The sequence below is a fragment of the Streptomyces sp. IMTB 2501 genome (genome assembly GCF_001953885.1).
GTDB lineage: Bacteria > Actinomycetota > Actinomycetes > Streptomycetales > Streptomycetaceae > Streptomyces.
On the sequence record NZ_MQUS01000041.1, the window covers coordinates 1 to 57,671 of the forward strand.

General features: G+C 71.4%; 47 protein-coding genes (1 of these 47 running past the window's edge). 28 read left to right on the forward strand and 19 right to left on the reverse strand.

Annotation, left to right across the window (positions count from 1 at the left end):
• Positions 1-212 precede the first annotated feature (212 nt).
• The 3 genes from AV521_RS41090 (at position 213) to AV521_RS41100 (ending at position 2,125) form a co-directional block, all read left to right on the forward strand.
• Positions 213-1,178, forward strand: coding sequence for a zinc-binding dehydrogenase (locus tag AV521_RS41090; RefSeq protein WP_076096463.1), 966 nt, complete (start codon positions 213-215; stop codon positions 1,176-1,178).
• A 165-nt stretch (positions 1,179-1,343) separates the two neighbouring features.
• Positions 1,344-1,553 carry a helix-turn-helix domain-containing protein gene (locus tag AV521_RS41095; protein ID WP_023546835.1) on the forward strand — a complete coding sequence of 70 codons (210 nt, stop codon included), beginning with the start codon at positions 1,344-1,346 and terminating at the stop codon, positions 1,551-1,553.
• Positions 1,553-2,125 (forward strand): Clp protease N-terminal domain-containing protein, encoded by a 573-nt coding sequence (locus AV521_RS41100; protein WP_076096547.1) that lies wholly within the window; start codon positions 1,553-1,555, stop codon positions 2,123-2,125. The genes AV521_RS41095 and AV521_RS41100 overlap by 1 nt, the downstream gene beginning before the upstream one ends.
• 815 nt (positions 2,126-2,940) lie before the next feature.
• On the opposite strand, the gene AV521_RS41105 is transcribed toward AV521_RS41100, so the two are convergent.
• A complete protein-coding gene (locus tag AV521_RS41105) occupies positions 2,941-3,984 on the reverse strand; it encodes a PadR family transcriptional regulator (protein WP_076096465.1) in 1,044 nt (347 codons plus the stop codon).
• Between the two features lies 1 nt (position 3,985).
• Positions 3,986-4,927: a DUF4097 family beta strand repeat-containing protein gene (locus AV521_RS41110; protein WP_076096467.1), complete on the reverse strand. Its 942-nt coding sequence runs from the start codon at positions 4,925-4,927 to the stop codon at positions 3,986-3,988.
• Between the two features lie 188 nt (positions 4,928-5,115).
• Between AV521_RS41110 and AV521_RS41115 the strand changes: the two genes are divergently transcribed.
• From AV521_RS41115 to fxsT, 8 genes are all read left to right on the forward strand, one after another.
• Complete coding sequence (locus AV521_RS41115; protein ID WP_003992906.1) at positions 5,116-5,295, forward strand: DUF6104 family protein; 180 nt, start codon at positions 5,116-5,118, stop codon at positions 5,293-5,295.
• Between the two features lie 134 nt (positions 5,296-5,429).
• Positions 5,430-5,786 (forward strand): CU044_2847 family protein, encoded by a 357-nt coding sequence (locus AV521_RS41120; protein ID WP_076096469.1) that lies wholly within the window; start codon positions 5,430-5,432, stop codon positions 5,784-5,786.
• Complete coding sequence (locus tag AV521_RS41125; protein ID WP_076096471.1) at positions 5,783-7,747, forward strand: trypsin-like peptidase domain-containing protein; 1,965 nt, start codon at positions 5,783-5,785, stop codon at positions 7,745-7,747. The genes AV521_RS41120 and AV521_RS41125 overlap by 4 nt, the downstream gene beginning before the upstream one ends.
• Before the next feature lie 136 nt (positions 7,748-7,883).
• Positions 7,884-8,882 carry a MoxR family ATPase gene (locus AV521_RS41130; protein ID WP_076096473.1) on the forward strand — a complete coding sequence of 333 codons (999 nt, stop codon included), beginning with the start codon at positions 7,884-7,886 and terminating at the stop codon, positions 8,880-8,882.
• 3 nt (positions 8,883-8,885) lie between these two features.
• Entirely contained in the window at positions 8,886-12,164 is a 3,279-nt protein-coding gene (locus AV521_RS41135) for an SAV_2336 N-terminal domain-related protein (RefSeq protein WP_076096475.1), read from the forward strand.
• Entirely contained in the window at positions 12,161-12,313 is a 153-nt protein-coding gene (locus AV521_RS49825) for a hypothetical protein (RefSeq protein ID WP_179023786.1), read from the forward strand. Before AV521_RS41135 ends, AV521_RS49825 begins: the two co-directional genes overlap by 4 nt.
• The gene (locus AV521_RS41140; protein WP_079249665.1) at positions 12,310-13,521 is read left to right on the forward strand and encodes an FxsB family cyclophane-forming radical SAM/SPASM peptide maturase; all 1,212 of its coding nucleotides are present in this window, start codon (positions 12,310-12,312) and stop codon (positions 13,519-13,521) included. Before AV521_RS49825 ends, AV521_RS41140 begins: the two co-directional genes overlap by 4 nt.
• A 49-nt stretch (positions 13,522-13,570) precedes the next feature.
• Positions 13,571-16,531 carry an FxSxx-COOH system tetratricopeptide repeat protein gene (fxsT, locus tag AV521_RS41145; protein WP_076096477.1) on the forward strand — a complete coding sequence of 987 codons (2,961 nt, stop codon included), beginning with the start codon at positions 13,571-13,573 and terminating at the stop codon, positions 16,529-16,531.
• A gap of 159 nt (positions 16,532-16,690) precedes the next feature.
• On the opposite strand, the gene AV521_RS41150 is transcribed toward fxsT, so the two are convergent.
• The 4 genes from AV521_RS41150 to AV521_RS41165 form a co-directional block, all read right to left on the reverse strand.
• A complete protein-coding gene (locus tag AV521_RS41150; RefSeq protein ID WP_076096479.1) occupies positions 16,691-20,500 on the reverse strand; it encodes a multifunctional oxoglutarate decarboxylase/oxoglutarate dehydrogenase thiamine pyrophosphate-binding subunit/dihydrolipoyllysine-residue succinyltransferase subunit in 3,810 nt (1,269 codons plus the stop codon).
• 303 nt (positions 20,501-20,803) lie between these two features.
• The gene (locus AV521_RS41155; protein ID WP_076096481.1) at positions 20,804-21,919 is read right to left on the reverse strand and encodes a HAMP domain-containing sensor histidine kinase; all 1,116 of its coding nucleotides are present in this window, start codon (positions 21,917-21,919) and stop codon (positions 20,804-20,806) included.
• Positions 21,916-22,656: a response regulator transcription factor gene (locus AV521_RS41160; protein WP_076096483.1), complete on the reverse strand. Its 741-nt coding sequence runs from the start codon at positions 22,654-22,656 to the stop codon at positions 21,916-21,918. The genes AV521_RS41155 and AV521_RS41160 overlap by 4 nt, the downstream gene beginning before the upstream one ends.
• A 113-nt stretch (positions 22,657-22,769) precedes the next feature.
• Positions 22,770-23,447: a spermidine synthase gene (locus tag AV521_RS41165; RefSeq protein WP_076096485.1), complete on the reverse strand. Its 678-nt coding sequence runs from the start codon at positions 23,445-23,447 to the stop codon at positions 22,770-22,772.
• Positions 23,448-23,675: 228 nt separating this feature from the next.
• On the opposite strand from AV521_RS41165, the gene AV521_RS41170 reads away from it, so the two are divergent.
• From AV521_RS41170 to AV521_RS41190, 5 genes are all read left to right on the forward strand, one after another.
• The gene (locus tag AV521_RS41170; RefSeq protein ID WP_076096487.1) at positions 23,676-24,503 is read left to right on the forward strand and encodes a rhomboid-like protein; all 828 of its coding nucleotides are present in this window, start codon (positions 23,676-23,678) and stop codon (positions 24,501-24,503) included.
• A 159-nt stretch (positions 24,504-24,662) separates the two neighbouring features.
• Complete coding sequence (lon, locus tag AV521_RS41175; RefSeq protein WP_076096489.1) at positions 24,663-27,083, forward strand: endopeptidase La; 2,421 nt, start codon at positions 24,663-24,665, stop codon at positions 27,081-27,083.
• Positions 27,084-27,177: 94 nt separating this feature from the next.
• Complete coding sequence (locus tag AV521_RS41180; protein WP_076096491.1) at positions 27,178-28,221, forward strand: serine/threonine-protein kinase; 1,044 nt, start codon at positions 27,178-27,180, stop codon at positions 28,219-28,221.
• A gap of 152 nt (positions 28,222-28,373) precedes the next feature.
• On the forward strand, positions 28,374-29,060 hold the full coding sequence (locus tag AV521_RS49830) for a hypothetical protein (protein WP_179023788.1): 687 nt from the start codon (positions 28,374-28,376) through the stop codon (positions 29,058-29,060).
• 133 nt (positions 29,061-29,193) lie between these two features.
• Positions 29,194-29,856: a hypothetical protein gene (locus tag AV521_RS41190; RefSeq protein ID WP_076096495.1), complete on the forward strand. Its 663-nt coding sequence runs from the start codon at positions 29,194-29,196 to the stop codon at positions 29,854-29,856.
• A 49-nt stretch (positions 29,857-29,905) separates the two neighbouring features.
• Here the strand turns inward: AV521_RS41190 and AV521_RS41195 are convergent, their stop codons facing one another.
• The gene (locus tag AV521_RS41195) at positions 29,906-32,266 is read right to left on the reverse strand and encodes a SpoIIE family protein phosphatase (RefSeq protein ID WP_076096497.1); all 2,361 of its coding nucleotides are present in this window, start codon (positions 32,264-32,266) and stop codon (positions 29,906-29,908) included.
• A gap of 205 nt (positions 32,267-32,471) precedes the next feature.
• A complete protein-coding gene (locus AV521_RS41200; RefSeq protein WP_076096499.1) occupies positions 32,472-33,305 on the reverse strand; it encodes a lysozyme in 834 nt (277 codons plus the stop codon).
• A 249-nt stretch (positions 33,306-33,554) separates the two neighbouring features.
• Between AV521_RS41200 and AV521_RS41205 the strand changes: the two genes are divergently transcribed.
• Positions 33,555-34,046 carry a MarR family winged helix-turn-helix transcriptional regulator gene (locus AV521_RS41205; RefSeq protein ID WP_076096501.1) on the forward strand — a complete coding sequence of 164 codons (492 nt, stop codon included), beginning with the start codon at positions 33,555-33,557 and terminating at the stop codon, positions 34,044-34,046.
• A 19-nt stretch (positions 34,047-34,065) separates the two neighbouring features.
• Here AV521_RS41205 and AV521_RS41210 read toward each other — a convergent pair whose 3' ends face one another.
• Positions 34,066-34,854: a protein phosphatase 2C domain-containing protein gene (locus AV521_RS41210; protein ID WP_076096503.1), complete on the reverse strand. Its 789-nt coding sequence runs from the start codon at positions 34,852-34,854 to the stop codon at positions 34,066-34,068.
• A 372-nt stretch (positions 34,855-35,226) separates the two neighbouring features.
• On the opposite strand from AV521_RS41210, the gene AV521_RS41215 reads away from it, so the two are divergent.
• Genes AV521_RS41215 through AV521_RS41235 form a run of 5 tightly spaced genes read left to right on the forward strand, consistent with a single transcriptional unit; the run spans position 35,227 to position 40,958 of the window.
• Positions 35,227-38,139 (forward strand): nitrate- and nitrite sensing domain-containing protein, encoded by a 2,913-nt coding sequence (locus AV521_RS41215; protein WP_079249666.1) that lies wholly within the window; start codon positions 35,227-35,229, stop codon positions 38,137-38,139.
• The gene (locus AV521_RS41220; RefSeq protein ID WP_076096505.1) at positions 38,136-38,633 is read left to right on the forward strand and encodes a roadblock/LC7 domain-containing protein; all 498 of its coding nucleotides are present in this window, start codon (positions 38,136-38,138) and stop codon (positions 38,631-38,633) included. Before AV521_RS41215 ends, AV521_RS41220 begins: the two co-directional genes overlap by 4 nt.
• A complete protein-coding gene (locus tag AV521_RS41225; RefSeq protein WP_076096507.1) occupies positions 38,630-39,040 on the forward strand; it encodes a DUF742 domain-containing protein in 411 nt (136 codons plus the stop codon). The genes AV521_RS41220 and AV521_RS41225 overlap by 4 nt, the downstream gene beginning before the upstream one ends.
• The gene (locus AV521_RS41230) at positions 39,021-39,680 is read left to right on the forward strand and encodes an ATP/GTP-binding protein (RefSeq protein WP_076096510.1); all 660 of its coding nucleotides are present in this window, start codon (positions 39,021-39,023) and stop codon (positions 39,678-39,680) included. Before AV521_RS41225 ends, AV521_RS41230 begins: the two co-directional genes overlap by 20 nt.
• A 24-nt stretch (positions 39,681-39,704) precedes the next feature.
• The gene (locus AV521_RS41235) at positions 39,705-40,958 is read left to right on the forward strand and encodes a styrene monooxygenase/indole monooxygenase family protein (RefSeq protein ID WP_076096512.1); all 1,254 of its coding nucleotides are present in this window, start codon (positions 39,705-39,707) and stop codon (positions 40,956-40,958) included.
• Here AV521_RS41235 and AV521_RS41240 read toward each other — a convergent pair.
• From AV521_RS41240 to AV521_RS41255, 4 genes are all read right to left on the reverse strand, one after another.
• Positions 40,931-41,986: a C40 family peptidase gene (locus AV521_RS41240; RefSeq protein WP_076096514.1), complete on the reverse strand. Its 1,056-nt coding sequence runs from the start codon at positions 41,984-41,986 to the stop codon at positions 40,931-40,933. The two genes, AV521_RS41235 and AV521_RS41240, sit on opposite strands and share 28 nt — an antisense overlap.
• Positions 41,987-42,086: 100 nt before the next feature.
• Positions 42,087-42,419: a hypothetical protein gene (locus AV521_RS41245; protein WP_371917108.1), complete on the reverse strand. Its 333-nt coding sequence runs from the start codon at positions 42,417-42,419 to the stop codon at positions 42,087-42,089.
• Positions 42,406-43,062: a TetR/AcrR family transcriptional regulator gene (locus AV521_RS41250; RefSeq protein ID WP_076096518.1), complete on the reverse strand. Its 657-nt coding sequence runs from the start codon at positions 43,060-43,062 to the stop codon at positions 42,406-42,408. The genes AV521_RS41245 and AV521_RS41250 overlap by 14 nt, the downstream gene beginning before the upstream one ends.
• Positions 43,063-43,447: 385 nt before the next feature.
• Positions 43,448-44,386: a diiron oxygenase gene (locus AV521_RS41255; RefSeq protein ID WP_076096519.1), complete on the reverse strand. Its 939-nt coding sequence runs from the start codon at positions 44,384-44,386 to the stop codon at positions 43,448-43,450.
• A 123-nt stretch (positions 44,387-44,509) separates the two neighbouring features.
• On the opposite strand from AV521_RS41255, the gene AV521_RS41260 reads away from it, so the two are divergent.
• Positions 44,510-45,619, forward strand: coding sequence for a ferritin-like domain-containing protein (locus AV521_RS41260; RefSeq protein ID WP_076096521.1), 1,110 nt, complete (start codon positions 44,510-44,512; stop codon positions 45,617-45,619).
• A gap of 105 nt (positions 45,620-45,724) precedes the next feature.
• Positions 45,725-46,540, forward strand: coding sequence for a hypothetical protein (locus AV521_RS41265; RefSeq protein WP_305965220.1), 816 nt, complete (start codon positions 45,725-45,727; stop codon positions 46,538-46,540).
• Here the strand turns inward: AV521_RS41265 and AV521_RS41270 are convergent.
• The 5 genes from AV521_RS41270 to AV521_RS41290 form a co-directional block, all read right to left on the reverse strand.
• Entirely contained in the window at positions 46,524-47,021 is a 498-nt protein-coding gene (locus tag AV521_RS41270) for a DUF3291 domain-containing protein (protein ID WP_076096553.1), read from the reverse strand. The genes AV521_RS41265 and AV521_RS41270 overlap by 17 nt on opposite strands.
• A gap of 44 nt (positions 47,022-47,065) precedes the next feature.
• A complete protein-coding gene (locus tag AV521_RS41275) occupies positions 47,066-48,523 on the reverse strand; it encodes a penicillin-binding transpeptidase domain-containing protein (protein ID WP_179023792.1) in 1,458 nt (485 codons plus the stop codon).
• 23 nt (positions 48,524-48,546) lie between these two features.
• Positions 48,547-49,908: an FtsW/RodA/SpoVE family cell cycle protein gene (locus AV521_RS41280; RefSeq protein ID WP_076096527.1), complete on the reverse strand. Its 1,362-nt coding sequence runs from the start codon at positions 49,906-49,908 to the stop codon at positions 48,547-48,549.
• 76 nt (positions 49,909-49,984) lie between these two features.
• Positions 49,985-51,235, reverse strand: a complete 1,251-nt coding sequence (locus AV521_RS41285) for a HAMP domain-containing sensor histidine kinase (RefSeq protein WP_076096529.1) — start codon at positions 51,233-51,235, stop codon at positions 49,985-49,987.
• Positions 51,232-52,008: a hypothetical protein gene (locus AV521_RS41290; RefSeq protein ID WP_076096531.1), complete on the reverse strand. Its 777-nt coding sequence runs from the start codon at positions 52,006-52,008 to the stop codon at positions 51,232-51,234. Before AV521_RS41290 ends, AV521_RS41285 begins: the two co-directional genes overlap by 4 nt.
• 331 nt (positions 52,009-52,339) lie before the next feature.
• On the opposite strand from AV521_RS41290, the gene AV521_RS41295 reads away from it, so the two are divergent.
• A complete protein-coding gene (locus AV521_RS41295) occupies positions 52,340-53,143 on the forward strand; it encodes an NERD domain-containing protein (RefSeq protein WP_076096535.1) in 804 nt (267 codons plus the stop codon).
• Positions 53,144-53,206: 63 nt separating this feature from the next.
• On the opposite strand, the gene ligD is transcribed toward AV521_RS41295, so the two are convergent.
• Positions 53,207-54,094, reverse strand: coding sequence for a non-homologous end-joining DNA ligase (ligD, locus tag AV521_RS41300; RefSeq protein ID WP_076096536.1), 888 nt, complete (start codon positions 54,092-54,094; stop codon positions 53,207-53,209).
• A gap of 98 nt (positions 54,095-54,192) precedes the next feature.
• Here ligD and AV521_RS41305 point away from each other — a divergent pair, with 98 nt between their 5' ends.
• From AV521_RS41305 to AV521_RS41315, 3 genes are all read left to right on the forward strand, one after another.
• Positions 54,193-55,146, forward strand: a complete 954-nt coding sequence (locus AV521_RS41305; RefSeq protein ID WP_076096537.1) for a Ku protein — start codon at positions 54,193-54,195, stop codon at positions 55,144-55,146.
• Positions 55,147-55,534: 388 nt separating this feature from the next.
• Entirely contained in the window at positions 55,535-56,365 is an 831-nt protein-coding gene (locus AV521_RS41310; protein WP_218639410.1) for an FkbM family methyltransferase, read from the forward strand.
• A 518-nt stretch (positions 56,366-56,883) separates the two neighbouring features.
• Positions 56,884-57,671 carry the 5' portion of a glycosyltransferase 87 family protein gene (locus tag AV521_RS41315; protein WP_076096541.1) on the forward strand. 634 nt of this gene lie beyond the right edge of the window, so 788 of the gene's 1,422 nt are visible here — the first part of the coding sequence; its start codon is at positions 56,884-56,886; its stop codon lies off the right edge, out of view.

The window sequence follows — 57,671 nt, forward strand, 5'->3', positions numbered from 1 at the left end:
GCATCCCCTGAGCTGGGGTGTTGCGACGATCACTAGAACTCAAGGGCAGAGCGGGGCCATTTCTCTCCCACCCGCCCGCAACCGGTGTCGCAAGACGATCCCTTGAGGGCGTTGGCGCCGGACTGCGCCGAGCGGGTGCTGGTGCGCAAGAGGGCATGTGTCACAGGGGTGCGTGGTTCCGTCGGCTCACCCGCGCACCTATCGTCGGGCCCATGTTCGCCGTCTACGCCGCCCGAATCGACCGCGACCAGCCGCTCAACGGCCTTGAGTTGGGGGAGCGACCGGCTCCCGAGGCCCGTCCCGGCTGGAGCACCATCACCGTACGGGCCGCTTCCCTCAACCATCACGACCTCTGGTCCCTGCGCGGCGTCGGCCTCCCGGAGGACCGGCTGCCGATGATCCTCGGCTGCGACGCCGCCGGGGTCGACGCGGACGGCAACGAGGTCGTCCTGCACTCCGTCATCGGCCAGACCGGCCACGGTGTCGGCCCGAACGAGCCGCGCTCCATCCTCACCGAGCGCTATCAGGGCACCTTCGCCGAGCAGGTCGCCGTGCCGACCTGGAACGTGCTGCCCAAACCCAAGGAGCTGTCCTTCGCCGAGGCCGCCTGTCTGCCGACGGCGTGGCTGACGGCGTACCGGATGCTGTTCACCAACGCCGGGGTACGGCCCGGGGACTCGGTCCTCGTGCAGGGCGCGGGCGGCGGGGTTGCCACGGCCGCGATCGTGCTCGGCAAGGCGGCGGGGCTCCGTGTCTTCGCCACCAGCCGGGACGAGGCGAAGCGGAAGCGGGCCGTGGAGCTCGGGGCCGTGGAGGCGGTGGAGTCCGGAGCGCGGCTGCCGCAGCGGGTGGACGCGGTCATCGAGACCGTGGGTGCGGCCACCTGGTCCCACTCGGTGAAGTCGCTGCGGCCGGGCGGCACGATCGTGATCTCCGGGGCGACGAGCGGGGACCGGCCCTCGCACGCCGAGCTGACCCGGATCTTCTTCCTGGAGCTGAAGGTAGTCGGCTCCACCATGGGCACCAAGGAGGAGCTGGAGGACCTGCTCTCCTTCTGCGCCGCGACCGGGGTACGGCCCGTCATCGACGAGGAGCTGCCGCTGGACCGGGCCCGTGAGGGCTTCGAACGGCTCGCGTCCGGGGAGCAGTTCGGGAAGATCGTGCTCACCAACAGCTGAGGATGCTCACCAACTCCTGAACTCCTGAGGATCCTGAATTCCTGAGGTTCCCGCAGAAGCTGGAAGGGTGGCAAAGGGCGGGTCCGGAGGTCCGGGCCCGCCTTTTGTGCACCAGGCGCGTCAACCGTGGTTGACATGAGCGGGGTGTCAACGTAGGTTGACATCATGAGTGAGGCAACCGATCTGGCGCAGCGTGCCGGGGATCGTGATCCGAGGGTCGGACTGCGGGCCGTGGCCGCGCTGCGCAGGCTGCTGGAGCAGCTGGAGGCGGTGCAGGTGCGCAGTGCGCGCAATCAGGGCTGGTCGTGGCAGGAGATCGCCGCGGAGCTGGGTGTCAGCAGGCAGGCCGTGCACAAGAAATATGGGAGGCAATGATGTTCGAACGCTTCACCAAGGACGCGCGCGAGGTCGTGCGGGGCGCGGTCGTGGACTGCCGGCGCACCGGGGTTCAGACCGTCGACGCCGAGCATCTGCTGCTCGCCCTCCTGGAGCGCGAGGGCAGCCGCGCCTCCTTCGCCCTGGCCGCTCTCGGGCTCGCGGGGCGCCGGGAGTCGGTGCGGGGGGCCTTGTCCCAGGCGCGGCGGCGCGCCGGGCTGACCCGGGCCGATGCGGACGCGCTGGCGGGGCTGGGGATCGACGTGTCGGAGATCGTGGCGCGGGTGGAGGAGGTGCACGGCGTCGGAGCGATGTCCGGCGACCGGAAGGACGGAAGCTGGTGGTCGGGGCGCCGGCCGAGCTTCAGCCGGGGCGCGAAGGACGTGCTGGAGAGGTCTCTGCGGGTCGCCCTCGCCCACCGCGACCGACACATCGGGGACGAGCACCTGCTGCTGGCGCTCACCGTCCTGCCGGGTGTGCCGGCCGAGGTGCTGGCCGACCACGGGGTGACATACGAGTCGGTGACGCGGGTGCTGTACGGAGACGGGCAGGAAGAGGCGAAGGCCGGCTGACCGGCCGGCGCGGCGCCGAGGGCGCATGCCCGCGCCGATTCCGGTCGGCCGCCCGCAGCCGCAGCCGAGCCACTCACCCCGGTCGGCGAGCTCGCCGAACAACTGCCTTCGGCAGCCGACGGCGCCGAGCCGGCCGTGCCGTCCCGGCCGTGCCTTGTCCGGCCCTGCGCACCGTCTTCAGGGGGAACCTTCCGGTGTGGGTCCCGGCCGTGCCGTCCCGGCAGGTCTCGTCGGGCCCTGCGCACCGTCTTCAGGGGGAACCTTCCGGTCCGGGGCCCGGCCGTCCGTCCCGGCCGGGCCTTGTCCGGCCCCGCGCACCGTCTTCAGGAGGAACCTCCCGGTCCCGGTCCCGGCCGTCTCGGTCAGGCCCCCGGTCAGACCGGACTGCCTCCGATCGGACCTGGGGCGGACCTCCGTCGGACCACGATCAGGCCACGGTCAGGCTTCCGATCGGCCCTCGGTCAGACTTCGGTCAGGCTCCCGGTCGGACCGGACTGCCTCCGATCGGACCTGGGGCGGACCTCCGTCGGACCACGATCAGGCCACGGTCAGGCTTCCGATCGGCCCTCGGTCAGACTTCGGTCAGGCTCCCGGTCGGACCGGACAGCCCTCGATCGGACCTGGGGCGGACCTCCGTCGGACCACGATCAGACCTCGGTCAGGCTTCCGAACGGCCCTCGGCCAGACCACGATCAGGCCTCGGCCAGGCTTCCGAACGGCCCTCCGCAGTCCACGATCAGACCTCGGCCAGTCCACGATCAGACCTCGGCCAGACCGAGGTCGGACCTCGGTCAGGCCTTGGGGCAGCCCCAGGTTCAGACCTTCGGTGCCCCAAGGATCACGCCGATGTGGGCCGCTGCCGTCGACAGGTGGCGGCGGGCGTCGCGGAGTTGGTCCTGGGTCACTCCGTGGTCGCGGGCCGCGTCGCGGATGTCGTCGCGGAAGCGGTCCAGGAGACGGTCCAGGTCGCGGGTCGGGTCGCCGCTGGACTCCTCGTGCGCCCAGGAGGGTTCGTACTCGGCGGGGAAGTCCTCCTTGGGGGAGACGTAGTGCGGGGCCGGGGGTGTGGCCGTGGGCTTGGAGGCCGGCTCCTCGGAGGTGCGGGGGGAGGTGTTCCAGCTCTTGCCGAAGTCGCCCAGCTCCCTGGCCAGTTCGGACAGGCCCTCGCGCACGCCCGTCGGCCAGTCGCCGTGGGCGAAGTGGTCCTGGACGCGGTCCTGGACCTGGCGGGCGATGCGCTGCATCTCCTCCTGCGCCTGGGCCCGTGCCCGTGTCTGCGCCTCCTGGGCCTGGCGGCGGGCCCGCTGGGCCTCCTCACGGGCCCGGCGGCTCTCGTCCTTGGCGCGGCGGGCCTGTTCCTTCCACTCCTGCTTGGCTCGGCGCATCTCCTCCTTCGCGGCCCGCCAGGACTCCTTGTCGGTGAGGTCGCCGTACTCCACGGAAGGGCCGGCCGTGCCCGTCCTGGTGCCCCGGCGGGCCTCGGACGCGGCGGCGCGCATCTCACGCCGCAGATCGCCGGCCGCGCCGCGCACATCGGCCTTTATCTCGGCGGCCAGTTCCGCGACCGACTCGCGGATCTCCAGCTCCAGGTCGGCCAACTCACCGCTGCGATCGGCCAGTTCGGCCCGGCCGGCGTCCGTGATGGCGTACACCTTGCGGCCGCCCTCCGTGGTGTGCCGGACCAGGCCCTCCGCCTCCAGTTTGGCCAGCCGGGGGTAGACCGTGCCCGCCGAGGGGGCGTACAGCCCCTGGAAGCGCTCCTCCAGGAGCCTGATCACCTCGTAGCCGTGGCGCGGGGCCTCGTCGAGCAGCTTGAGCAGATACAGGCGCAGGCGCCCGTGGGCGAAGACGGGGGGCATGTCAGAGCACCTTCTTGTCGGTCGTGCCAGCGGTTTCGTTGGACTGGCCAGCGGCCGGGGTGTCGTTGGCGGGGGTGGCGCCAGGGGTCTGCGCGGAGTCGGTGGGCCCGGTCTGCCACGGGGTGTCCGGCTCGTCCTCGGGCTGCGGGCGGCGCAGCAGGGCGATCGAGCCGGAAACCGTGGTGGCGCGGAGCCGGCCCGTGCCCGCGCCGAGACGGCCGGTGATCTTGTGCGCGCCCCACTGGCCGTGCACCCGCAGTCCGTCGAAGGCGTTGGAGATCGTGCCGCTCGCGGTGTTCGCCTCCACCTCGGCGTCTCCCGGATGGGGCAGGCGGATGGCGATCTCGCCGGAGACGCTGGTGAGGCCGACCTCCGTGGGGCCGTCCGGGTCCAGGTCGACGATCATGGAGCCGCTGACGGAGTCGGCCCGGACGGAGCGGCCGGAGCCGTCGACCACCGTCAGGTCGCCCGAGACCGACTTGAACCGCAGGTCGCCGGTGACGGCCTGGGCCTCCAGGTTCCCGGACACGGTGTCCGCGTGGACCGGGCCCGAGACGCCGACCAGGGTCGTGTCGCCGGTGACTCCCTTGACCACCGCGGGGCCGCGGATGCCGGAGACGACCGCGCCGGCGCCGACCACGCCGACCTCCACGCGGGTGTCGGCGGGGACGGCCAGGGAGACCACGGCGCTGCGCCGCCAGCCCTTGCGGTCGAGCCACTTCAGGAAGCCCTTCCAGGGCAGGTCCTCATAGGCCACGGTCAGGGTGTCGCCCTGCTGGGTGACCACCAGGGGCGGGCCCTCGATCTCCGAGATTTCCAGGCGGGCGGAACCTTCGTCCGTGCCCACCACGTTCACCGTTCCGTTGACGATGCGGACCTGGAGGTCGCTCACGCGGGTGTCAAAGGTCAGCTTCTGGGGCTCGGTGACGGACCACTCGGGCATGGGGACCTCCTCGGCAGGCACGGCCGCGACACGCCATATCGCGTCCTCTTGGAAACACGATATATCGTGGATTCCGGAAGTCAAGACACCCCTTCGTGTGAGAAGGCCGGCGTTCGATCCCGCACCCTCCCGCGTCCGGGAGACGGCCTACCCTGGGGGAGTAGGCCCGTCCCCATCAGGAGTGAGAGTTGTACTTCACCGACCGTGGCATCGAGGAACTGGAGAAGCGGCGCGGCGAGGAGGAGGTCACCTTCGAGTGGCTCGCCGAGCAGCTGCGGACGTTCGTCGATCTCAACCCGGACTTCGAGGTGCCGGTGGAGCGGCTGGCGACCTGGCTGGCGCGGCTGGACGACGAGGACGACGAGTAGGCCGGGGGCGGAGTGACGAGTAAGCCGGGCGCATAGTCCTGCAACCATCCTGGGTATTAGCCTCGTCACTGTCCAAGTGGGAGCCGTCCGGGGCCGGTTGACCTGGCGGCTCGGGCTCTGCGGGGGGGAGCGGAATGAGTCACATCCAGGACATCGAGCTGCCGGACGGCACGGTGGTCACCGCCCGGATCGGCGCGGGGGAGGCCTACGGCGACCAGGAGGACGTCGGCTTCACCGAGGCCGCCGTCGCCAAGGTCGAACAGCTCCAGGAACTGATCAGCGCAGTCGGCGGCACCGTGCTCGACGCCGCCCGCGCGGCCAAGCCGCACGAGGCCTCCATCAGCTTCGGCGTGGAACTGACCGCCAAGGAGGGCCTGGCCGTCGCCGTGCTCGCGCGCGGGGAGGCCAAGGCGTCCCTGGAGGTGACCCTCACCTGGCAGTTCGACCGGGGAACCGCGGGGGAGGGCGAGGGCGGAGCGGTGGGCGCATGAGCGAGCGCGACGACCGTCTCTTCGACCTCGTCCGGGCCGCCACCGTCCACCTGCTCCCCGCCGACGGGAAAGACGGCCCCTTATGGGGCAGCGGTTTCTTCGTCGCGCCCGGCTGGGTGCTCACCGCCGCCCATGTGCTGCGCCCGTACCTGGCGGCGGACCGCACGACCGCCTTCCGGGTGCGCGGCGAGGGCGTCGACGTCGAGGCCCGGCTCGCCGAGTGGCTGCTGAGCGACCCGCGCAACCCCAAGGTGCCGCTGGCCGAGGACCTGGCCCTGGTCCGGCTGACCGACGCGTACCCGCACGAGTGCGTGTGGCTCACCGACCGGGCCGCCCGCCACTCCGGCGCCCTGAAGGCCTGCGGCTACTTCCCGGTGCCGCCCGAGGCCCACTTCCGCATCGTGGACGCCGAGATCAACGGGCACGAGGACACGTACGGGCTGATCATCAAGCCCGACGTCGACTTCCCGAGCGGTATGTCGGGCGGTCCGCTGCTCGACCCCGGGACGGGTGCGGTCGTAGGACTCATCAAGTCGCGGCGCACGACGAGGGACGGCACCCCGACGGAGGGCGGCAAGGCCGTGGCGATCGCCGCGCTGCGCAGGTTCGGGGAGACGTACCGCGAGGTCATGACCGCCCACGACCGCTGGCACGGCGAGGAGCCGGTCTCGGAGACCGGGGACAACTGGATCGACCTCCAGTGCGGCCCGGCGGCCGATCCGGGCGCGGCCTGGACGCCCCGCGACCGCCGCAAGGCGCTCGCCCTGCTCGCCGCCCTGCCGCAGCCGCCCGACGAGCCCACCGTCAAGCTCATCGCCAAGGAGGCCCGCAGCGGCAACCAGTGGCCCGGCGGCACCCCCGAACTGCGCACCTGGCGTGACGGTCACGGCCTGCTGTACGAGGGCACCACCCCGCTCGACCCGCTCGTCTTCCTGCGCTTCCTCAGGCTCGTGGAGGCCCACGCCGGCGCGCGTGACGCAGGCAGCCCCCTCCTGGCCGGCTGGATCACCAAGCGGCTGCGCCACGACACCCGCCGGCACTTCCACGCCATGGTCCGTGACGTCGCCCTCCCTGACGAGCTGAAGCCGCCGCCCGAGGACCACGGCCCCGAGCGTGTCGTGATCTCCTACCCCGGCCCCGGCGAGGGCCCCGTCGTGGCCCTGCTGCTCGACCCGGTGATCGGCGCGCAGCCCGTCCGGTTCTTCTGGCAGATCTGGTACGACGACGGCGACGGCCTGCCCGAGGTGCACGAGACGGACTCCTCGGTGCACGGATACCGGCCCGACGAACTCGTCCAGGCACTCCGAGTCCCCCTCGGCGGGCTGCTGGAGTCCAAGGACCGGGAGGGCCACCCCGTACCGCTCGAAGTCGCGCTGCCCGCCGAGCACCTGGACACCGCCGTGCACCGGTGGCGGTTCGCGGACATCGCCGCGCTGTACGACCCCGGGCATCTGGGCGCGCGCCGCCGCCTGGTGCTGCGCGCCCTTGAGCGCCGGGGAGATCCGGACAATCTCTGGTTCGACCGCTGGCAGGGCATGGCGGCCGGGCACCGCTTCCAGGGCTGGCGCATGCCGCCGCCGGGCGCCGCGGACCCCTCCGGCTATCGCGGCACCGGGCGCGACCGCATCCCCGTGATGTGCCGGCCGGCCGGACAGGGGCCCGGGCGGGTCGCCATGAGGCACGCGCTGAACAGCGGCCACGCCGTCGCGCTGTGGCACATCGGCCCGCACCCGGAGCGCGGCGCCTGTCTGCCGGACTGCGACACGCTCCACGCGCGCGTGGAGAAGTTCCTTGAAACGCTCGGCTCGCTGGCCGAACTCCCCGACCGGCTGAGGCTCGTCCGGCAGGACATCAGCGAGCAGCGCACCGACAGCGCCTGGGCCGAACCGCTCGCCCTGCTCTACGACGACCCGCGCCGGCCCCTGCCGGGTGAGGAGACCGAACCGGTGGACGCGCCGTGAACACCGGCGAAGGCTGGCCGAAATCAACTGCGTATCCCGGCCGCCGCGGGTATGTTCCCAGGGGCCCGTTGCGGGCGCACGACGCCCCCGTCGGCCAGGACGTGGACCACCACCGATCGTCGGCGAGGAGCGCAGCATGAGCGAGTGGTTCGTCTACCAGGGCATCGGGCAGCCGGATCCGGCCAGGATCGACGCGCTGCCGGAACCGCCGCCCTGGCGGAGGTTCGACGCCCCGGCCGTCGACTACGACGTCCCGGACCTCGACTCGGCCACCCGTCGCAGGCTCGGCGAGCGCACCGTCCCGCTGCCCGTGCAGGACCCCGACGCCCTCGAACTCGTCAACGCGGCCCTGTACTTGAGGCGCCCCCTGCTCGTCACCGGGGAGCCCGGCGTCGGCAAGTCCACGCTGGCCCACTCCGTCGCCTACGAACTCGCCCTCGGCCGCGTCCTGGAGTGGCCGATCGTCAGCCGCAGCGAACTGCGTGACGGCCTCTACACCTACGACGCCATCGGCCGCCTCCAAGATGCCCAGCTCCCCGGCGAGGCCGCCGCCCAGGACATCGGCCGGTACATCAAGCTGGGCCCGCTCGGCACCGCCCTGCTCGCCGCCGACAAGCCCCGGGTGCTGCTCATCGACGAGCTCGACAAGAGCGACATCGACCTGCCGAACGACCTGCTGAACGCCCTGGAGGAGGGCCGCTTCGCCATCCCCGAGCTGCAGCGCATCGCCGACCGCACCCCCGAGGTGCGGGTCCTCACCGACGACGGCCGACGCGTCACGGTGACGGACGGTCAGGTCCACTGCCGCTCCTTCCCGTTCGTCGTCATGACCAGCAACCGCGAGCGCGAGTTCCCCGCCGCCCTGCTGCGCCGCTGCATCCCGCTCGACCTGAAGGCCCCGCGCGACGAGCGGCTCGCCGCCCTCGTCCAGGCCCATTTCGGCCAGGGCGCCTACGACACCAACCGCGATCTCGTCGACCGGTTCACCCAGGCCGAGGCGGACGGCGCGCTGCGCCCCACCGACCAGCTCCTCAACGCCATCTTCCTCTCCCAGCACGCCGCCCGCGAGGCCGGTCAGCGGCGCGAGGAGATCTCGGAGCTGCTCATGCAGCCCCTGGACCGAGGACCGCGCTAGCCCATGACCTCCCCCGCTCCCGACAGCGCGACGAGCGGCGTGAGCCCGGTGCTCACGGCGCTGGTCGCGCGTATGCGGGACGCGGGGATCGCGCCCGGGGTCGAGGAGCTGGCGGATGCGCTGTGGCTGGCGCACTGGCTTCCGGCGCCCGCGGGACAACCCGACCGGCCCGACCTCGATCCGCGCTCCGGCCCGGAACCGCCCGGGGCCCACGGCACGCCGCTCCCGCGCCCACCGCGGCCCCTTCCCCTGCCCGCCGAGGGCGACGAGCCCCGGCAGCCCGACAACGCCCGCCTGTTCGTCCCGGGCCCGGGCGGCGACGACGGCACCGACACCCGGATGACCCCGGTCCGCGTCCCCGCCGCACCCGCCCTGCCCGAACCCCTCGCCCTGCAGCGAGGGTTACGGCCCCTGCAGCGTTACCGCGCGCCCGTACGACCGGTTCCGCGCACCCTCGACGAGCAGGCCACGGCCGAACGCGCCGCCGAGTCCGGGCTCGTCCTGCCCGTCCTGCGCACCGACCGGCGCCGGGAGGCCCGTCTGCTGCTCCTGATGGACGTCTCCACCTCGACGGCCGTCTGGCAGCAGGCCCTGGACGAACTGCGCCAGGTCTGCGCCCGCGCCGGCGCCTTCCGCGAGGTGCAGGTGCGCTATCTGCACGAGGCGCCCGGCGGGCTCCCCGGCTGCGCGGCCACCCCGGAGCCGGGGGCCGTGCTCTACGCACCGGAGCAGCTCAGCGATCCGACGGGGCGACGGGTCACGCTGGTCCTCAGCGACTGCGCCGGGCCCATGTGGCGCAGCGGCCGCGTGCAGCGGCTGCTGCACCGCTGGGCGGCCACGGCACCCGTGGCCGTCGTACAGCCGCTGCCGCAGCGGATGTGGCTGCGGACGCATCTGCCCGCGCGGCGCGGGTTGTTGCAGCGGCGTGAGGGGCCGGCGGGATCGTTGCGGTTCCTGCCCGAACGGGGGACGGCCGAGGCCGGGGCGCTGCCGGTGCCGGTGCTGGCGCTGCGCCGTGAGTCGGTGGAGGGCTGGGCGCGGCTGGTGTCCGGTGCCACGGGGCAGTCGCTGGCCGCCGCGGCAGGGTGGGTGCGGGCCGATCATCCGGCGTCCGGGGCGCCCCTGCGGGCGGCGGAGGAGCGCAGCGGCGAGGAGCGGATACGCGCGTTCTGGCGTCAGGCGTCCTCGGAGGCGCGGCGGCTGGCGGTGTATCTGTCGGCGGTACCGCTGTATCTGCCGGTGATGCAGCTCGTGCAGCACGCGATGCTGGCCGGGAGCGGCCCGGACGTCCTCTCCGAGGTGCTGTTGAGCGGGCTGCTCGGGCGGCGGGAGGACGCGGACGACCTGCGGGCCGTGCGCTACGACTTCCTGCCGGGGGTCGCTTCCGGGCTGCGGTCGCGGCTGTCCGTCGAGGAGGCGGAGCTGCTCTTCAAGCACTGCTCCGAGTACGTGGAACGGAAGTTCGGGCGAAGCGCGCGGAACTTCCCCGCGCTGGCCGGGGCGTTTCTGCGGGGAGCGGTGCCGCCGGACGGGGAGTTGCCGGCGGGCCCGGGGGAGCCGGAACCGGCAGGGCTACGGGCGTTCGCCGAGGTCTCGGCGGCGGTGCTGCGGGACCTGGGCGCGCGGTTGCCGCCGGTGCCGGTGGCCGCGGCGGCCGGGCAGCTGCCCGCGGAGCTGCTGGAGCTGGGGCGGCGGGCACTGGACCGGTTCTACGAGGAGGGCCTCACCCGGGAACTCGACACGGCGGTGGGGTACTTCGGGGTCGCGGCGACCGATGCCCGCTCGGACACGGAGCGGGTCTCCGCACACGAGGACCTGGCCGACGCGCTGCTCACCCGGTGGCGGGTGCGGCGCGTGGGGGACGACCTCAGGGAGGCCTGGGAGGCGGTCGAGCACACTTCGTCCGTCTCCGGGCGACTCGTCCGGGGACTGGTGTGCTGGGCGCAGGCGCAGGAAGTGCGGTACGAGGGGGTCGACTTCGACGGTATTCCGGAGAGCCTGCGGGAGTGGGCTCGGCAGGAGCCTCGGCGAGCCGGGGAGCGGGCTCTGCGCGTGTTGCTGTACGTGGCCGAAGCCAGTCTCGTGGCCGTCCTGGACGCGGGGGACGCGCCTGCGGAGCGACGCAAGGTCGCTGCCGAGGTGCTGACGGATGTGCGGCGCGACATGGCGGAGCTGGGACCGGACGAAGGGATCGACGCCGAGTTCTGGTACGTCCGTCACCTGGAGCGGGCCGGCGACGCGGTGGAGGTATGGCTGGGGGGCCTGGACGGGCTTGTCGTACGGGGGCGGCTGTGGCTGGACCTGGCCCGGCAGTATGCGGGGCAGGGGCCGGTCGCCAGGCCGGCACCCGACCGGTGGCGTGCCGAGTACTGTGCCGCGCGTGCCGGTGACGACCTCGTCGCGGCGGCCGGCGACGAGAGCCTCCTGCCGGACGCGGTGCGCTGCCGGGTCTGGCTGGACGCGGCGGCCGCCATCGAGATCGAGCAGCCCCCACGCGAGGACGGCCGGGAACGGCGGACGCTGCTGTACGCGGTTGAGGAGGCCCTGCGGGCCGCGGGCGACGACGAGGAGCTCAGGTTCGAGTGCCATGTGTGGGCCGCGAGGATCTACGGCGACCGCTACGCCCACTCCGCGGACCGGACCCAGCTGGACCGCGCCATCGACGCGTGGTCGGAGGCCGGGTCGCTGCTCGGCCTGGACGACCCGCGGCGGCCGGAGACGGCAGCCGACCTCGGTCGTGCCCTGCTCGAACGGTTCGTACAGGCGGGGTCGCCGGACGATCTCGCCCGGGCCGTCCATGTGCTGCGCCGCGCGGTCGAGCAGTCCCTGCCCGACGATCCCCAGCTGCCCCTGCGGCGCCGGAATCTGGCGGACGCGTACATCATGCGCTACCGGAGGACCGACGTACTGACCGAGCTGTACGAGGCCGACTGGCTGCTCGGCGAGGCTGTCCGCGGTGCCGACGACCCGGTGCACCTCGCCCAGTGCTGGAACAGCCGCGCGTACTTGGCCCTGGAGCTGTACGGGCGCACCGAGGCGGTCACGCACCTGCACACGGCGATCGACTGCTTCGGCAAGGCTGTCGCGTACGCCGAGGAGGCGGGCGACGACGCACTGGCGGCCGAGGCCCTCAGGGGGCGTGCCCGGGCACGGGAGCGGCAGGGCAGACCCGTCACGGCCCGGAGCGACTACGAACGTGCCCGACGTCTGACCGACCCCGCGAGTCCCGGCGACCTCGACCAGCGCCCCTCCCGCCTGTCCCCCGAAACGGCCTACGAGTGACCCTTCCCACCGACGACACCCACATACCGCTCCCGGAGATCGCCCCGCCCGACCGCACCGACCACCCGGTGCTGGCCGCGATCCTCGCCGAACTCCGGGCACGGGAGGGGGAGGCCGTCGTCGTCGCCCACTACGAGGACGCGCCATGAGGGCCCACCCGACATGGCCGTACGACACCCTGGACACCCGTGCCCACGAGGCCGTGCCGTTCCGGCAGTTCGTGCTGAAGGTGCACGGCCGCTGCAACCTCGACTGCACCTACTGTTACCTCTACCAGGGCCCCGACCACGGCTGGCGCGACCGCCCGCGGAGCACCGGCGCCCGCACCATGCACCGCACCGCACAGCGCATCGCGGAGCATGTCCGCACCCACCGCCTCGACGCCATCCGCATCGAACTCCACGGCGGCGAACCCCTCCTCACCGGCCCCGGCCCGGTCCTCGCCTACGCCGACGCCGTACGCGCGGCTGTCGACTGCCAGGTCACCGCCACGGTCCAGACGAACGGCACACGGCTGACGCGCAGGACCCTCGACCGCCTCGCCGACGCCGGGATCCGTGTCGGCCTCAGCCTCGACGGCGGCCGCCCCGCGCACAACGCCCGCCGCGTCGACCACGCCGGCCGGCCCGCCTGGCCCGCCGCCCGCGCGGCAGCGCTACGGCTCGCCGGGCGACCGGAGTCGTACGCCGGAATCCTCTGCACGATCGACCTGGCCGCCGATCCGCTCGACATCTACCGCTCCCTGCTCCCACTGCGTCCGCCTGGCGTCGACTTCCTCCTGCCGCACGCCAACTGGGGGACATATGGCCGGCCCCCGGGCAGGTACCGCCCCGCCCCCACCCCTTACGGCGACTGGCTCACCGCCGTGTTCGACGCCTGGTGGGACATGAAGCGGCCCGAAGCCCCCGTCCGCATCCGCCTGTTCCAGGAGATCGCCGCCCTCCTCCTCGGCGCTCCCAGCCGTGCCGAGGCCGTGGGGCTGTCGCCCGTGGCGGCCGTCGTCGTGGAGACGGACGGTGCCATCGAGCAGGTCGACGCCCTCAGGTCGGCGTACGAGGGAGCTTCCGAAACCGGACTGGACGTCCACCGGCATTCCTTCGACGAGGCCCTCCGCCACCCCGGCATCGCCGCACGCCAGCTGGGCGAGGGGGCGCTTGCCGACGAATGTCTGAGCTGTCCCGTCGGGAAGGTGTGCGGAGGGGGGAACTACGTGCACCGGTACGCTCCCGGGACCGGATTCCGGCACCCCAGCGTCTACTGCGCCGACCTGGAACGGCTCATCCGCCACATCGCGCACCGGCTGACCGGAACCTTTGCTCAACTCAGCACCTCTGAAGCCGACTTGACGCACAATTGAATAACCTGTGCACACTCGTGACCAGGTTCAGTCGAGGGGAAACGGCGAGATGGCGGCGGAACTCGGACACGTCACGGTGGTGTTCGCCGGGCAGAGCGAGTCCTGGGCCAAGTGGATCGACCACCAGATCCGGGCCGCGGGACGGGGCACCACTCTGATCAGGTGGAACCCGCTGCGGCGCCCGCCGTCCGCCGAGGCGTTCGCCGAGCTGCTGAGCGCGCCGGGGCGCGTGCTGCTGGTGATCGACGACTGGTACGAGCGGCTCGGCGCCGAGCGGTTCGACGCCTGGGCCGAGGCGCTGCGGCAGGTGCTGCCGGCGTACCAGGACCGGATCGCGGCCGTGAGCATCACCGCCCGGCCCATGCCGGAGGCCGTCATCGCCCTGGCCCCCGTCGAACTGCGCGGACTCAGGCCGGAGATCGCGCGCAGCCGCGTGCTGGAGTGCGCGGGCATCCCGGCCCCGGGCACCCTGATCGACCTGCGCCGCGGCCCCCGGTTCCCCGACGACCCGCCGGACGTGTGGCAGGTCCCGCGCCGCAACCGCCGTTTCATCGGCCGCACCGAACTGCTGGAGAAGGTCTACGGCGCCTTCTCCGCCGCCGGGCCCGACGGCGCCGCCGTGGCGCTGCTCGGCCCGGGCGGCTTCGGGAAGACACAGCTGGCGCTGGAGTACGTCCACCGGTTCGCCGGGGAGTACGACATCGTATGGTGGGTCAGCGCTTCCCAACGCGTCACCGCCCGCCAGCAGTTCGCCGACCTCGCGCCCGCGCTGGAACTGCGCGACGCCGGTGATCTCGCGACCACCATCACGGCCGTACGGCGGGTACTCGACCGCACCCAGCGACCCTGGCTGCTGGTCCTGGACGGCGCCGGGGACCCGGAGCGGCTGGTCGACCTGCTGCCCGAGGGGCGCGGGCACGTCCTGATCACCACGACCCGCAGTGAGTGGGGCGCCCACGCCGAGAACATCGCCGTGCCCGTCTTCGAGCGCGGTGAGAGCGTCGCCTTCGTCTCACGGCGCACGCAGCGGCTCAGCGACACCCAGGCGGCGCGCCTCGCCGAGGCCGTGGAGGACATGCCGCTGCTGCTCGACCAGACGGCCGCCTGGCTGGACATCAACCCGACCGTGCCGGTCGACGACTACATCCGGGACATCCGCGACGGCCGCCCGGACCGCTTCGGCGTGATGCCCTCCGGCCAGTACCCGGAGAGCTTCGAGGTCGCCTGGGCCAAGCTCGTCAACACCCTGCGCGAGGGCTCCGAGTCCGCCTGGCAGCTCCTGAACCTGCTCGTGTGCTTCTCGCACGACGTGGTCCCGGTACGGCTGCTGCAGACGGCCCGGCACGGCGATCTGCCCGCCGAACTGGCCGAGTTGATCACCGAGCCCAGCAGCTGGAACACCGCGCTGCGCCGGCTGTCGGAGATCACCTCCATGCGCATCGAGTACGAACCCGGCCCGCGGATGGACACCCAGACCGTCGGCACCCTGCGCATGCACCGCCTCTTCCACCGCTTCGTCCGCTCCATCCAGTCACCCGCCGACGCCGAGCGCTATGCGGCGGCCGCCCGCAAGGTCCTGGTCTCCGCCGACCCGCGCGACTCCTCCTCGGCCGGCAACTGGGCCCGGTACGCCGCCCTCATCCCGCACCTGGAACCGTCCCGCGCCCTGGAGTCGGCCGACGACGACGCCCGGGAACTCGTCCTGAACTGCATTGAATACCTGCGGATGCGTGGCGAGTACCACGACGGCTGGTGGCTCAGCCGTACGGCCGTCAAGCACTGGCAGTCCAGCTCCGGCGACACCGACCGCTCGGTGCTCGTCGCAGCCCACCAACTCGCCAACATGCTGCGCCGCCTCGGCCGGTACGAGGACGCGAAGACCGTCGGCCAGGAGACCCTCGGGCGTCTGGAACGCGCCGACGACGTACGGCCCATCGAGATCATCCGCGCCAAGGACGGCCTCGGCGGCACCCTCATGGCGCTCGGCCGGTACGGCGAGGCCCGCGCGCTGTTCGAGGAGGCCGCCACGGCCGCCGCCGCGGAACTCGGCGGGGAACATGTGCCGCGCACCCTCGCCGTCCGCAGCAACCTCGCCGTCGCCCTCGGCCTCCAGGGCCACTACGCCGAGTCGCTCGCGCTGCACCGCAAGGTCTTCGAGGCCCGGCTGGACATCCTCGGCGGCCGTGACGCCCTCACCCTCAACTCCGCGCTGCACACCGCCTGGATGCTGCGGCTGCTCGGCAGCTACCGGGAGGCGCTGGCCATCCAGGGCCACAACTGCCGGGTGCACAGCCAGGTGCTGGACCGCACCCACAGCCAGACCCTGCTCGCCGAGCACAACCTCGCCCTGTGCGCCCGCCGCGTCGGCGACCTGCAGTTCGCGCACGCCATGCTGCGCGGGGTCCGGGAGAAGCTGATCCGCAGGCGCGGGCCGCTGCACCCTGAGACGCTGATGGTGTCCTGCGACTACGCGATGATGCTGCGCGACCTGGAGCGCACCGAGGAGGCCCGCGACCTGGCCGAGGCCACCGCCACCCACTACGCCGCCCAGCTCGGCGAACGTCACCCGTACGCGATCGGCGCGCGGGACAACGTGGCGACCATCATGCGGGACCTGGGCGAGCACCGGGTGGCGCTGGACCTGTCCAGGCAGGCCGCACGTCAGATGCGGCGGGCCGTCGGCAAGGACCATCCGTGGGCCATCGGCTGCGCCAAGAACGAGATCGCCGCGCTGGCCGCCGTAGGAGAGACCGACGAGGCGGCCGAGCTGGGCCGGGAGGCCGCCGGCCGCTCCGCACGCGTCCTGGGCGACGCACATGTGCTCACCATCAGCCTGCGCGCCGGACTCGCACTGGACCTGGCCGAGCTGGGCCGGCTGGAGGAATCGGAGACCCTCCACCGGGACGCGGTGACCCGCCTCACCTCCCTCCTGGGCGCCGACCACCCCCACACCCGCCACATCCTCGAACGGCACCGCCCGTACTGGGACTTCGAGCCGCAACCGATCTGACCGACGGCACGGCAGTTTCCCAGGGGCGCGGGGAACTGCGGGACCAGCCACGACGCAGCCGCACACGCTCTCAACCACCCCCATGGGCAGACGAAAGGGCCCGGTGCCGAGCAAGAAACTCGGCACCGGGCCCCAACATTCGGCTGAGCCGCCGGAGGCTTACGCCTCGAAGACCTCACGCACCAGCTGCTCCTGCTCGGCCTGGTGCCGCTTGGCGGAGCCGACGGCCGGGGACGAGCCGTGCGGGCGCGAGATGCGGCGCAGGCGCTCGCCGTGCGGGACGTCCGCGCCGACCGCGAGATCCAGGTGGTCGATCAGGTTGAGCGCGATGAACGGCCAGGCACCCTGGTTCGCCGGCTCCTCCTGCGCCCACAGGTACTTCTCGGCGTTCGGGTACTTCTTGATCTCCGCCTGGAGCTCGGCACCCGGCAGCGGGTACAGCCGCTCGATGCGGATGATCGCCGTGTCCGTGGCGCCGCGCTTCTGACGCTCGGCCTCCAGGTCGTAGTACAGCTTGCCGGCCACGAAGACGACCTTGCGGACCGCAGCCGGGTCCACCGTCGCGTCGCCGATGACGGGACGGAACTGACCCGACGTGAACTCCTCCGTCTTCGACGCGGCGGCCTTCAGGCGCAGCATCGACTTCGGGGTGAAGACCACCAGCGGCTTGTGGTGCGGGTTGTGCACCTGCCACCGCAGGAGGTGGAAGTAGTTCGACGGCAGGGTCGGCATGGCGACCGTCATGTTGTTCTGCGCGCAGAGCTGGAGGAACCGCTCGACACGGGCCGAGGAGTGGTCCGGGCCCTGGCCCTCGTAGCCGTGGGGGAGGAGCAGCGTGACGCCGCTCGTCTGGCCCCACTTCTGCTCCGCCGCCGAGATGTACTCGTCGACCACCGTCTGCGCGCCGTTGACGAAGTCACCGAACTGCGCCTCCCACATCACGAGCGCGTCGGGGCGGGCCAGCGAGTAGCCGTACTCGAAGCCCATGACCGCGTACTCGGACAGCAGGGAGTTGTAGACGTTGTAGCGCGCCTGCTCCTCGGCGAGGTACTGCAGCGGGGTGTACTCCTCGCCCGTCTCGCGGTCGATGAGGACCGCGTGGCGCTGGCCGAAGGTGCCGCGCTGGGAGTCCTGGCCGGACAGCCGGACCGGGGTGCCCTCAAGGAGCAGGGAGCCCACAGCGAGGGTCTCGCCCATGCCCCAGTCGATCGTGCCGTCCTCGACCATCGTCGCCCGGCGCTGCAGCTGCGGCAGCAGACGCGGGTGCACATGGAAGGTGTCCGGGATGTTGACCTGGGACTCGGCGATGCGCTTGACGACCTCCGAGGAGATCGCGGTGCTCGCGGCGACCGGGAAGTCCGCCTGCGGGTCCGGCACCGGGCCGGTGCCCTGCGGGGACGTGACGGCCTCGCGGACCTCCGTGAAGACCTTCTCCAGCTGCCCCTGGTAGTCCTGCAGGGCCTGCTCGGCCTCTTCCAGGGTGATGTCGCCGCGACCGATCAGGGACTCGGTGTAGAGCTTGCGCACCGAGCGCTTCTTGTCGATCAGGTCGTACATCAGCGGCTGGGTGAAGGCCGGGTTGTCCGACTCGTTGTGACCGCGGCGGCGGTAGCAGATGAGGTCGATCACCACGTCCTTGTTGAACGCCTGGCGGAACTCGAAGGCCAGGCGCGCGACGCGGACCACGGCCTCCGGGTCGTCGCCGTTCACGTGGAAGATCGGGGCCTCGATCATGCGGGCCACGTCCGTCGCGTACATGGAGGAACGCGAGGACTCGGGGGCCGCGGTGAAGCCGACCTGGTTGTTGATGACGATGTGGACCGTGCCGCCGGTGCGGTAGCCGCGCAGCTGCGACATGTTCAGGGTCTCGGCCACCACGCCCTGGCCCGCGAAGGCCGCGTCGCCGTGCAGCGCGACCGGCAGGACCGTGAAGTCCGTGCCGCCCTTGTTGATGATGTCCTGCTTGGCGCGGGCGATCCCCTCGATGACCGGGTCGACCGTCTCCAGGTGGGACGGGTTCGCGGCCAGCGAGACGGTGATCTGCTCGCCGTCCAGGCCGGTGAAGGTGCCCTGGGCGCCCAGGTGGTACTTCACGTCGCCGGAGCCGTGCATCGACTTCGGGTCGAGGTTGCCCTCGAACTCGCGGAAGATCTGCGCGTACGACTTGCCGACGATGTTCGCCAGCACGTTCAGCCGGCCGCGGTGGGCCATGCCGATGACGACCTCGTCCAGGCGGGACTCGGCCGCGGAGTCGATCACCGCGTCGAGCAGCGGGATGACGGACTCGCCGCCCTCCAGCGAGAACCGCTTCTGGCCGACGTACTTCGTCTGCAGGAAGGTCTCGAAGGCCTCCGCCGCGTTCAGGCGGCGCAGGATCCGCAGCTGCTCCTCGCGCTCCATCTTGGAGTGCGGGCGCTCCACGCGGTCCTGGATCCACTTGCGCTGCTTGGGGTCCTGGATGTGCATGAACTCGATGCCGATGGTGCGGCAGTACGAGTCGCGCAGCACGCCGAGGATGTCGCGCAGCTTCATCAGGGACTTGCCGGCGAAGCCGCCGACCGCGAACTCGCGCTCCAGGTCCCACAGGGTGAGCCCGTGCTCGGTGATGTCCAGGTCGGGGTGCTTGCGCTGCTTGTACTCCAGCGGGTCGGTGTCCGCCATGACGTGGCCGCGGACCCGGTAGGAGTGGATCAGCTCGAAGACGCGGGCGGCCTTGGTGACGTCGTCGTCGTGGCTGGCGTCGATGTCCTTGAGCCAGCGGACCGGCTCGTAGGGGATCCGCAGGGCCTCGAAGATGTCGTCGTAGAAGCCGTTCTCGCCCAGGAGCAGGTTCGCGACCTGGCGCAGGAACTCGCCGGAGGCGGCGCCCTGGATCACCCGGTGGTCGTAGGTCGACGTGAGCGTCATGACCTTCGAGACGCCGAGCTTGTTCAGGGTGTCCTGGCTGGTGCCCTGGAACTCCGCGGGGTAGTCCATGGAGCCGACGCCCATGATCACGGACTGGCCGGGCATCAGACGCGGCACGGAGTGGACGGTGCCGAGGCCACCGGGGTTGGTCAGGGAGACCGTGACACCGGTGAAGTCGTCCATCGTCAGCTTGCCGTCACGGGCGCGGCGGACGATGTCCTCGTAGGCCTGCCAGAACTCGAAGAAGTTCAGCGTCTCGGCCTTCTTGATGGCGGCCACGACGAGCTGGCGGTCGCCGTTGGGCTTCACCAGGTCGATGGCCAGGCCGAGGTTGACGTGCGCCGGCTTGATGAGGGTCGGCTTGCCGTCCTTCTCGCCGAACGCGTAGTTCATCGCCGGCATGGCCTTGATGGCCTGCACCATCGCGTACCCGATGAGGTGCGTGAAGGAGATCTTCCCGCCGCGGGCGCGCTTGAGGTGGTTGTTGATGACGATGCGGTTGTCGAACAGCAGCTTCACCGGGACCGCGCGGACCGAGGTGGCCGTCGGCAGCTCCAGCGAGGCGTTCATGTTCTTCGCGACCGCGGCGGCCGGGCCGCGCAGCGTGACCAGCTCGGGTCCCTCGGGAGCCTCCGTGGCGGGGGCAGCGGCCTTCGGCTTCGGCTGAGCGGGCGCCTGTGCGGGTTGCGCCGGCTTGGCCGGGGCCGGGGCCTTGGCCGCGGGAGCCGGCGCCGGGGCGGGGGCCGCGGCGGGCTTCGGGGCGGCGGGAGCCGGAGCGGCGGCGGCCTGGGGGGCCGGGGCCGCGGGCTGGGCCTGCGGGGCCGTGGTGGTGGCTGCGGCCCCCGCGGCCGCAGTACCCGCCGCAGCCGGGGTGACAGGAGCACCCGGCTTGTAATCGGCGAAGAAGTCCCACCAGGCGCGGTCTACCGAATTCGGGTCCTGGAGGTACTGCTGATAGATCTCGTCGACGAGCCACTCGTTCGGACCGAACGCGGCAGCGGGGTTCTTCCCGGCTTGGTCGTCGGTGGAGACGCTCGGGTTACTGGGGGACTGTGGCGACACGGCGGCAACCGCCCTCTTCCGCTTCACAAGGTGATGGACAGCGGGAATAAAGGCTACGCCTCTGCGGCCGGGAAGGTCAGGTCGAGCAAGGTCATCGTCGCGTAAGTCACATCGGAAATCTTGTTTCAGGGCTTGATATGGCGGGAAACAAGCGTGGTTCCGCAGGTGAGAGGGTGCACTGGCCCTGGCCCGGCGCGCCGCTCTCGTGCGGATCGCGCGGGCCTGCCCCTGATCACACGTGTCCAGCTGCACGGCAATGGCACGGACGCTCGTGGATCTTGTGCTTCCGGTGGGAACTTTACGTCAACTTGGAACGGAAGACAGTCCCGGAAGGGTGACGATGATCCGGCAGCCCCGATCGGATTCGGCCACGCCGATCCGGCCGCCATGCAGATCCACCGCCCAGCGGGCGATCGCCAGCCCGAGCCCCGTACCGCCGTCGCTGCCCGGACCGTGCGGCCGGGTCACCGCGCCCCGGTTGAACCGCTCGAACACCCGGTGCCACTCCGAGCGCGGAATGCCGGGCCCCTCGTCCAGGACCTCCAGCTCCAGCGACTCCGGCTGCGGCCCGCGCCGCGCCTTCACCGTCACCCGGCCGTGCGGCGGGCTGTGCTTGACCGCGTTGTCGATCAGATTGGCGACGACCTGGTGGATCCGCTCGGGATCCGCGTGCGCGGTCAGCTCCGGCGGGGAGACGTCCAGGTGCAGATGGACGTCGGTACGGGTGTGGCTGCCGGAGCCGGAGGCGATGCCCGCGCGCGCCGAGGCGACCATGTTGGCCTCCTTCAGCACGCCCGACAGGTACGGCCACACCTCGAAACGGCGCATCTTCAGCGGTACGACGCCGTTGTCGAGCCGTGACAGGTCCAGCAGGGTCTCCACCAGCCGGCCGAGCCGCTCGGTCTGCTTCAGGGCCGTCCGCATGGTCTCCTGGTCGGCCTCGGTGACCCCGTCGACGATGTTCTCCAGCACCGCGCGCAGCCCGGCGATGGGCGTCCGCAGCTCATGGGAGACGTTCGCGACCAGCTCTTTTCGCTGGCGGTCCTGGGCCTCCAGCTCGTCCGCCATGACGTTGATCGTCTGGGCCAGATCGCCCAGCTCGTCCCGGCGGCCCTGGCTCACCCGGCGGGTGTAGTCGCCCTGCGAGATCGACCGCGCCACCGCGTTCATCTCGTCCAGCGGCATGGTCAGCGAATGCGCCACGAACTGCGTGATCAGCAGCGTGGCGATCATCGAGAAGACGGTGATGAAGCGCAGCTCGGTCTTGGTGTGCACCGCGACGATCGACAGTCCGGTGGTGATCAGCACCGCGATGACGACGAGCGCGCCCAGCTTGGTCTTGATCGAGAACGGGCGTACGCCGCCCCAGGGATCCTCCCCGGGGCTCCTCCGCGCGGCCGGGCGCCCGTCGCTGCTCATGGCGTGGGCGTCTCCAGGGCGTACCCGACGCCGTGCACGGTGCGGATCCGCTCGGCGCCGATCTTCCGGCGCAGCGCCTTGATGTGGCTGTCGACCGTACGGGTGCCGGAGGCGTCCGCCCAGTCCCACACCTCGGCCAGCAGCTGCTCCCGGGAGAGCACCGCGCGCGGGGTGTTCGCCAGGCACACCAGCAGGTCGAACTCGGTGGGCGTCAGATGGACGTCCTCCGACTTCACCCGCACCCGGCGCTGCGCGTGGTCGATCTCCAGCTCACCGAGGCGCAGGATGCCCGAGCGCGGCGTCGTGGCGGCCAGCGCCGCCCGCTCCACCCGGCGCAGCAGCACATGCACCCGCGCGGCCAGCTCCCGCATCGAGAACGGCTTGGTCATGTAGTCGTCCGCGCCGACCCCGAGACCGACCAGCATGTCCGTCTCGTCGTCGCGCGCGGTCAGCATCAGCACCGGTACCGGGCGCTGCGCCTGCACGCGCCGGCAGACCTCCAGGCCGTCGAAGCCCGGCAGCATGATGTCGAGGATCAGCAGGTCGGGCTGCCAGGCCTCGGCCGTGTCGACGGCGGCCGGGCCGTCCGACGCGGTCTGTACGAGAAATCCCTCGGCGCGCAGCCGGGCCGCGATGGCGTCGACGATCGTGGGATCGTCCTCGACGACCAGTACCCGGCGCTGTGCGCCCGGGGTGGTCGTCGCCGCGCCGCTCTGGGAGGTGTGTGTCTGCTCCATCGCCCGCCCCTGCTTGTTGCTTTCCGGAACCCGTGGGGTGATCCCATGTCTGCGATTGACGCTTGAATGATCCGCGTCAGGGCAGCACATTACGGGGATTCACCGTGCTGTCGCTATCCAGGTCTGACGCCGAGGTGCACCGCGTCCGGAACGCCCCGGGCAACGGGCACCTCTTCGGTACGCACCTGCCGGAACCCGGCATTCCGCAAGGTTCCTTCAAATTCCGGAGAGGGCTCGGCCGACCACACCGCGAGCACCCCTCCGGGTCTCAACACCTTTGCGCAGGCGGCGAGTCCGGCGGGTGAGTAGAGGGTGTGATTGTCGTCCGTGACCGTCCAGCCCGGGCCGTTGTCGATGTCCAGGCAGAGTGCGTCGAACGTGTCACACGTCTCATGGACGAACGCCACGAGATCGCCTTCCACGACCTCGGTGCGCGGATCGCCGAGCGCCCCGGCGGACACCTCGGCCAGCGGCCCGTCCCGGTGCCAGCCGACGACGGCCGGTTCCCGCTCGACGACCGTGATCCGCCCCCACCTGGGGTCCGCCGCGGCATGTGCGAGTGAGAATCCCACGCCCAGCCCGCCGATCAGCACTTTTGGTGCCGGCCGGCCGTCCAGCGCGTCGTACGCGGCGTCGACCAGCAGCCGCTCCGAGCGGCCGTCGGAGGTGTCCATCAGGAAACATCCGTTGGCGATGATCTGCAACAGCTCTCCGTGCCGGCGCAGCACCACCTCGCCGTGCGGGCCGTCGCGCCGGTCGAGGACCACGGGGGAGTCGTACACGGCAGTCATGCCCCCATCCTGCTTGAACGAGTCCCGTCGTTCACGGGAATTGCGGATGGCGGCACGGCGGCTCGCACGCAATATTCTCCATCGAGTATGCGTTTGGGTGGTTTCGGCGGGGCATGGACGTCAACGGAGCGTGAGAGGTTGCTGTGAATCGGCTCTCGCGTGGCGTCGGTCATAGACAGCGGCCCCCGGAATCCGAATGGTTGGGCGCGAGGGAAGGAGTGCCGCAACGTGGAACGGACCGCGACGGGCCCAGCGGCGGCCGCGACGCCACCCCTGCCGGGCTTGCCCCTGGCCGACGGCACCGCCGTCGTCCCGGCTGCCGCGCTCGCCGACCTGCTGGACGGCATGCCCCGCCAGCGGCACGCCACGGCCCCCGTTCCCGTCCCCGCCGCGGACCTCGTCGTCGTCCCCGCCTCCGTCGAGGCGCGCCCGGCCGTCCGGTTCCCGCGCGTCTGGCGCCTGCTGCCCAGCCCGGCCGCGACCCCGTTCACCTTCGTCTACACGGCCGTCCTGGCCGTCACCTCCGTGATCGCGGCCGTCGCCGATCCCGACCTGATGTACGCCCTCTACCAGGCTTCCAGCACGGACGTGGCCCACCTGGTGCGCTCGCCCGCCGTGGTGCTGCTGGCGAGCGCGCTGTGGATCGCGGGCGGTGTCCTGTCGCCGTACGCGCTCGCGTTCGTGCTGGTGCTCACCGCGCTGGAGCGACGCATAGGCGGTGCGCGGGCCGCCTGTGTCTTCCTGGCGGGCCACGTCCTGGCCACCCTCGCCACCGAGATCCCCGTGGGCCTGGCCGTCCTCTTCGGCCACCTGCCCACCACCTCGCTGCACCGCCTCGACTACGGCATCAGCTTCGGCGTGGCCGCCAGCATCGGCTCCCTGTCCGGCCTCCTCCGTCCCTGGCTCCGCTGGCCCGTCCTCGCCCTGATGAGCTCGCTGCTGGTGAGCGACCTGATCGAGTTCACGGACCCGCTGACGGACTGGGGCCACATCATCGCCCTGACGATCGGTGTGACGAGCTGGCCCCTGGTCCGACGCTGGCAGCGGCTGGCCTGAAGGCGCCCGCACACCCTCCCGGGCGTCATCGACGTCTCTCCCGCAGCGCAAACCTCTGTGTCACGGCCTGATCGCTCACAGCGAACAAGCCAAGGGAACACCAGCCCACCCCCAACGGTTGAGTCGGCATAGCTCAACTTGACTGCCGAAGGGGAGATCATGGCTGCTGAGTCCACGGCGTTCACGCTCGTACTGCCCGTGCTGCCGCTCGACGACGAGGTCGTGGTGCCCGGCATGGTGGTTCCGCTGGACCTGAGCGACGCCGACGTACGGTCCGCGGTGGAGGCCGCACAGGCCGCCGCCCGGTCGGAGCCGGGCAAGCCCAGGGTGCTGCTGGTGCCACGCATCGACGGCACGTACGCGAAGACCGGTGTGCTGGGCACGGTCGAGCAGGTCGGCCGGCTGGCCGACGGTGACCCGGGGGCTCTGATCCGGGGCCGCAGCCGCGTGCGGATCGGCGCCGGCACCACCGGTCCCGGCGCCGCCCTGTGGGTCGAGGGCACGCGTATCGACGAGAGCGTGCCGGACCCGCTGCCGGGTCAGATCGCGGACCTGGTCAAGGAGTACAAGGCGCTCGCCACCACCTGGCTGAAGAAGCGCGGCGCCTGGCAGGTCGTCGACCGCGTCCAGGCCATCGAGGGCGTCTCGGCGCTCGCCGACAACTCCGGCTACTCGCCGTTCCTCACCACCGAACAGAAGGTCGAGCTGCTGGAGACCGCCGACCCGGTGGCCCGGCTGAAGCTCGCCACGCAGCAGCTCCGCGAGCACCTCGCCGAGCAGGACGTGGCCGAGACCATCGCCAAGGACGTCCAGGAGGGCGTCGACAAGCAGCAGCGCGAGTTCCTGCTCCGCCGCCAGCTGGAGGCCGTCCGCAAGGAACTGCGCGAGCTGAACGGCGAGCAGGACGGCGAGGAGTCCGACGACTACCGCGCCCGCGTGGAGGCCGCCGACCTGCCGGAGAAGGTCCGCGAGGCCGCGCTCAAGGAGGCCGACAAGCTGGAGCGGTCCAGCGACCAGTCCCCGGAGGGCTCCTGGATCCGCACATGGCTGGACACGATCCTCGAAATGCCGTGGAACGAGCGGACCGAGGACGCGTACGACATCCAGGGCGCCAAGGCGATCCTGGACGCCGAGCACGCCGGCCTGGAGGACGTGAAGGCGCGCATCACCGAGTACCTGGCGGTGCGCAAGCGCCGTAGCGACCGCGGCCTGGGCGTCATCGGCGGCCGGCGCGGTGGCGCCGTACTGGCCCTCGTCGGCCCGCCCGGCGTCGGCAAGACGTCGCTCGGCGAGTCCGTCGCGCATGCGATGGGCCGCAAGTTCGTCCGCGTCGCCCTCGGCGGCGTCCGGGACGAGGCCGAGATCCGCGGCCACCGCCGTACGTACGTCGGCGCGCTGCCCGGCCGGATCGTGCGGGCCGTCAAGGAGGCCGGGTCCATGAACCCGGTGGTCCTGCTGGACGAGATCGACAAGGTGGGCTCCGACTACCGCGGCGACCCCGCCGCGGCCCTGCTCGAAGTCCTGGACCCGGCGCAGAACCACACCTTCCGGGACCACTACCTGGAGGTCGAACTCGACCTGTCGGACGTGGTCTTCCTGGCCACCGCCAACGTCCTGGAGGCCATCCCGGAGGCGCTCGCCGACCGGATGGAGATCGTCCGCCTGGACGGCTACACCGAGGACGAGAAGGTCGTCATCGCCCGCGACCACCTGCTCCCGCGTCAGCTGGAGCGGGCGGGACTCGACAGGGACGAGGTCACGATCGACGAGGGCGCGCTGCGCAAGCTCGCCGGCGAGTACACCCGCGAGGCGGGCGTGCGCACCCTGGAGCGGTCCATCGCACGCCTGCTCCGCAAGGTCGCGGCCCAGCACGAACTCGGCGAGCGGGAGCTGCCGTTCACGGTCCGGGACGCGGACCTGCGCGGTCTGATCGGGCGCCCGCACCATGTGCCCGAGTCCGCCCAGGACCCGGCAGAGCGCCGTACGTCCGTGCCGGGCGTGGCGACCGGTCTCGCGGTCACCGGAGCCGGCGGTGACGTCCTCTTCGTCGAGGCGTCCCTCGCCGACCCGGAGACGGGCGCGGCCGGTCTGACCCTCACCGGTCAGCTGGGTGACGTGATGAAGGAGTCGGCGCAGATCGCGCTGAGCTTCCTGCGCAGCCATGGCGCCGAACTGGAGCTGCCGGTCGGCGACTTGAAGGACCGCGGCGCGCACATCCACTTCCCGGCGGGCGCGGTCCCGAAGGACGGCCCGAGCGCGGGCATCACGATGACGACGGCGCTCGCGTCGCTGCTCTCCGGGCGCCTGGTGCGCACGGACGTGGCGATGACCGGCGAGGTCTCGCTGACCGGCCGGGTGCTGCCCATCGGCGGCGTGAAGCAGAAGCTGCTCGCCGCCCAGCGCGCCGGGGTGACCACCGTGATCATCCCCAAGCGCAACGAACCCGACCTGGACGACGTCCCGGCCGAGGTGCTGGACAAGCTCGACGTCCACACCGTGACCGACGTCCGCCAGGTCCTGGAGCTGGCGCTCGCCCCTGCGACGAACGGGGCGGCGCCGGAGGTTCCCGTGGCGGCGTGACGGACGCCTCGGGGAAGGCGAGGCCCGGGTCCCGTGAGGGAGGCCCGGGCCTTCGCCATACGCTCATGGGGGTATGGGTCGGTAGAATTCAGGCGTGAGTTGGCCCCCCAAGAGCCCCTCCGGTCTGATCGGGGCCGAGATCGCGGGCTACCGGGTGGAACGCGAACTCGGCCGTGGTGGCATGGCCGTCGTCTACCAGGCCAGGGATCTGCGCCTCGGCCGGACGGTCGCGCTCAAGCTGCTCGCCCCGGAGTACACCCGCAACGACGCCTTCCGTCGTCGCTTCGCCCAGGAGTCGCGGGTGGCGGCCGCCATCGACCATCCCAACATCGTCCCCGTCTTCGAGGCCGGCGAGGCGGACGGGATCCTCTACATCGCCATGTGCTTCGTCGCGGGCCGGGACCTGCGCGCCCTGATCGACGGGGAGGGCCCGCTGCCGGTGGCGGCCGCGCTGCGTATCGCGGCCCAGCTGGCGTCCGCCCTGGACGCCGCCCACGCGCGCGAGCTGGTGCACCGGGACGTCAAACCGGCCAACGTCATGGTCGCCAGGGGCGTCGACAGCGACCACCCCGAGCACGTCTATCTCACCGACTTCGGGCTGGCGAAGAAGTCGCTGTCGCTCACCGGGTTCACCACCGCGGGCGAGTTCGTCGGCACCCTCGACTACGTGGCGCCCGAGCGGATCGCCGGGCGTCCGGTGGATGGCAGGGCCGACCAGTACAGCCTGGCCTGTGTGGTTTACGAGATGCTCGCGGGAGCCCCGCTCTTCCAGCGGGAGGACCACCTGGAACTGCTGTGGGCCCACCAGTACGATCCACCGCCCTCCCTCAGTCAGGAGCGGCCGGACGTCCCGGTGGCCGCCGACGACGTCCTGAGGCAAGCGCTCGCGAAGGCCCCGGACGACCGCTACGACTCCTGCCTGGAGTTCGTGGCGGCGCTGCGTACCGCCATCGGCGAGGCGGGTCCGCGTGGGCGTACGCCGACGCAGGTGGACATCCGGACGGCCGCCGCCGTCGCCGCTCCCCGCGTGGAGCCGTGCGCGGATTCCGGCTCGGAGACGGCCCCCCACCCCGCGCCCGAGCCGCCCACCTGGGCCGGCCCCGTCCTCAAGGGCCCGGTCGACGGAGCGCAGAACTGATCCGTCCGGGCTTATATCGGGCTTACTTCGCGCCGTCAAGTCCCGAATCCTCGGAACGTGACCCACCCTGTGCCTTTCCCGCCTACTTGAAGCACGGGCCGCACCGGAGACACCGGAAACCGAAAAGGCCCCCAATCGAGTAGGAGAAAGTCATGGACCGTATGAACGAGAATGTTGACAACCGTCGTCCCAAGCGCGGTTTCCGCCTCTCCACGATCGTGGCTTCGGCCGTGGTCATCGGCGGAGGCGTGATCCTGCCGGCCACCGCGGCCTCGGCGGCCACGATGCCCCAGTCGCCGGTCGCGAACATGGCCTTCGCGTATCACCACAACAACCACTGCAAGTCCCATGACCACGGTCACGGGAATGCGACCGGTGGTAATGGCGGTAATGCCAAGTCCGAGGGCGGCGGCGATGCGACCGGTGGTAATGGTGGTAACGCCAAGTCCGACGGTGGTGGCGATGCGACCGGTGGTAATGGCGGTAATGCCACGTCCAAGGATGGCGGCAACGCGACCGGTGGTAATGGCGGTAATGCCACGTCCGACGGTGGTGGCGATGCGACCGGTGGTAATGGGGGTAACGCCACGTCCGACGGTGGTGGCGACGCGACCGGTGGTAATGGCGGTAATGCCACGTCCGACGGTGGCGGCGATGCGACCGGTGGTAATGGCGGTAATGCCACGTCCGACGGTGGCGGCGATGCGACCGGTGGTAATGGGGGTAACGCCAAGTCCGATGGTGGTGGCGATGCGACCGGTGGTAATGGCGGTAACGCCTCGGCTCAGGACGGTGGCAACGCCACCGGTGGAAATGGTGGCGACGCCTCTGCCGAATGACGCCCACATCGCGAAAGCAGCGAGTGAGCGCCGGTGAAGTCGGGGGTGCGGCCGACAGCCGCACCCCCGGACGGCCGGACCCGCAGGTCCAAGAAATTCCCAGAACCAACCCCCTCAAGAAACGAAATTCCTCATGACCAGCAAGACCCGGAAGAGTGGCCTGGCGGTGGCCGCCGCGTCCATCCTGCTTCCCCTCGGCGGAATCCTGATCCCGGCAGGCGCCGCTGTCGCCGCTCCCGCGCTGCACGGCGTGAGGCTGATCGCGGACGGTGACCACGGGGACCACGGTGACCACGGGGACGACCATCACGAGGGCCACCACCGGCACGGGGACGGAGACCACGGCGACGACGACTACTGCCGCGCCGGCAACGCGACGGGCGGCAACGGTGGCGACGGCACGGGCGGCGACGCCACGGTCTGCACGGCTCCGGGCGGCATCGGCACCGGAGGCATGGGCGGCACCGGCAGGGGCTCGTGCGGTGGCCGGGGTACCAACGGCCGCAACGGCACCGGCACCAACGGCAAGAACGGCCCTCCGTGCCCGGACCACCCGGCTCCCGACCCGGGTGAGACCGGCGGGTCCGCCCCGTCCGACCCGGCCGGCCCCGCCCCGGCGGATCCCCCGTCCAACGGGGACCAGCCCTCGATGCAGGGCCACCCCGGCTCGGACTCCGGCCAGTCGGACTCCGGCCAGTCGGATTCCGGCCAGTCGTCCCAGGACCCGGCGTCCGCGCCCGCCGCGCCCGCCCAGGACAACTCCGGCGACAACTCCGGCGACGTAGTCGTCAACTGACGACAGGAACCAGACCCCCTGCCCCGCCGCCCGGCGGGGCAGACCCATGTCAGGGCTCGGTCAGCGACTGCTCCGCCCACACCGTCTTGCCGACCCGGTCGTGCCGGGTGCCCCAGCGGTCGGCCAGTTGGGCGACCAGCAGCAGGCCCCGGCCGCCCTCGTCGAAGATGCGGGCGCGCCGCATGTGCGGGGTGGTGCCGCTGGAGTCGTACACCTCGCAGATCAGGGTCGCGTCCCGGTGGATCAGCCGGAGCTGGATGGGCGGGCGGCCGTACCGCATGGCGTTGGTGACCAGCTCGCTGACCATCAGCTCGGTGGTGAAGCCGGCTTCCTCCAGATCCCACGCGGTCAGCTGGTCGTGCACCAGGTGACGGGCGCGGGAGACGTCCGTGGGGTCGTTCCGCAGCTCCCAGGCGGCGACCCGGTCCTCGTGCAGGACCCGGGTGCGGGCGACGAGCAGGGCGATGTCGTCGTCCGGGCGGTGGCTCAGCAGCGCGGTGAGCACATGGTCGCAGAGCGCGTCCAGCGACTTCGCGGGCCGGCCGAGCGCCGCGAACATCATGTCCAGCGCCTCGTCGATGTCGTGCTCGCGGGCCTCGAACAGCCCGTTGGTGTAGAGGACGAGCAGGCTGCCCTCGGGCAGATCGGTCTCGATGGTCTCGAACGGCAGCCCGCCGAGCCCGAGCGGCGGCCCCGCGGGCACGTCCAGGAAGCGCACGGCGCCGTCCGGGGTGACCACGGCGGGCGGCGGATGCCCGGCCCGGGCCAGGGTGCAGCGACGTGAGACCGGGTCGTAGACCGCGTACAGACAGGTGGTGCCGATGCCGCCGGCGGTCTCGGCGGCCGGGTCCGCGCTGCCCTCGTCGGCGGCGAGCCTGAGGACCAGGTCGTCGAGGTGGGTGAGGAGTTCGTCGGCCGGCAGATCGACATCGGCGAGGGTGCGTACGGCGGTGCGCAGCCGGCCCATGGTGGCCGAGGCACGGATGCCGTGGCCCACCACATCGCCCACGACGAGTGCCACCCGCGCGCCGGACAGCGGGATCACGTCGAACCAGTCGCCGCCCACCCCGGCCCGGGTCGCGGCGGGCAGATAGCGGGTGGCGATCTCCAGGGCCGCCTGCTCGGGCAGCGTGTGCGGGAGCAGGCTGTGCTGCAGCGCCATGGTGGTGGTGCGGGCGCGAGTGTAGGAGCGGGCCTGCCGGATGCCGGCGGCCGCCTTGGCCGTGAACTCCTGCGCCAGCCGCAGCTCCTCCGGGCCGAAGGCCCCCCGCCCGGGGCGCCGGCCGAAGAGCGCCACGCCGAGCGTGCTGCCCTGGACGAGCAGCGGCACCGCCAGCAGCGCGCGTGCCTCGGAGGCGCGCAGCCAGGCCGCGCCCGGGTCCGCCGCCGCCCACTCGCCGACGACCGGGTCAGTCGTGTCGTACAGCAGCGGCCGGCCCGCCGCGAGGCACTGGGCCGGAGGGGAGTCCACCGGGCAGACGATCGCCTCGCCCACGCCGGTGCCGTAGGCGGGTCCGGTGCCGTCCGGGACGGCGCGCAGGGCGGCGCGGCGCAGTATGACCGGGCCGGGCCCCGGGGCGGGGTCCTCGTTCGCGTCGCGCGGGGAGTCGAGCAGGTCGACCGCCATGACGTCGGCGAGCCGGGGGACCGTGACCTCGCCGAGTTCCTGCGCGGCGCGGGCCTGGTCCGTCGCCGAGCCGACACGCGAGCCGCTCTCGCCCGGCGGGGGCTGCCGGCCGGCGGAGTCCGTGGCGGGTACCTCCGTGGACAGGCAGACGGCGCGCACCCGGCCGCCGGCGTCCTTCAGCGGGCTGAGCACGGCGGTACGGCCGAACTGCGGGCCGAGCCGGGCCCGGGCCTCCTGCGGCCGGCCGGAGTCCAGCGCCCGCCGCATCGACCGGTCGGCCTCCTCACTCGCGGCACCGGGCGCGATGTGCGGCAGCCGCAGCCCGCGCATGGCGGCCTCGGGCAGGGCGAGGGCGTGTTCCATCCGGCGGTTGGCGCGGACGAGCCGCAGGTCGGCGTCGAAGATCGCCAGCGGGAAGGGGGACTGCAGGAAGGTCCACTCCTCCAGCGGTTCGCCGCGGGGAGGTTGCGGCCGGGCCGTCACGGCGCTCACCACGAGCCAGTCGGTGACGCCGGCCGCCGAGGTCCGGCGGTGCGCGAGCACACCCAGCTCCAGCAGCCGGCCGTCGCGGTGCCGCAGCGGGACGGTGCCGTTCCAGCGCTCGCGCCCGGCGACGATCCGCCGGGCCGTCGAGCCGTCGGCGGCGAGCAGCGCGGTGGCCGGCCGGCCGACGACGGCCGGGGAGTCGTAGCCGAGCAGCCGCTCCGCGCCCTCGCTCCAGCTCGTGAGGATGCCGTGCTCATCGATGGTGGCCGTGGCCGTGTACGTCGACTGTCGCTCCATCGCCGATCATCTCGCCCTTGCTCGGCAGGCTCTACTGACCAGCATGATCCCGAGCGGCGCGGAGCACCAACGCAGTCACCAGCAGAACGCCCACGGCACGCTCCAGGCCGGGGCCGGCCGCACGCCGGCGCCCGCACCCGGTCCAGTGCGCCGTTGCTGTGCTTGTCCGGGGGCAGCCCCGGGCCCCGGCCGGGAGCGTGTTGCCCTAGCCGTTCGCCAGCGCCTGCACCCGGTCCAGTGCGCCGTTGAACTTGTCGTGGTCGCCGACCGTCGGGCCGGAGGAGGTGTACTGCCACATCGTGTAGTACGACCAGCCGGCCGGCAGGGTCCCCGGGTCCGAGGCGTACCGGGCGATCCACAGCGGGTTGTTCGCCGCGAAGCCGCCGTAGTTGCCGGTGCACTGGGTCCACCAGCTGGTCGCCGTGTAGATCACGGGGTAGCGGCTGGTCAGCGACCTGTAGGTGGTGACGAAGTCGGCGATCCAGCTGACCATCTCGCTCGCGGTCCTGCCGTAGCAGGCCGCCCCGTACGGGTTCCACTCGATGTCGAGCGCGCCGGGGAGGGTCTTGCCGTCCTTGGACCAGCCGCCGCCGTGGCTGACGAAATAGCTCGCCTGGGTGGCGCCGCTGGTGGTGTCCGGGGTCGCGAAATGGTAGGAGCCGCGGATCATGCCCACGTTGTACGAGCCGTTGTACTGCTGCGCGAAGTACGGGTTCGTGTAGTACGTGCCCTCCGTCGCCTTGGTGTAGGCCCAGCGCACCCCGCTGCTCCACAGGGTCGACCAGGCGACGTTGCCCTGATAGGCGGAGACATCCACGCCCTCGGTCTGGGTGACGTCAGCGGAGGTGGGGGCTCCGTGCCGCCCGTCGTGCGCGGGGACGCCCATGCCCATGTGGGCGGAGCCGCGGCCGGGCTTGGTCGCGGCGTGGGCAGAGGTGAGGGGAAGGGCCAGGGAGAGCGCCGCGAGCAGGGCCGTGACAAGGACGGCGAGCGGGCGCGGTCGGACGGGACGGTCGGAGCCGGGTCTGTGCACGGACATGACGTGCCTCCGGGGAGTGGGGGTGAGGGTGGGGGAGGGGGAACGTGGCAGTGACCGTGTACCGGTGGCCGTACTGGCGTGGGCATGCCATTGATGGCCTGATAAAGAAGCTACGCACGTAGATGACGGCGTGGGAAGGGGGTCCGGGCGCCGTCGTTGGTCTACGCCTGCGAAATACTTACAGAGCTGCGGCAATGACGACTTTTGGCAGAAACTTTCAGGACCGCGAAACCGAGCAGGGGTGCTGACGTGCACGAGGACGGAAACGGCGACGCACACGGCGGCGCCCACCAGGTGACACCCAGTGGTGCAGACCAGGAATTCCTGGCACTGGAGCGGGAGTTGACCGTGCTGCTGCGGCGAGCCCGGGCCAACCAGGGTGAGATGGCCCGCGAGGTCCATCCCGACCTGGAGTCCTCCGCGTACGGCCTGCTCATCCGGCTGGACGAGTGCGGCGGCCAGCGGGCCACGGAACTCGCCGGCTACATCGGCGTAGGCAAGGCCACCATGTCCCGCCAGCTGCGGGCCCTGGAGGAACTGGGCCTGATCGCCCGCGAACCCGACCCCGCCGACGGTCGCGCCTGGCTCGTCACCCTGACCGACGAGGGACGCGGCCGCGTCGGCAAGGTCCGCGAGGCGCGCCGCGCCCGCTACGTCAGCCAGCTCGCCCACTGGGACCGCAGGGAGGTCTCCGAACTGGCCCGGCTGCTGCACCAGTTGAACGGCGTCATGGAGAAGTAGGGCGGAGTGGGGAGAGCGCTCACAGCTCCACGTACACCACCGTGGCGTCGTCGTGCGTCTTGCTCCGCCGCAGGAACGCCCGCTCCTCCCGGTCCGCCGTCTCCAGCTCCCGGACCCGTTCCACCAGCGACCGGGCGCCCTCCTTCGCGACCATCTCGAACAGGGCCCGCCAGTCGCCCTCGTGGAACTTCTCCGTCCAGCGGGTCGCGCCGTCCGTCAGCGCGGCCAGGGCGCGCACCTCGCGGCGGGGCACGGTGCCGGCGACCGCGCGGGCGGCCACCGAGGGGTCGGCGGCGGCCGTGAAGAAACCGCCCTCCTTGTTGCGCAGTGTGGCGTCCACCAGGGCCTCGGTGGCGAGCGCGGGGCGCGGGATCCGGTCCAGGCGGTCGTCCAGGACCGGGGTGACCGTCCCGTCGGGGCTCTGCAGCAGCAGGGCCGAGTCGGACAGCACCAGGTACTCGACCGCGTCGGCGGACCAGCGGGCCAGGGCGACAGTTGCCTGAGGAGTTCGCGGGTGAGAAAGTTCACAGGTTTGCGCATGAGCCTCGGCGGTGCGGCCGATCGCCCGCCCGAGAATCTCCGGGAGTGTCAGATCTCTGCTCGAAACGGTCAGTTCGGTCAGCGCGCCCCCGAGCCGCGCGGTGAACCAGGGGACCGAATGCAGACACCCCGTCTCACCCCTCGGTGGAGTCACTCCGTCCAGGACGATCACGCAACCTCCCTGTCCGGAGGCAGGTAGTCCGACACCGGCGAAGTCCTCGTTGGGGCGGTTCGCGTCACCGGGTTCCGAGACGAGATCAGTTCGCATTCAGCCAGTCTGCACGACCCCTTCACAGAACTCGCCAAAGGCTGGCAACCGCCTGTGAATTGATACGACCTAGCAGGTCAGGCGCCTGTTTTGGGCGGGAATGAGCCGCTCCGGGAAGGCGTGCTGGCGAATACTGCCAAAGCCTGCCGCGCGCGTCCAACCGGCGTGCCGCTCATGAGACGCGCCCGCCCCGCAGGAACTTGCCCGCCAACTCTCCTCCGATGTTCACTCCTTCGGGTGGCGGGTCAGGTGATGCACGACCACTGCTCACCGGCGCTGGGAGGGTCGGGAACCGTACGAACCGGGTGTAGGCACCACTTGGCACAGGGCTGACGGGGCGCCACCCGGGTCCTTGGGTAGACGAGTTCAGGAATGCGAGCACCGGTGCAGATGAAGCGGCCTCGGCGCACAGGCAGGCAGACGGCCCCCGAAGGGACCGCCCAGCACGATCCCGCGGGCACCGGCCGCCCCACTCATGTGCGCACCCGGCTGATCGTCGCCGTCGCCGTGGTGGCCGCCGCCGTCGCGGGAGCCGGTGCGCCCTCCCTGCTCACCGCCTCCCAGGACGTCAGCGACTCCCAGGACCTGGTGACACTGGCCGGCCGCACCGAGGACGCCCTCGCCCTCGCGCACTCCCTGGCGGACGAGCGCGACGAGGTCACCTCCTACATCGCGGCGGGGCGGCCCAAGGCGAAAGCCCCCTCCGAGGACCGCAGCGCCCGGGTCGACCGGCAGGTCGAGGACCTGCGCGCCGAGAGCGACACCCCGGCGGACCTGCGGGACGAGCTCGACGGCATCGCCGCCGTCCGGCACGACGCCCTCACCGGCAAGAGCACCGCCCTCCAGGCCCACCAGGCCTACTCGGCGGCCATCACCGAACTGCACCGGGTCGCCGAGCAGCTGGCCGACCAGACACCCCCGCGGGCCGGCTCCGGCGCCCACGCGCTCGCCGAACTCGACTCCGCCGTCCAGCAGTCCGCCGCCGCCCGCGGACTGCTGCTGGCCGCGCTCAACGTGCCGTCCACCACCCGGACGGTGATCAACCCCGTCACCGGCCTGCTCAGCACGACCTCCACCGCCTCCGCGGCCGATGCGAAGCAGCGCGACGAACTGACCGCCGCCGCCCAGCAGGCCCGGCTGCGCGCCGACGTGGCCCTCGCCGACTTCCGCGCCACCGCCCCCAAGACGGCCGTCGACTCCTACGACTCCACGGTCACCGGCTCCGACGTCAACTCGGCGGACAAGTACCTGGCCACGCTCACCGACCAGCCGACGCTGGCCGACAGCGAACTGACCACCAGCACCAAGAAGCTGGACGCGGCCCTGTCCGCCCGCGTCGACCTGATGCGCGGCGCCGAATCGGCCCTCTACGACCACCGCACCAAGGACCTGGCGAAACTCCGGGACGACGACGTCACGGCCCTGGAGATCCGTATCGCGGTGCTCGGCGCCCTGGAGCTGGTGGCCGTCGGCCTCGCCACGGCCATGGCCCGTACGCTGACCCGCCCGCTGTCCGTCCTGCGGCGCGGCTCGGCCCGCCTGGCGGAGTCCGCGGACCCGGCCGCCCAGGAACCGATCGCCTTCACCGGCCGCAACGACGAGTTCGCCCAGGTCGTCCGCTCGGTCAACGCCCTGCACGCGCACGCGGTCGCCCTGCACGAGCAGACCGTCACCGCGCACGAGCGGGTCACCACCCTGGAGACCGACCGCAAGCACCTGGTCGGCCAGCGGCAGCGGATGGCCGACGCCCGCGAGGCCCTCCAGGCCGAGCTGGGCCAGGCCGCCGAGCAGCTGGAGCGGCTGCGCACCAGCATCGGCAACACGTTCGTGAACCTCTCGCTGCGCACCCTCGGCCTGGTCGAACGCCAGCTCGCGGTGATCGAGGGCCTGGAGGACCGCGAACAGGACCCCGACCGCCTCGCCACCCTCTTCAAGCTGGACCACTTCGCCACGGTCATGCGCCGGCACAGCGAGAACCTGCTGGTGCTGGCCGGCGCCGAGCATGTCCAGCAGCACCACGGCGCGGTTCCGCTGGTCGACGTGGTCCGGGCGGGCGTCAGCGAGATCGAGCGCTACGAACGCGTCCGTATCGCCGCGCTCCCGCCGCACGCCCACGTGGCGGGTTTCGCCGCCGACGACCTCTCCCACCTGCTCGCCGAACTGATGGAGAACGCCACCTCGTTCTCCCCGCCGGAGCTGCCGGTGGAGGTCTCCGGCTGGCTGCTGGAGAGCGGCGAGGTGATGCTGTCGGTCCACGACGAGGGCATCGGCATGGCGACCGACCGGCTGGACCGCCTCAACTCCCGTCTCGCGGACTTCGACCCCGAGTCGCCGTACGACCAGGAGGCCGCGGACGGTCTCGGCCTCGGCCTGTACGTCGTCGCCCGCCTCGCCCACCGCCACGGTGTCCGCGTCCAGCTGCGCGAGCAGAAGCAGGGCGGCATCGCCGCGGTCGTCGTCCTGCCGGCCACTCTCCTGGCCGAGGCCCCGCCGACCGCGCTGCCTCCGCAGACCACCTCCATGAGCGCCACGGCCACCTTCTCCCTCCCGGGCGCCGACGCCGAGGTCAACTCCAACGTCCTGCACGGCCGCACCAAGGACATGGACCCGTTGGTCGCGCTGGCGGAACGCACGGTCCGAGAAGCTTCCGACGCCCCCGAGGGTCCGGCAGAGCCCACGGAGCCCGCAGAGCCGACGGTCCCGACGGGGCACGCCGCCGACGTCCCGGCGGAACACGCGGTCCACGAAGAGGCCGCCCCGGTCATCCAGGACACGGAAACCCGACCGAAGGCCCCGGCGGAAACGTTCGCCGAGTCGACGATGGAACTGCTGCTCCCGGACATCACGGCGGACTTCGGGCCGGAGCCCACGGCCGGCATGACGGATCCCACGGCCGGCCGAGCGGACTCGGCGCCCACGGACCCGGCGGCCGCCGATGCCGGGGACGCCTCGCAGTGGCGACCCGCACCCGGCGACGAAAGCGGTACGGGTGGTGCGCGTGGTGCGGATGGTGCGGATGGGGACGAAATCCCCGCCGAAGACGAAGCCGAGGCGGTGACGGCGAAGGGCCTGCCCAAGCGCACCCCCAAGATCACCGCACCGGCCGCCACCCCGCCCCGCCAGCGCAGCACAGGCGTCGACGCCGAGGCCCTCCGCCGCAGGCTGGGCGGCTTCCGCAGCGGCGCCCAGGCCGGCTACCGCGACGTAGAGGCGGAGATCGCCGAACAGACCGGCCAGTTCAGGACACCAGCCACGGGGGGCACCGTCGAGGAGGCAAGCAGTTGACCGCGCCCAGTACCTTCGGACTGAGCAGTGAGGCCCGCAACCTGCACTGGCTGCTGACCAACCTGGTCGAGGAAGTCCCCGGCATCCAGTCCGTCGCCGTGGTCTCCTCCGACGGCCTGCTCCTGCTCTCCTCCGACCCCGCGCGCACGGCTGAATCCCGCGAAAAGCGCCCGGCAAAGGGCCCGAGGGGCTCCTCCGCCGACCTTGCCACCATCGTCTCCGGCATCGGCAGCCTCACCGTCGGCGCCGCCCGGCTGATGGAGTTCGGCGGGGTCAAGCACACGATGATCGCGATGGAGGAGGGCAGCCTGTTCGTGATGTCGATCAGTGACGGCTCGCTGCTCGGCGTGCACGGTTCCGCCGAGTGCGACATGAGCGTGGTGGCGTACCACATGGCGCTGTTCGTAGGCCGCGCCGGCCATGTCCTCACCCCTGAACTCCGCAGCGAGCTGCGGAAATCCCTGGAGGCCGAGTCGACGGGGAGCGCCCGATGAGCGGCACGCCCAATAAACTCCCCGTGCGCGGCGGCGACCGCAAACCCGCCCGCGTCCGCCCCTACTCGCTCACCGGCGGCCGTACCCGCTTCGGCCATGTCCTCCTCGTGGAGACGTTCGTCGCGGCGCTCGAAGCCCCGGAGGAGCGCAGGGAACTGATGAATGGCCCTGTCAGCACCCGGGTCATGCCGGAGATGCGGGCCATAGTCGAACTGTGCCGCCGTATGCGCACGGTGGCCGAGATCGCCGCGCTGCTGAAGATGCCGCTCGGCGTGGTCCGCGTGCTCCTGAGCGACCTCGCGGACCAGGGAAAGATCCGTGTGTACGGCACCGGCACCGGTCACGGCACCGGCCGCCCGGACCGCGCGCTGCTGGAAAGGGTGCTGAGTGGACTCCGTCGTCTCTGACACCGCCGCCTCCGCCGTCGGAGGCACCCCCCTCGTCGCCGGCTTCGCCGAGCCCGACGACGACCTGAAGGCCTGGCAGACGGACCGCACCCGGGCCCCCATCGCCACGAAGATCGTGGTGGCGGGCGGCTTCGGCGTCGGCAAGACCACCCTGGTCACGGCCGTCTCGGAGATCACACCTCTGCAGACCGAGGCGCTGATGACCGAGGCGAGCGAGGAGACCGACGACCTCACCGCCACACCGGGCAAGCTCACCACCACCGTGGCCATGGACTTCGGCCGCATCACGCTCGACGACGACCTGGTGCTCTACCTGTTCGGCACCCCCGGCCAGCACCGGTTCTGGTTCATGTGGGACGACCTGGTGCGTGGCGCGATCGGTGCGGTCGTGATGGCCGACACCCGTCGGCTGAAGGACTGTTTCCCGGCACTGGACTACTTCGAGAGCTGCGGGCTGCCGTACGTCGTCGCGGTCAACCACTTCGACGGCAGCGAGCTGTTCGAGCCGGAGGACGTACGGGAGGCGCTGACGATACCCGCGCACGTCCCTGTCATGATCATGGATGCGCGGCGTCGTATTTCGGCCATCGAGACACTGCTGGCCCTGGTCGGCCACGCGCTGGACGAAACCCCCGAGTAGTCCCTGTTAGGAGTCCTCACCCGCATGCGGAAGATACTCGTCGTAGGAGCCGGCCAGTCCGGCCTCCAGCTCGCCCTCGGCCTGCAGTCGCACGGCTACGAGGTCACCCTGATGTCGAACCGGACCGCGGACGAGATCCGCACCGGCCGGGTCATGTCGACGCAGTGCATGTTCCACACGGCGCTGCAGCACGAGCGCGATCTCCAGCTGAACTTCTGGGAGTCCCAGGCCCCGAAGATCGAGGGACTCGGCGTCTCGGTCGCGGCCCCCGGCTCGCACGACCCGGGCCCCACCCAGCGGGCGATCGACTGGGTGGGCAAGCTGGACGGGTACGCGCAGTCGGTCGACCAGCGGGTGAAGATGGCCGGCTGGATGGAGACCTTCGCCCAGCGCGGCGGCCAGCTGGTCATCCACGGCGCGGCGGTGGGCGACCTCGACTACTTCTCCCGCACCTACGACCTCGTGCTGGTCTCGGCCGGCAAGGGCGAGCTGGTCCAGATGTTCGGCCGCGACGCCTCGCGCTCCCCGTACAGCGAGCCGCAGCGCGCCCTCGCGGTGTCGTACGTCCACGGACTCGGCCCGCGCCCCGAGCACCCCGAGTTCGACGCGGTCCGCTGCAACCTGGTCCCCGGTATCGGCGAGCTGTTCATCATGCCGACGTTCACCACCTCCGGCCGCGCGGACATCCTGTTCTGGGAGGGCATACCCGGCGGGCCCCTCGACGTCTTCAACGGCGTCAAGGACCCGGCGGAGCACCTCTCCCTGACCCTGGAGCTCATGGAGAAGTTCACGCCCTGGGAGTACGCGCGGGCGACGAAGGTCGAACTGACGGATGCCGGTGGCACGCTGGCGGGCCGTTACGCGCCGACGGTCCGCAACCCCATCGGGCGTCTCCCCGGCGGCGGCCTGGTCCTGGGCGTCGCCGACGTCGTCGTCGCGAACGACCCGATCACCGGCCAGGGTTCCAACTCGGCGTCCAAGTGCGCCGCCGCCTATCTCGCCTCGATCCTCGAACACGGGGACCAGGAGTTCGACGAGGCCTGGATGCAGGCGACGTTCGACCGGTACTGGGCGACGGCTCAGCACGTCACCAAGTGGACCAACGCGATGCTGGCGCCGCCGCCGGAGCACATCCTGAACCTCATCGGCGCGGCCGGCCAGCTCCAGCCGGTGGCCGACCGGTTCGCCAACGCGTTCAACGACCCGGCCGACTTCGAGGACTTCTTCTACGACCCGGAGAAGACGGGCGCCTACCTGGCCTCGGTCGCCGGGGCCTGATCCGGGCGTACCGCGCCGAGTACCGGATAGGACGCCAGCGGGGAGACCTTCACCGTCTCGCCCGTTCTCGGCGCCTGTACGACCTCGCCGTCCCCCACGTACATCGCCACATGTGTGGCCTCGGGGAAGTAGACGACGAGGTCACCGGGCCGCAGCTGGCCGAGAGGGATTCTTCGCAGCAGTTGCCACTGCTCCTGGCTGGTGCGGGGGATGGGGGTGCCCGCGTGCTCCCAGGCCTGTGAGGTGAGGCCCGAGCAGTCGTACGCGCCCGGGCCCTCGGCGCCCCACGCGTACGGCTTGCCGAGCTGCTCCAAGGCGTAGCGGACCGCGCGGCCGCCCTCGGAGGAGGCGGTGGTGTTCGTGGGCAGGGCCCCCGAGGCGGCGAGCTGCTGCTGGGCCGCGGTGACGCCCCGCTGCTCCAGGGCGGTGATCGCGGCCAGCTGGGCAGGGGTGAGGGAGGCCAGCAGGCGTTCCACGTCGGCCAGCCTGGTGCGGACGTCGTCGCGCTGCTTCTTCTGCCGGCCGGCGAGGGTCAGCTGGGTGTCCAGGGCCGTGCGGGCGGCCCGGGCCAGGGCGTCCTGCCGCTGCTCCGCGGCGGACAGCCGGCTCACCGTCCGGGCCCGCTCGCGCGCCAGTTCGCCGATGACATGCCCCTCGTCCAGCGCGTGCTGCGGGTCGGGGGCGAGGAGCACCCGGACGTACGGGCCGAGGCCGTCGGCGTCGCCGTTCTGGTACTGGCGGCGGGCCAGCCGGCCGGCGTCGGCCCGGCTGTCCTGCAGCGCGAGGCGGGCGCGGGCCAGTTCGCCGTCCAGCCGGTTCACCTCGGCGCGCTGCCGCTTCAGCTTCTCCGCGGTGGCGTTGTAGGTCTCGGCGGCCTGCTCGGCCTGCCGGTACAGCTGCTGAAGGTCCGTCAGCAGCTGGGACACGGACCGCTGCGGGCGCGGTGCGGCCGCGGCGGGTACGGGCGCGAGGACGGCCTGGGCCGCCAGCGCGGCCGTACAGGCCAGGCGCGGAAGCGTTCCTGACACGTCATCACCTCGTGCGGAGAGGAGGGCGGGCTGTTCGCCCCCTATCGCACCGCGATAATCAGATGTAGTACGTGCGAGGCGCGCGCCTGGCGTACTCCTGTCACCCGTTTGCCTCGTCCGGCTTGCCGGACGACGGGCCGGCTGGTGGGGTGGCCGGCTTCGACCAGGGCCACCGGAGCCGTCCGCCGGAGGTGTCGTCAGGGTCGTACTGGTACTTCCACCCCTGGATCAGACCCAGCCGCTTGCTGTGCCCGCGCGGCACGCGACGGTAGACGAGCACCGTGGGCGGGCCGCCGTCCGGGTCAGGGACGGGGATGCGGTACGTCTTCGGGGGGTGCCCGGTGGGCCCGAGCATGACGGGCAGCACGCGCCCGTCCATGGGGCCGCCCTCGAAGGGGATGTCCTGACTCTTCACCGCTTCAGTCTCGGTCATCCTCGGCGAGCGCGCCGACGACGGCGGCCGTCTGCGGGTCCCGGCCCGCGGTCACGGTGAGTACGGCCACGAACTGCTCGACCAGCCAGTCGCGCAGCTCCTCGACCGGGGGCTGTTTGCCCTCGTCCAGCCAGATCAGGGAGGCCGCCTCGACGGACGTGATCCAGGTCCGTACGGTCATGCGCAGCCGTGGGCCGGGGTCGGCTACGCCGAGGTGGCGGTAGATGTGCTCGGCGGCGGCCCGACGGACCCCGTCCACGATCGCCGTGGTCCGCGAGGTCTCCGCCACACTGCCGCCCTGCAGCAGCGCGCTGAAGCCGGTGTCGTGCTCGTCGACGAAGCTCAGATAGCGGTCCAGGGCGCGGGAGAGCCGGGACAGCAGGGGGCCCTGGCGGGGCTCGTCGAAGCAGTGCTGCAGCTCCTCGGCGGCGGAGCGCAGCGCGGCCTCGTACAGCTGCTGCTTGCCGCCCGGGAAGTACCGGTACACCAGAGGGCGCGAGACTCCGGCCGCCTCCGCCACGTCGTCCAGCGACACGTCCTCGGGCGCGCGGTGCGCGAAGAGGGCCAGGGCGGAGGCGAGCAGCTGGCTGCGCCGTTCCTCGACGCTCAGTCTGCGGTAGGCGGGGGTGGGGGCCGGGGTCATGACCGGCAGCCTAATCGCCGCCGGGGTCGCGGGGGTGCAGGCACCCGCCGGGCCGGGTCGAGAGCGCGCATCGGATGGTCACAACAGGCGGTCTCGGACATCGAGAACAAGCCGTGCCGTGTGGGTCGGCCGCGCGGGTTGTGTTGGACGCATGCCGCCGGAACTTCGTTGAAACAGCGGCTGGTTGATCATCTGGTGGTGGTCACGCCGTATGCGCCTGTTGCTGGGCGGTTTCGGGCCCCCTCCCCGCGAACTCGCGCCCACGCTCCGTCTCTTCGACCGGCAGCGTGACATCGTCCCTCCGGGCGGCTCGTCGAACTTCAAGAGGCTTCCCCACCCCGGCGGCGGCAACTGGAACGACGAGGTCGACGCTTCGGGGTCGCTGCTACGCCAGCAGCCCCGACGACCTCCACAGCCGTCGCCCCACACCCCTGAGCACGCCGATGTCGTCCAGGAAGTCGGTCAGTCGCTTCGCGCCCGACTGCATGACCTCGCGCCGGTGCCCGCTCGCCTTCACCTGGGCCAAGGCCTCCCGCCTGTCCAGGCCGACGTTCGTGTAGACCTCGGGATTCACGAAGGCCACCGAGAAGATCCGGGCGAACTCGCCCGAGGTGACGCGGGTGAACTCCTGCGACCACTTCGGCGCCGTCATCATCTGGCGCCGCAGCTCCTCACGGGCGTACCGGACATGGCGGGCCTCCTCGACCACGTGGATGCGCGTGACGCCACGGATCAGCGGCTGCACCCGCTCGTCCGGGAACGTCAGCCGCTGCATCCAGTCCAGGACCTCCTCGCCGAGGAGGGTGGCGGTGAAGGAGCCGGGCGTGGTGGAGATGGTCTTGAACACGCGGCCGAGGTTCAGATGGGCCCTGCCGACCGGGTACCAGGGCGTGCCGCCGTGCGAGATCAGCCGGGCGAACATCTTCGAGTGCCGGCACTCGTCCTCGATCTCGGTCAGCGCGTAGCGGACGTGCGCGCTCGTGGCCGCCTTGTCGTAGATGTGCCTCACCAGCAGCTGCATCAGGATGATCTCGAACCAGATGCCCAGCGAGGCCAGCGCCGCCGCCTCGTGCTGGGAGAGCAGGATCCGCTGTTCCTCGCTCATCCGCTTCCACATCGGCGTGCCGTACAGCGACACCAGCTCCGGCGGCCAGAACCACTTGCCCTCCTCGAAGGGCGCGTCCCAGTCCAGCTCCTTGTCCGGGTCGAAGGAGTGCTTGGCGGAGGAGACGAGCAGCCGTTCGGCCACCTGCTCCCGGTCCTTGAGTAGGCCGAGCGCGTCGCGCAGACCGTCCAGCGCGTCCGCTTCCGTCAGGGTCGTCATGGCTCCCTCACCTCGTTACCGGGGGTACATCGTCCTCCCTCTTATGAGACTGCCTGTCAGCAAGGGCGTCAATCCCTTGCGCATGACTTGTTGACTCCGCGTCTACGTGTGAGCCTGCGAGGTATGCCGACCCATGACCTGTACGCCAACGATCCGGGTGACTCCCCCTGGCAGGTGCCCGCGAGCGGCGCCGCCCGCTTCAGCTGGGAGTACGACGACGGCCGCGAACGGCTGCTCGCCCTGTACCAGAAGGGCAAGGACAAGCAGTGGGACGGGCAGCAGCGCATCGACTGGGACCTGGAGGTCGACCCGTACGACGCGCTCGGCACGCCCGACGAGTCCATGTCCCTGTACGGCACCCCGTACTGGGACAAGCTCACCGAGAAGGACAAGGGGGAGCTGCGCCTGCACTACGCCTCCTGGCAGTTCAGCCAGTTCCTGCACGGTGAGCAGGGCGCGATGATCTGCGCGGCGCGGATCGTGGAGTCGGTGCCCGACCTGGACGCCAAGTTCTACTCCGCGACCCAGACGATGGACGAGGCCCGGCACGCCGAGATCTACGGCCGGTTCCTGCACGAGAAGGTCGGGCTCGTCTACCCGATCAACGACAATCTGCAGTCCCTTCTCGGCGACACGCTCCGCGACAGCCGCTGGGACATGCCGTACCTGGGCATGCAGGTGCTCATCGAAGGACTGGCGCTGGCCGCCTTCGGGATGATCCGGGACACCACCTCCAAGCCGCTGCCCAAGCAGATCCTCACCTACGTCATGCAGGACGAGGCCCGGCACGTCGCCTTCGGCCGGCTGGCGCTGCGCGACTACTACAAGCAGCTCACCGACGCCGAACTGCGCGAGCGCGAGGAGTTCGTCATCGAGGGCTGCTATCTGATGCGCGACCGGCTGCGGGGCGTCGAGGTCCTGGAGAACTTCGGCATCCCCAGGGCCGAGGCGGAGGCTCTGAGTGAGCGCTCGGAGTTCCTCCAGCTGTTCCGCCGGCTGCTGTTCAGCCGGATCGTGCCCTGCGTCAAGGACATCGGCCTGTGGGGCAAACGGCTCCAGGAGGCCTATGTCGACATGGGGGTCTTCGAGATGGGCGACTCCAACCTGGACCTGCTCATGGCCCAGGACGAGGAACTGGCCGAGCAGCTGGACGCACAGCGCTTCGCCACCGAGGAACGGGACCGCATCGCGGAGGTGCGGGAGGCGATCGACTCGGGGGCGGCGGAGAGCTGAGGCGGTGGACGGCCGGGACGGTCGGGGGCCGAGGGCGTGGTCAGGCGTTCACCAGGGTGCAGTAACGGGTCGGTCACCCGGGTGCAGTAGCCTCCGGGCGTGTCCATGCCTCCGCCGCAGCAGCCGTACCCCAACGGCCCCCAGCAGCAGCCGTACCCGTACGGCCAGCAGCCTCCGCAGGCCGCCCCCGGCCCGTACGGCTCCCCGTACCCGCCGCAGCCGTACCCGCCCCAGCAGCCCTATGGCCGGCAGCCGTACCCCTGGGGTGTGCCGCCCATGGCCCCGCTGCCGAAGAAGCGGCGGGTCTGGCTGATCCTCGGGATCGTGGGCGGCGCCGTCGTGGCGGTCGTCGTGGCGCTCGTCCTGCTGATCGGGGTGGCGGCCGGCAGCGGCTTCCCCGCGGCGAAGAACAAGCTGACCCTGCCCGGGACTCTGCTCGCCGGGAAGTACCGGCTCGCCCAGGACCTGTCCGGCACCGAGGGCAAGAAGATCGAGGACGAGGCCAACGGGGCCTGGGACGCCAAGGACATCCACGGCGTGGTCGGCTCCTACGACGTGGACGGCGACGCGACCAAGGGCACCCTGGTGGTGTCGGGCATGTACGGCCGGTTCAAGAACGGCGACGCGGCCCGCACGAGCATGATGAAGGGCGCCGCAGAGGGCGCGGGCGCCACGGTCGCCGTTCCCGCGAAGGACTTCGACCTGAGCGGAGTGACGATCACCTGCGAGGTGATCGCCCAGGAGCAGATGGGCACGAAGATCACCGTGCCCATGTGCGCCTGGGCCGACGGCAACACGGGCGCCACGGTCGCCACCGTGAACACGCCGCTCGCGTCGCAGAACCCGTCGGACGTCGACCTGCGGGCGCTCGCGAAGAACACCCTTGAGGTCCGGTCCGAGGCGGTCAAGCCGATCGGCTGACCGCGGCCGCGTCCTGCGACGACTCCGGCGCCGGGAACGTCGTCCGCAGTGTGAAGGCGTACGGCGTCGCACCGTGCGCCCTCAGGTGCAGCAGCCGGTCCTCCGCCTCGGCCACGGTCGGGCGGTGGCCGGCCGGCACCCACCACAGCGTGGTCACCGCCTCCTCAAGCTTCTCGAACCAGTCCCTGCGCCGGGCCAGCAACTCCCGGTGCCGCCCCTGGTACATGAACGCCGTGAGCGCGTCGGAGTCCCGCCATGTCGACATGTTGATGATGAGCCACTCATCGCCGAGCACGGGGATGTCGGTGGCGTTCCCGGTGTCGCTCTGCAGCCGCCAGACGAAGCCGTCGGCGGCGTCCGCCGTCGCGTTGACCGGGTCGAGCGCGTCGACGAAGTCCTTCAACTGGGGCGAGTCCAAAGGGAACTTGAGGCGGGCGATATTGACCTCGGCGAGCTCGTACGCCGCTGCGGTATCCGTCATGACCGAACGGTAGGTCGGCCCGGCCGGTGCCGGCACCCCCCGTCTCACAGGCCGAGAACCGCCCGCATCACCCCCCGCGCGATCGGTGCCGCGACCCCGCCGCCGCTGATCTCGCCCCGGTTCGCCGAGGCGTCCTCCACCACCACCGCGACCGCCACCTGCGGCTGCGGCTGGTCGTCGGGCTGCGCCCAGGAGACGAACCAGGCGTACGGCGCACCGGAGTTGCCGACCCCGTGCTGCGCGGTGCCGGTCTTGCCGCCGACCAGGGCACCGCGGATCGCCGCGCGCCGGCCGGTGCCCTCCCGGACCACGTCCGTCATCAGCTCCTTCAGCCGTGCGGCCGTCGAGGGGCTCATCACCTGCCGCAGCGGATGCGCCCCGCTCCCGCCGAGCGTCACACCGTTCCTGCGGGCCGTCCGCTCCACCAGATACGGCGTGCGCAGCTGACCGCCGCCCGCCACGGCCGCCGACACCATCGCCATCTGCAGCGGCGTGGCCCGCGTGTTGTACTGCCCGATCGAGGACAGCGCCAGCTGCGCCCGGTCCACGTGGGTGTCGAAGGTGCTGGGCGCGACCGAGAACGGGATGCGCAGCCCGGCGTCGTTGAACCCGAACGCGGCCGCCGTGGCGGTCATGCCCTTCGCCCCGACGTCCACGCCGAGCTTGGCGAACACCGTGTTGCAGGACCACTCGAACGCCGACCGCAGCGAGGCGTCGCCGCAGCCGTCGCCCTCGTTGGTCAGCCGGGTCGTGGTGCCGGGCAGCCGGTAGGGGTCGGGCGAGTCGGTGGGCGCGTCCAGGTCGGTGACCACGCCCGCGTCCAGCGCCGCCGCCGCGGTGACCACCTTGAACGTCGACCCCGGCGGATAGGTCTGCCGTACCGCCCGGTTGAGCATCGGCTTCTCCGGATCGTGGTTGAGCCGCGCCCACGCCGAGGCCACCGCCTCGCCGTTGCCGGACAGCACCCCGGGGTCGTACGACGGACTCGACACCAGCGCCAGGATGCGGCCCGTCGCCGGCTCGATCGCGGCCACCGCGCCCTTGCGTCCGGCCAGCCCCTGGTACGCCGCCCGCTGCGCGCCCGGGTTCAGCGTCGTGACGACGTTCCCGACCCGGCCGTGGCCGCGCGTCACGCCGCTCCACAGCGGCAGCGGCGACAGCAGCGGATCCGTGCCGGAGAGCACCCCGTCCCCGGAGTGCTCCAGGAACGTCGTGCCGTACGACTGCGAGGCGAAGCCGGTGACCGGGGCGTACAACGGGCCGTCCCGGTAGCTGCGTTCGAAGCGCAGCTGCTCGCCGGTGTCCACGGAGCCGGTGACCGGCTCGTCGCCGACCAGGATGTCGCCCCGCGGCTGGCCGTACCGGGCGATCGCGCCGCGCCGGTTGGCCGGGCTGTCGTCGTACACCCTGGACTGCACCACCTGCACCCGGGCCGCGTTGACCAGCAGTGCCGCCAGCAGCAGTGCGCAGAACCCGCAGGCGTGCCGGATGTAGCGGGCCATCGGCCGCCCGCCGCCGTAGTCGCTCACGCCGCCTCCTGTCCGTCGTACTGGCTGCGCGCCGAGTCGCTCACCCGGATCAGCAGCGCCACGATCACCCAGTTGGTGACCACCGAGGAGCCGCCCTGGGCGAGGAACGGCATCGCCATGCCGGTCAGCGGGATCAGCCCGGTGACCCCGCCCGCGATCACGAACACCTGCAGCGCCAGGAGCGAGGCGAGCCCGACCGCGAGCAGCCGGCCGAAGGGTTCCCGCAGGGCGCGGCCCGCCCGGTAGCCGCGCTCCACCAGCAGGGCGTACAGCAGGAAGATCGCCGCGAGCCCGGCGAGCCCCAGTTCCTCGCCCGCCGTGGCCAGGATGAAGTCCGACTTGGCGGCGAAGCCGATGAGGATGGAGTGCCCGAGCCCGAGGCCGGTGCCGAGCATCCCGCCCGCCGCGAAGGCGAACAGCGACTGCGAGAGCTGGTTGGGTCCCTGCCCGGCCTCGATGGTGCGGAAGGGGTGCAGCCAGTCCTCGATCCGCTGGTTCACATGCGGCTCGAACCGGCCCACGGCGACGGCCCCCAGCACGGCGAGCACCAGCCCCACCGCGATCCAGCCGGTCCGCCCCGTGGCGACGTACAGCACCACCACGAACAGCCCGAAGAACAGCAGCGAGGTGCCGAGGTCCCGCTCCAGGACCAGCACCCCGACGCTCAGCAGCCAGATCGTCACGATCGGGCCGAGCACCCGCCCGGTCGGGAACTGCAGCACCCACAGCCGGCGGCCGGTGTACGCGAGCGCGTTGCGGTTGGCGGCCAGATAGGCGGCGAAGAACACCGCGAGCAGCACCTTCGCGAACTCGCCCGGCTGGATGGAGAATCCGGCGAGCCGTAGCCAGATACGGGCACCGTTGATCGCCGGGAACAGGATGGGCAGCGCGAGCAGCCCGAGCGCGGAGGCCACCCACACGTACGAGTACCGCTGCAGCACCCGGTGGTCGCGCAGCACCAGCACCACGGCGATGAACAGCCCGAACCCGAGCGTGGACCACACCAGCTGGGCCGGGGCCGCCTGGTTGCGCGGGGTCTCCAGGTCCAGCCGGTAGATCAGGACCAGCCCGAGCCCGTTGAGCAGCACGGCGATCGGCAGGAACAGCGGATCGGCGTACGGTGCCCGGATGCGCACCACGAGATGCGCGAACAGGGCGAGCACGCCGAGCCCGGCGCCGTAACCGGCGGCACCGGGCGGGACCGTGCCGGTCCGTGCGACCCCCACCGCGCAGTAGCCGTACACGGACAGCAGCACGGCCAGCACGATCAGGGCGAGTTCGATGCCACGGCGCCGGGGGAGGCGTACGACGGGTGCGCGAGCCTGCGCCGCCGCCACGGTGATTCCGGCCTTGGTCATGCCCGGAACCTACCCAAATAGGCCCTCTTGTGTGCAGGCGCCGGTACCAGCGTGGCGCGGGGTGGCCCCGAGCTCTCTACCGCCTCTCCACCACGGGCAGGACCAGCGTGGCGACCGCGCCCCCGTCGATCGCGTTGGCGAAGAACAGCTTGGCCCCCAGGACCTCCGCCTGCCCGAGCGCGATGGTCAGCCCCAGCCCGTGCCCGGTGGCCCCACCCTCCGTCCGGAACCGCTGTGGCCCATGGGCCACCAGATAATTCGGATACCCGCCCCCGTGATCCCGCACGGTCACCACGGCCCCGTTCACGGTCACCACCACCGGAGGCCCCCCGTGCTTGTGCGCGTTGGCCACCAGATTCCCCAGCACCCGCTCCAGCCGTCGCCGGTCGGTCTCCACCCGCGCGTCGGTGAGGACGCGCACCTCGGTGTCGGTGCCCGAGGCCCGTACCACCCGCTGGGCCAGCGCCCCCAGCTCCTCGGTGTCCAGGTCCAGCTTCTCCCGGCCGGTGTCCAGCCGGGAGATCTCCAGCAGGTCCTCGGTGAGGGTGCGCAGCGCCGCCACCCGGTCCCGCACCAGCTCCGTCGGACGGCCCGGCGGCAGCAGCTCCGCCGCCGCGTGCAGCCCGGTCAGCGGGGTGCGCAGTTCGTGCGCCACGTCCGCGGTGAACCGCTGCTCGCTCAGCAGCTTGCTCTGCAGGGTCGACGCCATGGTGTCCAGGGCCACCGCCACCGCGGCCACCTCGTCCTGCGGCCGGGACGGGTCCTTCGTACGGGGGTCGTCGACCCGTGCGTCCAGGTCACCGCCGCTGATCCGCCGGGCCACCCGCGCGGTGCCGTGCAGCCGCCGGGTCACCCGGGTCACCCCGAACACACCGACCAGCACCGTCGCCCCGATCGCGAGTCCCGACGACCACAGAATCGATTTGTCGAGCCCGGCGATGGTGCGGGCCTGCTGCGAGTAGTCGACCGCCACGGCCAGCGCCCGGTGTCCGGCCACCGGACCCGCCGCCCACATCGTCGGCCGCCCCTGGTACGTGGAGACCATCGTGCCGCGCCTGCCGGCCGCCGCCAGCGTGCGCAGCGGCGTGGGCAGACCCGAGGGGTCCACCCCGGCACTCGGCATCAGCGTGTCCCCGGCCTCGTAGTCCTGGGTGGCGTCCGCGAGGCGGGACAGCGCCAGGTTACGGGCCTGGCCGACGGTCTGGTTGGTCACCGAGACATGCACCAGGACGCCGAGCAGCGCGGCCAGCGCACAGCACATCACCGTGATGAACGCGGCCGCCTTCACGGCGAGCGGTCCCGCCCAGCGGGGGAGTGCGAGCCTCATCGCGCGCTCGCGGAGAGGGCGGTGGACGGCGCGGTGGACGGTGTGGCGGACGGCGAGAGAGAGGGGGTGACCGACGGCGAGGGCTTCTCGGGATGCCGGCCGCTACCGGTGTGCAGATACTCGTCGCGCGAGAACACCATCGCGCGCTGCCCCGGGTCCCACACCCAGGTGGTGCGGTACTCGTAGCCGGAGATGTCAGCCGGCGAGCGCTCGATCAGCGCCCGGCCGGCCAGCTCCACGCCGATGATCGCGTCGTTGTCGGACAGCACCTGCACCAGCTTGTGCTTCTCGACGGTGTAGACCCGTACGGCCGTCTGGTTGGTCGGGTAGAGCCGGAAGCCGAGCGTCATGTCGTCCCGGCCGTCGCCCGTGAGGTCCCGGTAGTACGGCGTCAGCAGCGGACAGCGGGCCTGGTCGCCGCCGGGCTGGCAGTCCTTCAGCCGGTCCACGGTCGCGTGATACGCCCCCTTCGAGCCGTAGTCGTCCGGATGCGCCTTGATCTCGGCCTCGACCACGTCCACCGGGTCCACCTTGTGGATGTCGTCGCCGGGGACCTTGATCCCCTTGACGACCGCTCTGGTCGCCACGGCGTAGGGGTAGGCGGGGCTGGACGCCGGGCGCAGGTCGGGCCAGAGCTTGGCCGGGCTGACGGCGGGCGCGGTCGCACCCGCGCCCCGCAGTCCGCCGGCATCCCCGCAGGCCACGGCTGTCGCCGACAGCAGGGCGACGGCGGCCACGGCGAGGGCGGTGCGCACGGGACGGCGGGCTGGCACGTTACTCCTGGGGCGTCGGGGTCGGGTGGGGCCCCGTACACCTTATTCGTAGACGAAGAATTTCGTATGTACGTCCTTTTTGCACCCGTCAGGGTGCACCTTCGGGAGAGGCTACTCGGCGGTCAGGTGAGTTCGTCCAGTGGCTGGCACCGGACGGCAGGCGTCACGCGGTCGTCTCGACGGGCTCTCCGGGGCCGGCCGGTACGCCGGGCTGCCTTCCGCGGACCCGCAACGGCGCCTCACCAACTCGCCCTCACAGAGCCGACCTCCACGGTAACCGGTCTTGCCCCCGGAGCCCCGGCCTGTTCCCATGGTCGAGGGGTGATGGCGCATGAGCGCACTGCGCGTGGTGCCGGCCAATCGGCACGGCCGGGAACGGCTGTACGTCTGCCGCCCGGACGGATCCAATGTCGCCTGGTACGACCGTGAGGCGGGCCGGGTCAACCTGCTCGGCGAGGACAGCAGAGACGACGTACTCCAGGCCCTGAAACCCTTCCTGACCGGCCCGGTGACCGTGGGACCGCCCCCGGTCCCGACCCCCGCGGAACTCGCCCGGCTGACCCTGCACCCGGACGACGACCTGGCACCCAACCGCCCCGGCGAGGCTCTCCTCGTCGCCCTCGACCGCGCCCCCGGCCCCAGCCACCGGCTGCGCCCCGACCCGCGCCGCCGCGCCCTGGCCGCCGAGGAAACCGTCGGAGCGGCCCTGGACGCCCTGGAGGGCGCCGGCTGGCACACCCTGCACTCCATAGGCCTGCCCGGCGGCGACCGCATCCACCATCTGCTGCTCGGCCCCGGCGGCCTGTTCGCCGTACACGCCCTGTACGCCCGGAAGGCCCGGGTCGTGGTCGCCGACCCGATGGTCACCGTCGGCCGCCGCGAGGCCGAGCCACTGCTGCGCCGGCTGCGCGCCCTCGGCGACCGGGCCTCCTACGCCCTGACCGCCGAGGTACGCCCGGTACTGGCCCTGGCGGGCCCGGCCGAGCTGACCATGACCGCCCAGCCGCGCACGGTACGGATCCTCCAGGACACCGAGCTGACGGGGCTGGCCCGGCTGGGCGGGGTGCTGAAGCCGGGGGACGTGGAAGCACTGCATGCGATGGCGCGGGACCGGAATATGTGGGGGAGGGTGTAGGTCCGGGGCGGGGGCCTGTGGGCGGCAGTCCCCGGCGACGGCAACGACAACGGCGACGGCAGCTCAGGGCAACGACGCGGCCAGCCCCGGATCCAGCAACCCGGCCAGCAGGTCCCCGTACCGCTGAACCCGCGGAGCGATGTCGTCGGCCAGAAACTCCAGCTGGGCCGGGCTGCGGCACTCCGCCACCTCCTCCCAGGTCACCGGCGCGGACACCAGTTGCACCCGGCGGGCGCGCAGCGTGTACGGCGTGGCGGTGGTCTTGCGGGCCGCGTTCTGGCTCCAGTCGACGAACACCTTCCCCGGCCGGAGGCTCTTCGTCATCCGGTGCACCACCAGCCGCGGCATCGCGCGCTCAGCCTCCACAGCGAGTGTCTTCGCGTACTCGCTAGCCCGTTCGGGTGAACCTCCGCGCACCGCCGCCAGCAGATGCAGCCCCTTCGACCCGGCCGTCTTCGGGTACGCCTCGATGCCGTCCGCAGCGAGCCGCTCGCGCAGCCACAGGGCCACCTCGCAGCAGTGCACGATGTGCGCGGGCGCCCCCGGATCTAGATCGAAAACCAGCCGGTCGGCCTCGACCGGATCCTGCACGAGCCACTGATGCGTATGGAACTCCGTGACGAGATTCGCCGCCCAGACGAGGCTGGGCAGATCCTGTACGACGACCATCCGGGCCGGACTGTCCGCGGAGGACCGCGGCACCTCGGCGGTGGTGACCCACTCGGGCGTACCCGGCGGCACGTTCTTGGTGAAGAAGACCTGCCCCTCCGGGCCGTCCGGGTAGCGCAGGAAGGACACGGCCCGGTCGTGCAGATGCGGCAGCAGCACATCGGCGCTGGTCGCGTAGTAGCGCACCAGCTCCGCCTTGGTGAAGCCGGTCTCCGGATACAGCACCTTCTCCAGATTGCTGAGCGCGACCCGCCGCCCCTCCACCTCTGTGATAGGCGTCATACGATGACAATCCCAGACAAGCCGGTGAAATCCATGGAATCGGTAGCGGAATCGGCAGGGGCATCGACATCGGAATCGACAAGGGAAGGGTGCGGCACGTGCGATCCATATGGAACGGCGCCATCTCCTTCGGTCTCGTCAGCATCCCGATCAAGCTGGTGAACGCCACGGAGAGCCACTCGATCTCCTTCCGCCAGATCCACACCGAGGACAACGGCCGCATCCGCTACCGCAAGGTGTGCGAACTGGAGGACCGCGAGGTCAGCCAGTCGGAGATCGGCAAGGGATACGAGGACGCGGACGGCACGATCATCCCGATCACCGACGACGACCTGGCCCACCTGCCCCTCCCCACGGCTCGCACGATCGAGATCGTCGCCTTCGTCCCGGGCGACCGGATCGACCCGCTCCAGATGGACGCGGCGTACTACCTGGCCGCCGGAGGGGTGCCCGCCGCGAAGCCGTACGTCCTCCTCCGCGAGGCCCTGAAGCGCAGCAACAAGGTGGCGATCGCGAAGTACGCGCTGCGCGGCCGCGAACGCCTCGGCATGCTGCGGGTGGTCGGCGACGCCATCGCCATGCACGGCCTGCTCTGGCCGGACGAGGTCCGCGCCCCCGAAGGCGTCGCCCCCGACACGGACGTCACCGTCCGGGACAAGGAACTCGACCTCGCGGACGCCCTGATGGACACCCTCGGCGAGGTCGACCTGGAGGATCTGCACGACGAGTACCGGGCGGCGCTGGAAGAGGTCATCGCCGCGAAGGCCTCCGGCGAGGCACCGCCGGAGGCCCCCGCGCCGGCCGCCGGGGGAAAGGTGCTGGACCTGATGGCGGCCCTGGAGAACAGCGTGCGCGCGGCCCGCGAGTCCCGCGAGTCGCCTTCCGGCGCCGAAGCCGAGATCAAATCCCTGCCCCGAAAGAAGAAGACCGCCCCGGCGGCCAAGAAGACGGCCGCCCCCAAGAAAACCGCAGCAGCGAAGAAGTCGACGACCAAGTCCACGGCGAAGAAACCGACCCCAAAGAAGACGACATCCCGCAAACGAACGGCTTGAGCCCGATTCCTGACCGCCACAGGGGTGCCGGGCTGCCCATCCCGAACGGGCCGTCGCCGCTGGTCGCGCCCAGGCGGCGATAGCCGCATACCGACACAGCGCCGCGGCCCCGGGGGGAACTGCGGTGCTGCAGTCGGCCGACTTCAGAAGCGAAAGCCCCGAACTCCCCCCTTTGGGCCACACCGGACGCCAACTGGTCCGACTCCCGCCACACACTCTTCGGCCTGCACAGCACGCGCCCCGCCCGCACCACACTCCGGGCACCCACCCCCTTCGGATGCGAAGCACGCCCCGGCACCCGATCACGAGCCGAGGGGAGTGACCGAGCCGAGCCGCGGGAGCGTGATGTGGATCAGGGACGCCGAAGTGAAGCGTGCGGGCTGGATTGTTGACTCCAACCCTGATAAATGACCCTGTCATGGTCATGAATACGATTGAACTGCACAGTATCAATCGTTGGGAGGCGTCCTTCCTGCGCAAGGAGGTGGGCGGCTACTTCACCCACGGCGTGGAGTGCAGGCCGGGCGGGACGGTACTCGACGTGGGCGCCAACATCGGTGTGTTCTCGGCGGCCGTCTATGAGCGGCTGGACGGGAACGTGCGGATCTACGCCTTCGAACCGTTGCCGCCACTCCACGCGACACTCGAACGCAATGCTCGCGAGTTCTTCAACGGACGCCTGACCGCGCTCCCTTACGGCCTGGCATCCCGTGACGAGGAACTCGATTTCAGCTACGTTCCGGCCGCCACGATCTTCTCGTCCTCCTCGCGGGACCAGGAGAACATCGAGGCTGAGCGGCGGCGGGTCACCGCCAGCGTTGTCGAAATGATCCGCCAGGGCGGCCTGGGACCGGTCCTGCGCCGCCTGCCCGCGCCCATCCTCACTCTTCTCGTCAGCCGCAAGCTGCGCGTGATGCGGCGGCTTGAGACGCACCGGGTGAAGGTCAAGCCCCTGTCATCAGCGCTCGATGAGCAGGGCATCGACCACATCGACCTGCTCAAGGTCGATGTGGAAGGCGCCGAACTCGATGTGCTCAGAGGCATCGAGGAACGGCATTGGCCGCTGGTCCGCCAGGCCGTCGTCGAGGTGGAGCGCTGGCAGCAGAACCGCGACACAGTCTGCGAGGTCCTCCTCACGCACGGCTTCACGGTCAGCACCGAGCAGGACCCGGTGCAGCAGGCCGGCGACATCGGCATGGTGTTCGCGGTCAGGCCCTGAGCACGCGCAGCACCCGGCACGCGATGGTCAGCGGACTCGCCGATCTCCCCGGCCGGGGCGGGGACTTACGGAGGGATCCTCGGCGCCGGGGGAGTAAGGGGAGTAGGGGAGTAACGGCAGGAGTTCAGCCCACAGCACACAACCCCCAAGCCACCAGAAGGCGCGCCACGGGACGGCTCGGCCTTCTGGGTGGCCCTTGGGCAGGTCGAGACCGGCCGTGTGGTGTTCCTTGGACACTGTGAAGTAACCCAAGTTTCACCTGGTCGTGTTTTGTACGGCGCTCATTGCGTCAATAGTTAAGCAGCGTTCTGGACCCCGACCAACCAGGGCGGTTTTGTTTGGGCTCACTGATCACGAAGGCCGAGGCCATAGGCGTGTCAGGCAATCTGTTGTCTTCTTCGGTCTCAAGGGGGAATTCCGAATCCCGTCCGCCTGTCGCGGAGGGTGCGGGCGGATCTGGCGGTGGCAGGGCTCTCGGTAACGGTGCCCTGTTGGCATACGCCGGCTGTGTTCTCCTGATGGTCCTTCTGGGGCTGCTGGGACCTTCCGCCGTCGAACCATCGTTCGGGCCCGCCGGATACCTTCCGCCATGGTTCTGGAACGTCCGTCCGCCGGATCTCCTCATCTGGGTGCTCGTCGCCGTGGTGCTGATCGTCGGCACCGCCACTGTGATCGCCGGGCTCGCCGCGACGCGCCGCGGATGGTCCCCCCGCCCCCGCACGTTGCTCACTGCCGGCACGCTCGCCGTCCTCGGCCTGATATGCGTGCCTCCCTTGGGAACCACGGATCCGCTCAACTATGCCGCGTACGGCCGGATGGCGGCCCTCGGGCTCGACCCGTACCGGGTGACGCCTTTTGGACTGGCGCGGCACGGCGACCCGATCGGACAACTGTCGATCGCTGAACCATGGCTGCACAATCCGTCGGTCTACGGGCCTCTGGTCACCGCGACCGAATGGGCCGCCTCGCTGGTCGGCGGCACCTCCATGCTGCTCACCGTGTGGGTGCTGTCCCTGCTCAGTGGTGCCGCGTTCGTCGCCACTGGGGCGCTCCTGCTGCGTCTGGCCGGACCGGATCCACAACGGCAGGTGCGCTCGCAGCTGCTGTGGACGCTCAATCCGGTGTTGCTGTGGAACCTGGTGGTGGGCCCCCACGTTGATGTGCTCGGTGCATTCTGTGTGGTTGTCGCCTTCTGGGCGCTGCGGCGTTCCGGACTCGCCGTCGGCCTCGCGCTCGCGGCGGCGACCGCGGTCAAGCTCACACTGGGGATCTTCGCGCTGCCCTTCGCCTGGGGCATGCGGCACGA

Coding starts and splice junctions, on each gene's coding strand:
- AV521_RS41100 (WP_076096547.1), top strand. CDS start 1,553: ATGTTCGAACGCTTCACCAAGGACGCGCGCGAGGTCGTGCGGGGCGCG.
- AV521_RS41260 (WP_076096521.1), top strand. CDS start 44,510: ATGCCGACCCATGACCTGTACGCCAACGATCCGGGTGACTCCCCCTGG.
- AV521_RS41265 (WP_305965220.1), top strand. CDS start 45,725: ATGCCTCCGCCGCAGCAGCCGTACCCCAACGGCCCCCAGCAGCAGCCG.
- AV521_RS41155 (WP_076096481.1), bottom strand. CDS start 21,919: ATGAGCAGCGACGGGCGCCCGGCCGCGCGGAGGAGCCCCGGGGAGGAT.
- AV521_RS41275 (WP_179023792.1), bottom strand. CDS start 48,523: ATGGCCCGCTACATCCGGCACGCCTGCGGGTTCTGCGCACTGCTGCTG.
- AV521_RS41160 (WP_076096483.1), bottom strand. CDS start 22,656: ATGGAGCAGACACACACCTCCCAGAGCGGCGCGGCGACGACCACCCCG.
- AV521_RS41140 (WP_079249665.1), top strand. CDS start 12,310: ATGAGGGCCCACCCGACATGGCCGTACGACACCCTGGACACCCGTGCC.
- lon (WP_076096489.1), top strand. CDS start 24,663: ATGGCTGCTGAGTCCACGGCGTTCACGCTCGTACTGCCCGTGCTGCCG.
- AV521_RS41130 (WP_076096473.1), top strand. CDS start 7,884: ATGAGCGAGTGGTTCGTCTACCAGGGCATCGGGCAGCCGGATCCGGCC.
- fxsT (WP_076096477.1), top strand. CDS start 13,571: ATGGCGGCGGAACTCGGACACGTCACGGTGGTGTTCGCCGGGCAGAGC.
- AV521_RS41285 (WP_076096529.1), bottom strand. CDS start 51,235: ATGAGGCTCGCACTCCCCCGCTGGGCGGGACCGCTCGCCGTGAAGGCG.
- AV521_RS41135 (WP_076096475.1), top strand. CDS start 8,886: ATGACCTCCCCCGCTCCCGACAGCGCGACGAGCGGCGTGAGCCCGGTG.
- AV521_RS41225 (WP_076096507.1), top strand. CDS start 38,630: ATGAGCGGCACGCCCAATAAACTCCCCGTGCGCGGCGGCGACCGCAAA.
- AV521_RS41110 (WP_076096467.1), bottom strand. CDS start 4,927: ATGCCCGAGTGGTCCGTCACCGAGCCCCAGAAGCTGACCTTTGACACC.
- AV521_RS41255 (WP_076096519.1), bottom strand. CDS start 44,386: ATGACGACCCTGACGGAAGCGGACGCGCTGGACGGTCTGCGCGACGCG.
- AV521_RS41215 (WP_079249666.1), top strand. CDS start 35,227: ATGCGAGCACCGGTGCAGATGAAGCGGCCTCGGCGCACAGGCAGGCAG.
- AV521_RS41245 (WP_371917108.1), bottom strand. CDS start 42,419: ATGACCGAGACTGAAGCGGTGAAGAGTCAGGACATCCCCTTCGAGGGC.
- AV521_RS41280 (WP_076096527.1), bottom strand. CDS start 49,908: ATGACCAAGGCCGGAATCACCGTGGCGGCGGCGCAGGCTCGCGCACCC.
- AV521_RS41250 (WP_076096518.1), bottom strand. CDS start 43,062: ATGACCCCGGCCCCCACCCCCGCCTACCGCAGACTGAGCGTCGAGGAA.
- AV521_RS41200 (WP_076096499.1), bottom strand. CDS start 33,305: ATGTCCGTGCACAGACCCGGCTCCGACCGTCCCGTCCGACCGCGCCCG.
- AV521_RS41190 (WP_076096495.1), top strand. CDS start 29,194: ATGACCAGCAAGACCCGGAAGAGTGGCCTGGCGGTGGCCGCCGCGTCC.
- AV521_RS49830 (WP_179023788.1), top strand. CDS start 28,374: ATGGACCGTATGAACGAGAATGTTGACAACCGTCGTCCCAAGCGCGGT.
- AV521_RS41270 (WP_076096553.1), bottom strand. CDS start 47,021: ATGACGGATACCGCAGCGGCGTACGAGCTCGCCGAGGTCAATATCGCC.
- AV521_RS41165 (WP_076096485.1), bottom strand. CDS start 23,447: ATGACTGCCGTGTACGACTCCCCCGTGGTCCTCGACCGGCGCGACGGC.
- AV521_RS41105 (WP_076096465.1), bottom strand. CDS start 3,984: ATGCCCCCCGTCTTCGCCCACGGGCGCCTGCGCCTGTATCTGCTCAAG.
- AV521_RS41095 (WP_023546835.1), top strand. CDS start 1,344: ATGAGTGAGGCAACCGATCTGGCGCAGCGTGCCGGGGATCGTGATCCG.
- AV521_RS41295 (WP_076096535.1), top strand. CDS start 52,340: ATGAGCGCACTGCGCGTGGTGCCGGCCAATCGGCACGGCCGGGAACGG.
- AV521_RS41235 (WP_076096512.1), top strand. CDS start 39,705: ATGCGGAAGATACTCGTCGTAGGAGCCGGCCAGTCCGGCCTCCAGCTC.
- AV521_RS41210 (WP_076096503.1), bottom strand. CDS start 34,854: ATGCGAACTGATCTCGTCTCGGAACCCGGTGACGCGAACCGCCCCAAC.
- AV521_RS41125 (WP_076096471.1), top strand. CDS start 5,783: ATGAGCGAGCGCGACGACCGTCTCTTCGACCTCGTCCGGGCCGCCACC.
- AV521_RS41195 (WP_076096497.1), bottom strand. CDS start 32,266: ATGGAGCGACAGTCGACGTACACGGCCACGGCCACCATCGATGAGCAC.
- AV521_RS41090 (WP_076096463.1), top strand. CDS start 213: ATGTTCGCCGTCTACGCCGCCCGAATCGACCGCGACCAGCCGCTCAAC.
- ligD (WP_076096536.1), bottom strand. CDS start 54,094: ATGACGCCTATCACAGAGGTGGAGGGGCGGCGGGTCGCGCTCAGCAAT.
- AV521_RS41120 (WP_076096469.1), top strand. CDS start 5,430: ATGAGTCACATCCAGGACATCGAGCTGCCGGACGGCACGGTGGTCACC.